Source organism: Pontibaca salina, from assembly GCF_016307205.1.
GTDB classification, from domain to species: Bacteria; Pseudomonadota; Alphaproteobacteria; order Rhodobacterales; family Rhodobacteraceae; genus Pontibaca; species Pontibaca salina.
This window is the reverse complement of the sequence record NZ_JAEIJD010000004.1, coordinates 1-56934: the sequence shown is the minus strand read 5'-3', so window position 1 is coordinate 56934 and position 56934 is coordinate 1. Positions and strand designations below refer to the sequence as shown.

Here is a 56934-nt window from a genome sequence, read left to right as displayed (position 1 = left end):
CCGTTGCAGGATGCGCTCGGCCATTTCCACCAGCGTCACATTGACACCCAGCTTGGTCGCGACCGCTGCCGCTTCAAGCCCGATATAGCCGCCGCCGACGATCAGCGCACGCGCGCCGTCTTTCGCGGCGGGGGCCAAGGCGTCGATATCGGCCAGATTGCGCACAACGAAAACGCCCTTCAAATCGCCGCCGATCCTTTCCGGCAGGGGGCGCGGGCGCGATCCTGTGGTCAGGGCAAGCTGATCATAAGCAATAACGCGATCGCCCACCGTGACGGTTCGGGCTTCGCGGTCAATGCTGGTCACGCGCTGGCCCAGATGCAGGGCGATATTCTGATCCGCGTAATAGCTTTCGGGGCGCAAAAACAGCCGCTCGCGGGTGGTCTCGCCCAGTAAGTACCCTTTGGACAGCGGCGGGCGTTGGTAGGGCGGTACCGGCTCTTCACCGATCAAGGTCAGCGCGCCCTCATAGCCTTCGCTGCGCAGTCTGGACACCAGCGACGCACCCGCCTGACCTGCGCCAATCACGACAATGCCCGTCATAAGCCGTTCGCCTCCTGCTGGTCTTGCTCAGTTTAGACCCTATATCCCAGAGTCGCTGACATGCAATTCCAAGGGGGACACAAATATGAGCATTTCTACCGGAGATACCCTTCCCGACGCCACACTAACCGAGCTGGGCGCCGATGGCCCCGCGCCGGTTGAGCTGGGCGACAAGCTAAAGGGTCGCAAAGTTGTGATTTTCGCCGTTCCCGGCGCGTTCACGCCGACCTGTCATTCCGCTCACATGCCCAGCTTTGTCCAAAACAAAGAGAAGTTCGACGCAAAAGGCGTGGACGAGGTGATCTGCATTTCCGTCAACGACCCGTTCGTGATGGATGCATGGGCCAAGGCCACCGGAGCCGACAAGGCCGGAATCACCACGCTGGGCGATCCTGAAGCAACATTTACAAAGGCGATTGGTATGAAATTCGACGCGCCGCCCGCTGGTTTGCTGGCACGGTCAAAGCGTTATGCCATGCTGGTCGAAGACGGCAAGGTGGCGCTGCTTCACCAAGAAGAAAACCCCGGCGTTTGCGAAGTTTCCGGCGGCGAAGCCCTGCTGGCGGCGATGTGATTGTCAAGGCTTGGGCGCCTTGACGCCGCCCAAGTCGTCAGGCCAGACCGTCCATCTTGCGGGCTAGTTTTGCATCGAGCGCGCTTAGCCCGCCGACATCATGTGTCGTCAATACGACTTCGACCGAGTTATAGACATTTTTCCACTCGGGATGGTGGTTCCATTTTTCAGCCCAGAACGCGGCGCGGGTCATCCAGCCGAAAGCGTCGACAAAATTGTTGAACTTGAAGGTCTTGGTCAATGCATCGCGCCCCTCGACCATCTCCCAACCGCTTTCAAACAATGGGGTAAGAAGCGATTTGCGGGCCTCTTCGGATAAGCGTTCACTCATTGCTGTTCCTCCATACTAGACTTCCTGAACGGGCCGTATTCGGTCAGAACTTCGATTTCCTCATCGACGGCGTCCCGCTCGGCCTCGAGATAGCGCGCGACGGCCTTGGAAAAGCCCTGATCGCCCATCCAATGCAAGCTGTGTGTGCGTGTCGGCAGATATCCCCGCGCCAGTTTATGTTCCCCTTGGGCACCCGCTTCGACCGTTTTCAGCCGGCGCTGAATCGCTAGATCGATGGCGCGATAATAACACAATTCGAAATGCAGGCACGGGTGATGTTCGGTGCAGCCCCAGTACCGCCCGAACAATGTATCACGTCCCATAAAGTTCAGCGCCCCGGCGACCCAGCGCCCGTCACGCCGGGCCGTGATCAGGGCAATATCATCGCGCAACGTATCATGGGCGATCTCGAAAAACGCCCGTGTCAGATACGGCCTTCCCCATTTCCGCGCACCGGTGTCCTGATAAAAATGCCAGAATGCCTCCCAATGTTCGGGCTGCAGGTCATCGCCGGTCAAGAGGTGGACAGAGCCGCCGAAACCGTTGGCCTGCTGCCGCTCTCTGCGGATCGCCTTACGCTTGCGCGAAGACAGGCTGGCCAGAAAGGCGTCAAAATCGGCATAATCGTGATTGAGCCAGTGAAACTGCTGGGTCGCTCGTGCCATCAGCCCCATCTGCGCGCCCGTATCGGCCTCGTCTTCCGTGCAAAACGTGATGTGAAGCGAGGATAGATTATTGTCGCTGGCGATTTGCACCGCGCCCTGTAGCAACGCGGCCTGACCCGGTATTTCGTATCCGGGGCGCACCAGAAACCGCCGCCCGGTCACCGGCGTGAATGGCACCGCAATCTGAAGTTTGGGATAATACCGCCCACCTGCGCGCTCATAGGCGTGCGCCCAGTTGTGATCAAAGATATATTCGCCCTGACTGTGCGCTTTGGCATAGAGCGGCGCGCAGCCGATCAACTGGCCATCCATATAGGTCGTCAAATATTGCGGCTGCCAGCCGGTTCCCGGACCAACCGAGCCCGAGTTCTCCAGCGCGGACAAAAACCGATGCGTGGTGAACGGATCAATCGGACGGCCCTCCGCAGCCTCTGGGCAGGCGCAGGCATCCCAGTCTTCTGCATCGACCCGCGACAGCGAATCGATTACGCGTATTTCAATTTGTGGCTGATCCATATCTTTCCCGCTTACGACCCTTATCTGTGGTCGGCCCTGATAGGGTCAAGCCCGGCGCCGGGGCAGGTAGCCTTCAAATGTGATATTGTCGGCCCATTTCCGGGCGCGGGCCTCGTCCTGCGGGCTGCGGATGGTCCAGCACAGAACCGGCACCCCCCGCGCCCGCAATGACTGTACCCGTGGGCGGGTCAGATCCCGAGCGTCATGACTGATAAAGGCGGCCCGGACGCGCTTGAAGTCCGGAATTCCGCGCAGCCGTTGGCGGGTGGCCTTGGACAGTTTCCAATCGCCTGCTTCAAAACCGCAGGTCACGAGCCCGCGTGGCAGGTCCGGGGCAATACGGCGCATTTCATCGATGCTGTGGGGATTGAAGGCCATGACCGCCACCGGCCCGACATATCCTCTCAGCGCAGTGGCAGTCGCCGCTTCCAACGGCCCCACATTCGGCCCCAGAGCACCGTCCTGATCCTTGAGCTCGATCAGCAGCGGCACCCGCCCCATGACGATCTCGAGCACCGCGTCCAGCGTCGGGACAGTTTCGCCGTTGCCCCCATTCAGGGCGATTTCTCCGGCTTCGGCAGCGCTCAGCTCCTTGATCGCGCCGCGCGCTTTCGTCAGTCGGGACAGGTTGTCATCGTGAAACACCAGCGCCCGATTATCGCGCGATAGCTGCAGGTCGATCTCGATCCCAAAGCCCTGTTCCACCGCAGCCCGAATGGCTGCCCGGCTGTTCTCCGGGCGGCCACGATCATGCAGCGCCCGGTGCGCAAGGGGCACCCGCAAAAAGGCGCGCGGCAGAGAGGGTGTCATCTGATATGGAAAATCCCGTCGATCTCGACCGCCACCCCCAGCGGCAGACTGACGGCAGAAACCGATGAGCGGGCGTGCCGCCCCGCATCGCCCAGCGCCTCGACCAGAAAATCTGACGCGCCGTTGATCACTTTCGGCTGATCGGTGAAATCGGCGGTCGAGTTGACAAAGCCGGTCAGCTTGACCGCGCGTACCAAGCGGTCGAGATCGCCATCACAGGCGGCCCTGACCTGGGCGAGAAGTGCGATCGCACATTGCCGCGCCGCCGCAGCACCAGCGGTGACATCCATATCAGCGCCCAGCTTGCCTCGGATGAGGCCGTTTTCATCCGACGAGATCTGACCCGCGATATAAAGCGTGTTGCCATCCCGGACGTAAGGCACGTAATTCGCAGCCGGCGCAGATGCATCGGGTAGGGTCACCCCCAATTCGGCCAGTCGGGTTTCAATGCTCATGCTGTTTTCCTGTTCTATAAAATTCACACGAAAAGCTAACCGCCCAAGCCCTGCACGAAAAGGGCCAATGCGCGGATTTGAGCGCCCGCTGTGCCAAATATACTGCCAGCGGTCCGATCAGTGACAACGCGCGGGACCGGCGGCACGCCGCACTAACGCCCAAGTCGTCAAAGCCAGATCCGCTCCGTTCACTCTAGCCACTAGGGTGGGTTGTCGCGGAAGACGGAGCTTGGCCTTAATCGATGCGCTCTAAGATACTCTGTTCCAAAACCGCGACAAATTCGTTAAGCCAAACGTGAAAATGCGTGTCGATAACTTCGCCTATGGCCTTTAACGCCACGCTCCGGCGCTGCTGCTGCAATCCATAACCGTTGGAATCGAATCTCATGTCATTGAAATCGCAATACTTTCGTACATTCGGGGTGCTATTTCTTGTCGCTTTTGTCTCGGCCTGTTCGGTGCCAGATTCGAATTACACCAACAGCGGAGAGGTTTTCGATCCGCATGAACAAGCCAATCGCGGGGTTCATCGCTTCAACCTTGCCATGGATTCGGCGCTGTTCCGCCCGGCTTCGCGCGGGTACACGAATGTTGTACCCGACCCAATCGAAGACAGTTTCAATCATTTCTCGCAGAATCTGTCTAAACCCAAAGACATGTTCAACTTCCTGTTGCAGGGACGCGTCAAAGAGGCGGGTATCTCATTGGCACGGTTCGTGCTCAACACGACGATTGGCTTCGCAGGTCTGGCCGATCCGGCAACCGAGTTCGGCATTCCCGCCCCATCAACGGATTTCGGCGAAACACTCTATGTTTGGGGCCTCAATGAAGGGGCCTATATCGAATTGCCGGTATTCGGCCCCTCTACCCAGCGCGATGCGGTGGGACGGGTGGTGGATTTCTTTACCAATCCGCTGGGCTTCAACCACAAGATCGGAGGTGCCTACTTTCCCGCCTATGCCTATGTGGTGGAAAGCCTTAGCGACCGGGGCCGCTTTTCCAGTACAGTTGATTCAATTCTGTACGACAGCGCTGATAGCTACTCGGTCGCGCGGGTGATCTATCTACAAAATCGGCGGTTCAAACTGGAAGGCGCAGAAGGCGACACATATGTTGACCCCTATGACGATCCGTACGCCGATACGGGCAGCATTATTGACCCTTATGAGGATCCCTATGACGATTAAACTGTTCAATCGCCGTAATTTTCTGACCTCCAGCATCGCAGCCATGGGTCTGGCCGCGCTATTGCCCCGGCCCGCCCTCGCCCTGACCGAAGCAAGCGCGCGCAAATTGGTGGATTCGGTTGTCGGCGATATCAACCGTGTCATCGCCTCGGGACAGTCCGAAGCTGCCATGATCGGCCAGTTCGAACGCATTTTCGCGCGCTATGCCGATGTGCCGGTGATGGCACGCTATGCTTTGGGTGCCGATGCGCGTCGCCTCAACCAGTCCCAGATGCAAGCGTTCACACAAGCTTTTCAGGGGTATATTGCGCGCAAATACGGAAAGCGTTTTCGCGACTTCATTGGTGCCGAGATCATCGTGAACACAGCGCGCCAGATCAAAAGCGGATATGAAATCAAAGGCACTGCAAAATTGCGCGGCGAGGCCCCTTTCGAAGTGACGTTCCTGGTCTCTGACCGCTCGGGACGGGATCTGTTCTTCAATCTGTTTATTGAGGGCGTCAACATGTTGTTGACCGAGCGCACGGAAATCGGCGCGATGCTGGATCAACGGGGCGGCAATATCGACCAGTTGATTGCGGATCTGCCCCGCGCGGGCTGAGGTCGCCTAAATCAAGAAATCTCGGGGCGCTCTGCAACCATGCGAGCGCCCCTTTTTCTGTGGCACTGGCGGCGGTCTTCAGCCGCCGAAGATATCGCGCAGCACCTGATCCACCACCGCGCCCAGACCACGACCACCACCCTGCGGTGCCGGTCTGCGTGGCTGTTGATATTGCGGTTGGGGCTGGGGCTGGGGCGCACCGGCAGGTTCGCGCATCGGCAGGGGTTTGGGCGCAAGCCCCTCATGCACGCGCACCATGGTTTCGCGCCAGATCTCTGCCGGAAGGCCACCACCGGTCACCCCGCTCAGCGGGGTATTGTCATCATAGCCCATCCAGACTCCGGCAACATAATCAGCGGTGAAACCGATGAACCACGCATCGCGGGCCGCCTGGCTGGTGCCAGTCTTTCCTGCGGCCTGCCAGCCGGGGATCGCCGCGCGACGGCCCGTCCCATCTGAAACGACCTTTTCCATCATCCAGATCAGTTCTTGTGCCGCTTCTGTGCGGATAACTCGTTCACCGATACCGCCTGCCAATCCCATCAGAGGCTTGTCTTCGCCCAACAGGCGTAATTCGGTCAGCCCGTAAGGCGTCACCGACGACCCGCCGTTCAAGATACCCGCGAACGCGCCGGTCATTTCGATCAGTGTGCTTTCAGAGGTACCCAGCGCCAGCGCGGGACCTGCGGCCAAATCGCTGTCGATGCCGAAATCGCTGGCCACTTTTCGAACAAGTTCGCGGCCCACGTCTTCGGAGACCTTGACCGCCGGCACGTTCAGCGAATCCTTGAGCGCCTGAACCAAGGTGACACGCCCGTGATGCCGGTGGCTATAGTTGCGCGGACACCAGCGTCCGGAGCCGGGAATATCCATACAAAACGGTTCATCCACAACAGTCGCATATGGCGAATGGCCCAATTCCAGAGCGGCGGCGTAAACAAATGGCTTGAACGCCGATCCCGTCTGGCGCGACGCCTGCGTGGCGCGGTTGAATGCGCCCGCCACCTTGGTCTCGCGTCCGCCAACCATTGCCCGGACGGCGCCATCTTTGGTCATCACCACGATCGCAGCCTGTGCTTTGGAGCCCTCGCGCACTTTGTTTTCAAAGACGTATTGCATTGCGTCTTCGGCAGCTTTTTGCAATCGGCGGTCCAGCGTGGTGCGGATGATCACGTCTTCGGTCGTGTTGCGTGTGAAAAACTCGGGACCACTCGCCATCACCCAATCGGCAAAATACCCCCCCGCCCGATCCGACGCTGCCTTTGACAATTGCGCTGGATTGTCGCGCGCCTCGCGGGCCTGCGCTGTGGTCAGATAGCCTTGATTTTCCATCAGCCCAACGATGACATTGGCCCGGTTCTGCGCACGCGCCAGGTTGTTGGTGGGCGCAAACCGCGAGGGCGCGATCAACAGACCGCCGAGCATGGCCGCTTCGGCAGGGGACACTTCGGAGGCGGATTTCCCGAAATAGCGCTCGGCGGCAGCCTCGAAACCGCGCGCGCCCGCCCCCAGAAAGGCGCGGTTCATATAGATCGTCAGGATTTCGTCTTTGGTGTACTTGGCCTCCATCGCCATGGCGTAACCGGCTTCTTCAATTTTACGCCAAAGGGTGCCACGGCGGCACTCCGCCTCATATTCGGCCTCGGTTTGACCGCTTTCCGGATCGTAGGCATCGCCCAGACACAACAATTTGGCCGTTTGCTGGGTCAGGGTCGATCCGCCATGCCCCGAGAACGGACCGCGCCCTTCGCTCAGGTTGATGCTGATGGCGCTGGCAATACCGCGTGGGCTGATGCCGAAATGCCTGTAAAAGCGCCTGTCTTCCGTCGCAATGATGGCATTTTTCAGATGGGGGGAAACGCTCTGCGCTGTCACCACGCCGCCAAACTGATCACCGCGCCATGCAAAAACATCGCCCTGCTCGTCAAGCAGGGTCACCGAACCGCGCGCACGCCCGTCCAGCAAAGCTGTCATTTCCGGCAAGGTAGTATAAAAATAGCCGACGCCGAGCGCGATCAGCAGCAAAATCACTGCCCCGATTCGCCAAGTCACCCCCCACACAGCCGCTGTGATAAAACGCAACAGCCGACTTAAGAAGCCGCGGGGTCTGCCAGAGTTTCTGCCCCTTCTTTTCTTTGGCGCAGCACGGCGTGACCGCGTCCTTGCCGCACGGGCCGGAGTCGCCTTTGGCTTGGAACTCTTGCGCGCCGGTTTGGCTGCGGTTTTCTTCCGCGAATACCTTTTTTCGGCCACCAAGGGTGGTTTCCGTCTTTTCGTCATGCTCAGCCCTGCCCGGCCCTGATTTTATTGAAACAATAGTTTGTCAGCGCCGATTTGTAGAGTGGCCAAAGGCGGGAGCTTCATAGTCACAGAGGAAGCCCCCGCCGTCTTTATGTCATCACTCCGCACCTTTGACGGAAAGCCTATCTATGCTCCCACATCCACGATGGCCTGCGCCAGAATCGGCACGGTTTCGCGGTTCAGCCCGGCGATGTTAATGCGACTGTCACCGATCATATAGATGCCGTGATCGGCACGCAGTTTTTCCACCTTTTCGGGGTCGATCCCCAAACGCGAGAACATGCCGCGATGTTGTGCAATAAAACCGAACCGATCTGAGCCCGACAAACGCTGCAATTCACCGGCCAGTTGCTCACGCAGGCCTAGCATCGTTTTACGCATTTCTTCCAGTTCACTGGTCCAGTCAGCGCGCAAGGCGCTGTCATTCAGAATCATGCTGACCAAACGCGCGCCGTGATCTGGCGGAAACGAATAATCCTGCCGGTTCAAATAGGCCAGCGTGGCCTGATTCAGCGCTGTTGCATCTGCATTGCGCGACACCGCCATCAGCATGCCGGTGCGTTCGCGATAGATTCCGAAATTCTTGGAACAGCTGGTCGCAATCAGACATTCCGGTACCTGCGAGGCAACCATGCGGGTTGGTTTGGCATCGGCTTCCAACCCGTCCCCGAACCCCTGATAAGCAAGATCGATCATCGGCACCGCGCCCTTGTCGTTCAGCAAGTCGATCACCGCCTGCCATTCAACCAGGTTCATGTTGGCACCGGTCGGGTTATGGCAACAGCCGTGCAGCAGAACCACATCGCCTTTCCGCAACGCCCCAAGATCCGCCATCATACCGTCAAAATCGACGCCACCGGACTGGCTGTCGAAATAACGATAAGCGACGGTTTCTACGCCCATGAATTTCAGGATGGAAAGGTGATTGGGCCAAGTCGGATCGGACACGAAAATTCGTACATCGGGATTGGCCAGGCGGATCATCTCGAAGGCCTGACGCACCGCGCCGGTCCCGCCGGGGGTCGCGGCAGCGGCGATATTTTCCCGCGGAACCGCGTTGTTCAGTACCAGGCGGATCATTGCATCGGCAAAGGCCGGATCGCCCGCCAGCCCGACATATGCTTTGCTGGTCTGTTCCTGCCAAAGGCGATGCTCAGCAGATTTTATCGCGCGCATGATAGGGGTTATGCCTTCGGCATTACGATAGACACCGACGCCAAGGTCAATCTTATCGGCGCGCGGATCGTCGCGGAAGGCCTGCATCAGAGCAAGAATCTTGTCGGCTGGCTGGGCCTGGAGATTTTCGAACATCAGGTTGCGTCTCCGGTTGCGACGGGCAGGGTCGGAAAAGCGCCCCATTCGGCCCAGGACCCGTCATAAAGGGAATGATCGGTCTTGCCGATCCGTTCAAGTGCAAGCGAAAGCACCGCCGCCGTAACGCCCGACCCGCAAGTGGTGATCGCGGGCCGGGTCAGGTCGACACCGGCGCTTTCGAATATGGCGCGAATTTCTTCACGCGATTTCATCGTGCCATTGCCGTTTAGCAGTTCACGGTAATGCACATTGCGGGAACCGGGTATATGGCCGCTGCGCAAGCCTTCGCGCGGCTCGGGCTCGTCGCCGCGGAACCGTCCGGGCGAGCGCGCGTCGATGATCTCGTGGTCGCCCAGCTTGCTGGCCTGCGACACTTGGGTCACGCCGCGTACCAGCGCATTTTGCACGCGCGGCGTCATGTGACGGTCGCGCACGATCGGGGCCATATCCTCGACTGGACGACCCTCTTGCTGCCATTTGGAAAACCCGCCATCCAGCACGGCGATATTGGTCTGTCCCATCAGCCGGAACAGCCACCACACCCGCGCCGCCGAGAACAGACCGGCACCATCATATACCACCACCTGATGCCCGTCGCCCACGCCCATGGCGCGCATCCTTGAGACGAATTTTTCGGGCGGGGGTGCCATATGCGGCAGATCCGATCGCTGGTCGGAAATCTCCTCGATATCGAAAAACCGCGCCCCCGGTATATGGGCCGCGTCATATTCGGCTCTGGGGTCGCGGCCGACGCTGGGCAGGTACCATGATCCGTCAAGAATCCGCAGATCGGGATCTTGCAGATGTGCTGCCAGCCAATCGGTCGAGACAAGTGTTTTCGGATCGTCCTGCATGGTCGAGAACCCTCATGTTTCGGTTCCCGTTTGCATTACGCGCGGGCGCGCGTCGTTGCAAGACCAGTGGCGTTGGCCAGTTGTGCAAACGGGGGCAGATACTGGCCTATGACCAATTTATCTTGCTGTATACAGTAGGAAAAGCTCACCTGTTTTCCTTGAGCAGCCGCTGCTTTTGGCGCGACCAATCGCGCTTCGCCTGAGTTTCGCGCTTGTCATGGGTTTTCTTGCCTTTGGCGATGCCCAGTTTCATCTTAGCCATACCACGATGGTTGAAATACATCACCAGCGGGACCAGCGTCATGCCCTTGCGCTGGGTGGCGTTCCAAAGATGGCCCAATTCGCGGCGTGTCACCAACAGCTTGCGCGGGCGGCGTTCTTCGTGGCGGAAGGTCTTAGCCTGCTTGTAGGGGGCAATGAAAGAGTTAATCAGCCACAGTTCACCATCCTCGACGGCGGCATAGCTTTCGGCGATATTGGCGCCGCCCTGCCGCAGCGATTTCACTTCGGAGCCTTCCAGCGCGATACCGCACTCGATGTCCTCTTCGATGGCGTAATCGAAGCGGGCGCGCCGGTTTTCGGCGATCACCTTGTAATTCGGGTCTGATTTTGCCTGTGCCATAACAGCATGATCTAGGCGTTTGCGCCCCCCGGCGCAAGAAGCGGCTCAGGCTCCCAGCACAGTTTGTTGGATCCACCAGTTAGGTTGTTGCAGCTTCAGCGCGTCGGCGGCGCACGCTGCGTCAGATTGGCTGGCAAACAGGCCGAAACAGGTTGCGCCGGAGCCGCTCATCCGTGCGCTCAACGCGCCTTGGGCAAGCAGCATTTCGAGACAATCGCCGATTTCCGGTGCAATTTCGATTGCGGGCGGCTCAAGATCGTTGCGCTGAGCACTCAGCCAGCAAGCGCAAGATTCTGCATCAGCGAATGCGGGAATGGCGTCCATTGGCGTACCGTCTTGTTCCTGCAGCGCGGCAAAGACTGCCGGGGTCGGAATTGCAGTACCCGGATTGACCAGCACCGCCGGCAGCGGCGGAATTCCGTTCACCTGCGTGACGATTTCACCGACCCCCGACATGCGGGTAGTCCGGGCAGCCATGCAGACCGGAAGGTCGGCCCCAAGCGCAGCGACGTCCCCGACGGATACACCCCAGCCTTCCTTCAGGGCGCGCAGCACCGCGGCGGCGTCAGAACTTCCGCCCCCGATACCTGCCGCTGCCGGCAGGTGCTTTTTAAGGGAAATGGCGACATCCAAGACCCCCGCCGCACGGGCGGCGCGCAGGGCAAGGTTACGGTCATCACGCGGTACGCCATCTGCCATGGGGCCGCTGACCTGTAATGTCAGCCCCCGCGCCGGGCGCAAGCGCAGTTCATCCCCAATATCCGCGAACACCACCAGTGAATCGAGCAGATGGTAGCCATCGGCCCGCCGCCCCGTCACATGTAGCGTCAGGTTGATCTTGGCCGGGGCAAAGGCGCTGATCTCAACCGTCTTCATCACGTAGTTTCAATGGTTCCGCCCCTTCTTCGGCCAACACCGCATTTAGTCCGATTTCCAACTTGCGGCGGATGCGGTCGGGATCGGCTTCGGCGTCCTTCTCCTCCGGATCGACAAAAGACAGGGCACGTTTCCACTGGAACTCGGCCTCGCGGATGCGGCCGACAGCCCAATAGACATCGCCTAGATGGTCGTTCACCACCGGGTCCACTGGCATCAGTTGCACGGCGGTTTCCATATGGCCCACCGCCTCGTCATAGCGGCGCAGGCGAAACAGCGCCCAGCCCAGCGAATCAACAATATAGCCGCTGTCAGGTTCGGCGGCGACGGCGCGTTCGATCATGTCCAGCGCTTCGTCCAGATGTGCCTGTTGTTCGACCAATGAATAGCCCAGATAATTCAACACCTGCGGCTGATCCGGGTTCAGCTCCAGCGCGCGGCGGAAATCAACTTCGGCGCTGTCCCACTGACCCAACCGTTCGTGCGAAATCCCGCGCGCATAGTGCAAAAACCACAACACACTTGAATTCGCTTCACTGTGGTCGATCGCGTGATCATAAGCAGATATTGCATCCGCGTAGTTTTCCTGCTGGCGCTGCAGATCGCCCAACGCGGTCTGTACCGGTGCAAGATCAGGATAAGCAGCGGCCAGCTTCTTCAGAGCCTCGATCGCGGCTTCGGGGCGTCCGGCACGTCGCAACGATTCGGCGCGGCCCAATTCGGCGGCGAAATGGCTGGGGTGATCGTTTGGAACCTTCGCGAAGGTCGCTTCAGCCAGATCATATTGACCAAGCCGGTCCAGAAGATCGGCCGTCATGAGCAGGGCGTCGATATTGTCGGGCCGCAAAAATTCGGCCATGCGCGCATAGATCAGCGCATAGGGGTCCGCCGCCTCACCCGCAAGCGCCTGTGCCAATGTCAGGAACACCTCGGCCATGCCGTCACGGACCGAGCGGACATGACTGAACGGCACCTGCTCACCCGCACGCAACCGTTCGGCCAGATCATCCAGCGCCGGGTCGAGGTCGGTGCCAAAAGAATCCTTGATGATTGCCAGCGCATCCGCGTTGCGCCCAAGCAAGGACAGGATCTCGGCCCGGGCCATTGCGGCACGGCGCGACACCATGCCCAGCGCCCCTTCATCGGCGGCAAACAGCGCTTCGGCCCCTTCGTAATCTCCGACCGAAGCCAGCGCCATCGCTTTGTGATAATGCGCAAAACCTTGCAGCCCGTTGTCCTCGGCAACCTTGTCGAATTGCTCTAACGCCTGCGCGACCGACCCCGCTCCCATATGCGCCCAAGCCAGCACAAGCCCGTCGACCAGCGGCCCGATACTTTGGATCTGGGCGTCACGTGAAAGCAAAGCTGCGAAATCTTCATCAGCAATCAGATTGCCAGCGACGACCATATGCGCCGCCTGACTGCTTACACCCAGGTCCTCCATGCGCTTCGCCACGGGAAGCGCGCGCGCCACCTGTCCCAGCGACAATTGCGACAGAACCAGATTTTCCATCAGGTCGGGATTGCCGGAATCACGCATCAAGGCGCGCGCATAATATTGCGCAGCAACAGCGTAATCACTGCCATACACGGCCTGCCGTCCAGCCAGATAGGCACCTGCATCCTGACGGCCTATGTCGGGCTGGGACATCCGGCTCTCCTGCGCCGTCAGTGGCAGGGCCAGCGAAATCGTCACCGCGGCCAATGCCACCTTTGAAAACGTCATGAACGCCAAAACTTTCCGCCTTTTGCCCTGATTTGTGACACAAGCTATGGCCTCTGTCAGGCAGGCGCAATGGCGCGTCCCGGTTTGGAACGCGCCTTGAGCGATGCCATGATCACATGTTCGGGTAGTTCGGCCCGTCACCGCCTTGCGGGGTGGTCCAAACGATGTTCTGCGGCGGATCCTTGATATCGCAGGTCTTGCAATGGACGCAGTTCTGGAAGTTGATGACGAAACGCGGCTCCTTGCCGTCCTCCTCGACGAATTCATAGACACCGGCGGGGCAATAGCGGGCCGAGGGGCCGGCATATTGCGCCAGATCCACCTTGACCGGCACATCCGGGTCTTTCAGCGTCAGATGCGCAGGCTGGTTTTCATCGTGGTTGGTGAAGGAAAATGCCACATTGGTCAGCCGGTCGAACGACAAAGTGCCGTCGGGCTTGGGGTAATCGATCGGCTGATGCTGATTGGCCAGTTCGGTCGCGTCCGCGTCGGATTTACCGTGTTTAATAGTGCCAAATAGCGACAGCCCGATGGCGTTGGTCCACATATCCAAACCGCCAAGCGCAAGGCTGGGCATCAAGCCCCATTTCGACCACATCGGTTTGACATTGCGCACCTTGTGCAAATCTTTGCCAATGGGACCGTTGCGCACCTCGGATTCATAGGCGGTCAGTTCATCGGCGCTGCGCCCCGCGGCAATAGCGGCATAGGCGGCCTCGGCGGCGGCCTTGCCCGATAGCATAGCGTTGTGATTGCCTTTGATGCGCGGGACGTTGACCATGCCCACCGAACAGCCCAGCAGCGCCACCCCGGGCGCGACCATTTTCGGCAGCGACTGATACCCGCCCTCGGAAATCGCCCGTGCGCCATAAGCCACGCGCTTGCCGCCCTTCAGCAGGTCAGCCACCATCGGGTGATGCTTGAACCGCTGAAACTCCATATAGGGGTAAAGATAAGGGTTCTTGTAGTTCAGGTGGACGACAAAACCGACATAGACCTGATTGTTCTCGATATGATAGATGAACGATCCGCCCCCGGCATTTTTGCCCAGCGGCCAGCCCATCGTATGCGTGATGGTGCCTTCGCGGTGCTTGTCGGGATCGATCTCCCAGACCTCCTTCATGCCGAGGCCGTATTTTTGCGGCTCCTTCCCGGCGTCCAGATCATATTTCGCGATCACCTGCTTGGACAGCGACCCGCGCACCCCCTCGCCAAGGAACACATATTTGCCGTGCAGTTCCATGCCCGGCTCATAGTTCGGTCCCGGCATTCCGTCGGCGTTCTTGCCAAACTCTCCAGCGACCACGCCCTTGACCCCGCCGGTATCGTCAAAGACCAGTTCAGAACAGGCCATGCCGGGAAACACCTCGACGCCCAGTTCCTCGGCCTGCTCGGCCATCCAGCGGCAGACATTGCCCATCGACACCACATAAGCGCCGTGGTTGTTCATCAGCGGCGGCATCGGCCAGTTCGGCACGCGGACCTTGCCCGCCTCGCCCAGTATATAGAAATTGTCCTTGCGCACCGGAACGGTAATCGGTGCGCCGCGTTCTTTCCAATCGGGAATCAGCGCATCCAGCCCGCAGGGGTCCAGCACCGCACCCGAGAGAATATGCGCGCCTACCTCGCTGCCTTTCTCCAGTACGACAACATCCAGATCTGCATCCAGTTGTTTGAGCCGGATCGCCGCCGCCAGCCCGGCAGGTCCGGCCCCGACGATCACAACGTCATATTCCATCGCTTCGCGTTCAATCTCGGCCATTTTCCGCTCCCCTAGGGCATCAACCCGTTTGAATTTGGCTAAACCACGAAGCGAATTATTGCAATCGCAACGAAAGCGATTGCATTTTCCTGCTACAAGGCGTCACGGGCCTTGCAATCTGGACCTGCTTTGGGTCAGGTAATCCGTGAACCACCAGTGGCCCTGTCGTTACCCCGACAGGGCTCTCTCTTGTCAGCCATGGACGAATGATCAATGGAAAAGATTCCGATGACGCCCAAGGGCTATTCCGCCCTTGAGAGCGAGCTCAAGCACCTGAAGTCCGTCGAACGGCCAGCCATCATAAGCGCCATCTCTGAGGCGCGCGATCATGGCGACCTGTCGGAAAACGCCGAATACCACTCGGCGCGCGAAAAACAGTCCTTTGTCGAGGGGCGCATCACCGAACTTGAAGGAGTTCTCAGCCGGGCCGACATCATCGACCCAGCCAAGCTGTCCGGCCCGATCAAGTTCGGCGCTAAAGTGACCTTGGCCGACGAGGACACCGACGAGGAAAAAACCTGGCAGATCGTGGGCGAACATGAGGCCAATATCGAAAACGGCCTGCTCAACATAAGATCGCCCATCGCCCGCGCTCTGATCGGCAAAGAAGAAGGCGACAGCGTCGAGGTTCGCACCCCTGGCGGCGAACGGTCTTACGAGGTCCTTAAGATCGACTATTCCTGACGGCGCCGAGGACCGGATGCCCGCTGCCAGCCGCAACTCCGAAACGGTTCCCCCGGCATCGCGATCTTCCGCGCGACCGGTTCGTACTGAAATCATCACCACCGACCGGGTGGCGATCGTACTCAGCCTGATCTGGCTGGGTACGGCGGGGCAGATTCTTTGGCTGGCTCCATCCGACCCCGCAATCCCGCTTGACGGATTTCATATCCTCATGACGCTGCTGGCGCTGTTCCTGCCAGTTGGTATGATCTGGGTGGCCGCGATCACCATGCGCGCCACCCATGTGATGCGCGAAGAAAGCACGCGCCTGCAGGCCGCTGTCGACGCCATGCGGCAGGCCCGGGTGGCGCAATCCCGGCATGCCGCCGCTCGGCCCGAGCGCCCTAAGGCGGGGCCGGACCGGTCCGGCCTACAGCACAAGACCGCTGCAATTTCGTTCTCCAGAAACCACGCCAACCTGCGCCCGGCCAGCGCCACGCACAAAGCGCTGGCTCAGAAGGGAGCAGAAAGGGATCAACGCTCGCTGCCGCTAGCAACTCCGCCTGAAGCACTGGACCCGCCCCTCACCAATGCCGACTTTATCCGCGCTCTGAATTTCCCCGAGACTGCCGACGACACCAACGGTTTCGCCGCCCTGCGGCGCGCCCTGCGTGACCGCGCTACGGCACGGATGATCCAGGCCAGTCAGGACGTGCTGACCCTGCTCTCCCAAAGCGGTGTCTATATGGATGACCTTCCCCCGGACCGGGCGCGTCCAGAACTCTGGCGGCAATTCGCGCAAGGCTCACGTGGCCGCGAGATTGCCCCGCTCGGTGGCATTCACGACGATACCGCACTGTCCCAGACCGCTGAGCGAATGAAGCAGGATCCGATCTTCCGCGACGTGGCGCATCACTTCCTGCGCCGGTTTGACCGCACCTTCGCGGACTTCGAAGCCCGTGCCAGCGATGCGGAAATATCAGCTTTTGGCGATACCCGTACCGCACGCGCCTTCATGCTGCTAGGACGGGTCGCAGGCACATTCGACTGAACGCTAGATTCCGAATTGCTCTGAAAAAAACCCCGCCAGTGGAGGCGGGGCACAGGTGGGGTATTCGCGTGCGACGGCACGGACACCCGGCGGTTAACGAGTTTCTGCCGTGGTCTGAAATAGGCCGCACCGCAACGCGCCTGCCTGCGTCGCGCAATGCAACTTTAGGCCAGACCGTTATGCCGGTGGCGGGGAACCGTCAGGCCTGCATCTCGGCGCGTATTTGCTGGCGCAACACGTCGATGGAAACGACCTTGCCATCGCGCTTGAAATGCCAATATGTCCAGCCGTTACAGGATGGCGCACCTTCCAAATGGGCACCGACCTGATGGATCGAGCCCTTGATGTCCGCGCCGATCAATGTGCCATCCGCGCGCACCTTGGCCTTAAAGCGCTTATTCATCGAATACAGCTCCTCCCCTGGACGCAGCAGGCCGCGCTCGACCAGTTGACCGAATGGCACACGGGGTTCGGCGCGCTTCCGGGTGCTGACTTGCAGCGCCTCGCGGTCGAATTTGCGCACATTGTCGATGCGCTTTTGCGCGACTTTGCGATAGGCCTCTTCGCGCTCGATGCCGATATATTCGCGCCCTAGCATCTTGGCCACAGCGCCCGTGGTACCGGTGCCGAAAAACGGATCAAGCACCACATCTCCGGGATTGGTCGAGCCGACCAGTACGCGGTGCAGCAGTGCTTCGGGCTTTTGTGTCGGATGCGCCTTGTCGCCATTTTCGTCTTTCAGCCGCTCGTGCCCTGTGCAGATCGGCAAAACCCAATCGCTGCGCATCTGGATACCTTCGTTCAGCGCCTTGAGCGCCTCGTAATTGAAGGTGTATTTGCCGCCTTCGGTCTTGCTGGCCCAGATCATCGTTTCATGGGCGTTGGTAAAGCGTTGCCCACGGAAATTCGGCATCGGGTTGGACTTGCGCCAAATCACATCGTTCAGGATCCAGAAGCCCTGATTTTGCAACGCAGCGCCGACCCGAAAGATGTTGTGATACGACCCGATCACCCAGATCGCGCCGTTGGGCTTGAGCAATCGGCGGGCTGCGCTCAGCCAATCCTGCGTAAAGCTATCATAGGCTGCGAAAGAGGCGAACTGATCCCAGTGATCATCGACCGCATCCACCTTGCTATTGTCCGGGCGGTGCAAATTACCGCGCAGTTGCAGGTTATAGGGCGGATCGGCAAAAATCAGGTCAACAGACTCTTCGGGCAGACTGTTCATCACTTCGATGCAGTCACCGTCCAGAATCGTGTTCAGGGGGAGCGCAGCCGCGCCCTTCGTCTTGGTCATCATCATTCTCTGCCTCTATTCCGGGCGCATTATTGCGCTCTCGTGTTGTGGATAGAATGAGTCAAACCCGATTCGTCGTCAATTTCTTTTTTGAATCATGTACTTACAGATTTAGCTTGATACAAGATATTGTGGACAGGTTTGAAGGATCGTCTATGGTGTGGGGTGACACCAAGATTTTGAAGCGCCTCTCTATGGCGTTTCGAGCCGTAGCCCATATTGGTATCCCAGCCATAGCCCGGATATTGCCGCGCCAAATCCATCATCAGCCGGTCCCGTGATGTTTTTGCCACGATCGACGCCGCTGCAATTGACAAGCTGCGACCATCGCCCCCCACCACGTTACGCGCCGGGAGCGTCAGGCCATTGGGGATCATGTTGCCGTCGATCAGAACGAAATCCGGTGCCGGTTTCAGCGCAGCAATGGCGCGGATCATCGCCAGATGGCTGGCGCGCAAGATGTTGATCTCGTCGATCTCGGCCACGCTGGCATGGGCGATGGCAACCTCGGCAACGTCGTGAATCTGCTTTGACAGCGCGGCGCGGCTGACCGCCGTCAGCTTCTTGGAATCGTTCACCCCTTGCGGGATCGTGGCAATATCCAAAACCACTGCCGCCGCCGTGACGGGCCCGGCCAATGGTCCGCGCCCGACCTCGTCCACCCCGGCGACCCGCAGATGGCCCATTGCGTGCAACGCGCGCTCATGGCTGGCATCGGGACCCGACATCTGTTCAGTCATCCTCGACAACGCTTTGGTTCTGCTGACCCAGCTTGTCGATGCGCAGCTCCATCCGGTCGCCGGATTTCAGATAGATCGGCTCCGGTTTCATGCCCATGCCGACGCCCGCCGGTGTGCCGGTGGCGATAAGGTCGCCGGGATGCAGCGTCATCAGACCAGAAAGATGTGCGATGATCTGCGCAACCGTGAAGATCATGTTTGACGTTGTGCCATCCTGCATGGTCTGGCCATTCACAGCCAGCGACAGGTTCAGCGATTGCGGGTCGGGAATTTCGTCCCGCGTCACCAGCCATGGCCCCACCGGTCCGAACGTGTCGCAGGATTTACCCTTGGTCCACTGGCCGCTTAAGCGGCCCTGAAACCGGCGTTCGCTGACATCGTTGGTGATGCAGTATCCGGCGACGTAATCCAGCGCCTCGTCCTCGGTCACGTATTTCGCGGGCTTGCCGATCACCACGCCCAATTCGACCTCCCAATCGGACCGCCGCGAGCCGCGCGGCAAGCTGACGGTGTCGTTGGGTCCGATGATGGCCGAGTTGGCCTTGAGGAATAGGATCGGATATTCTGGGATTTCCATGCCTGTTTCGGCGGCATGATCGGTATAGTTCAACCCGATACACAGAAATTTGCCGATATTGCCGACACAGGGGCCGATGCGTGGCGTGCCATCGACCAGCGGCAGCGTGGACGGGTCGAGATCGCGCAAACGAGCCAAAGACTTATCGTCCAGCATGGCACCCGTGATATCGTCTATTACGCCCGACAGATCGCGGATCCGGTCGTTTGCATCCAGCATGCCGGGTTTCTCGGCGCCGGGGTCTCCGTAACGCAGTAATCTCATGATTGGCCCTTTCCTGTTGGCGGTTTTCCGGCACAATACCAAGGTTTCGCATCGCGCCAAGGGGCGCGTTCGCGAACTTGACGCCAATCCGCCGGCATGATCGCCTGCGACCAGATGAATGAATAAGGCAACGCCATGACTCGAAGCCCATCACCCGCCCCGCGCCTGATCACCCGAGGCAGCCTTGGCAGTGCGATCAACTGGCCGCATTTCGTCGCTGCGCTGAAACGCGGGCACCAAAGGGCACGGGCACAGATTTCCGACGTGGTTCTGGGCCCGCCCGAGCACTCACTGCTCAGCCGCGCCGCCTGGATCGACGGGCTGGGATCGGGTGTTAAAAGCGTGACCGTAACGCAAGGCAATCCCGGCCGCGGCCTGCCCTCGGTTCAGGGTGCAATGCTGGTTTTTGACCCGCTGACCGGAGCGTTGGAGGCGATCATCGACAGCGCGCTGCTGACCGACCTGAAGACGGCAGCGGATTCCCTGCTCGGGGCGCAATATCTGGCCCGCGCCGACAGCAAAACGCTTCTTGTCATCGGCGCGGGGAGTGTCGCGCGCACGGCGATCAGCGCCTATTGCGCGGTCTTTCCACATATCACGCAGGCGCTGATCTGGAGCCGCACCGCCAGCAAAGCCAAGGCGCTGGCGGAAGAGCTAACAGTGCCGAATGTTGCCCTGAGCGCCACCGAAAATTTGCGCGAGGCGCTTGGCAGCGCCGATATCGTGACGACGGCGACGATGTCGCATGAGCCGGTGCTGCTGGGCGATTGGGTGCGCCCCGGCACCCATGTCGATCTGGTCGGCGCCTTTCGCGCCGAGATGCGCGAAGCCGATGACGCATTGCTGCAAAAGGCCCGCCTGTTCGTGGACAACCGTGACACCACCCTGAACCACATCGGTGAGCTGATGATCCCGCTCGCCAGCGGTGCCATCGCCCTTTCGGATGTGCTGGGGGATCTTTACGACCTTGAAGCCGGGATTCCGGGGCGCACCGCGCCGGAAGACGTCACAGTGTTCAAGAATGGCGGCGGCGCTCATCTGGACCTGATGACCGCTCGCGCGATTCTTGATCTGCTATAGGGCGTTTGCTTACCGCTCGGACGAAAAGTGTTGCTTGAGATAATTCAGCACGATTTCCTTGGTTTCGTCCTCGGGGTCGTACATGCCCTGATCTTCGACCATCCAATCCCACATATAGTCCCAGCGCGCGTCGCTCAGCCGCTGCTGGGTGATGATCGCGGTCGAGTGGCAGGCGGTACACTGATAAAAAGTATCCTCTGCACCCTCTCCGACGGGCAGATTGCCCAATTCGGGGTCAAGCTTCACCGCATCCCCGTCAGCTTGCATTGCGTCGGGCGACTGCGTCAATGCAACCATCGGGTCATAGGTTTGCGCAAATGCGGGTGCGGCCAAGAACAGGCTTGCAGCCGCGATAGCTCCACCCAAGATGTTAAAGTTTATCATGGCTTGTTCCGTTGGAATTGTTGCGTGTCGGCCCGACGAACTGCGCCGCCGGGCCAAATGGGTTCAAGTCGCGATCAGCGCAATGCGGTGCTGAATGTTGTTGCCATAGCCACGCGGGTTCCAGCCAGGCGTGACCGGTGGCTGCATGACGCCGTCCTTGTCCGTGGCGCGTGCCCACACCTCAAAATAGCCGGTTTCCGGCAAGGTGACATCGGCCCGCCAGCGCTGCCAAGCAAACAGGTTCGGCGCAGTGTCCAGCTCGGCCTTCTGCCACGTCTGGCCAAAGTCGATCGACACATCCATCGCTTGCACATCGCCATTGCCCGCCCACGCGTGGCCGCGCACTTCGGTCGGTTTGCCGCTGGCCACCTCGGTGCCGGTTTGCGGGAAAGTGATCAAGGATTTGACCGGCATCTCGGTCATGATGGCCATATCGGACTCTGGCACATCCGTGCCCGGCGCGACCGGATTTTTGGGCAGCCGGTAGGAATAGCCGGTCATCTTCGCGCCATCATGTACCTGATCGCGAATCCAGATCCGCGTCAGATACTTTTGCGACACCGAACCGGGATAGCCCGGCACGATCAGGCGCAAGGGAAATCCGTGCAGGGCAGGGATCGGCTCGCCGTTCATCTCCCACGCAATTATACCGCCCTCGGCCAAGGCTTTCTCGATGGGCACGCCGCGCGAGATCGGCAGCAAGTCGGGATCGCCCGACAGGTGCGGGTCATTGCTGAAATGGGCGGTATAAACGGCACTGTCCTTGATCCCCGCCTTTTTCAGAACATCGGCCAGACGCACGCCGGTCCATTCCGGGCAGCCGACTGCTCCCATCGTCCACTGGTTGCCCGAGGCACCGGGATTGAAATACGCCCGCCCGTTGCCGCCGCATTCGATCACCAAACGTTTGGTCACGGTCTCGAACTGTGATTTCAGGTCGTCGAGGGTCAATTCCAGCGGTGTCTCGACCTCGCCGTCGATGGTCAGCGTCCAGCCTTCCGCATTCTGGTCCAGCGCGGTCTGCGGCACCATCCCGTTCATGCGCACGAACATGCGCTCATAAGGCGTCACATCATCGTCGAGCAGATGCGCTGGCGTTTCGGCGTTGACCGGCCGGTCATTCAGTACCGTCAGGTCGGGTTTGTCTGACATCAGACCTTCGCCGGTGTCCTGTGCCATCACCGGAGTGACACCAAAGGGCATGTTGCCTTCGAACGGCACAGTCATGCCGACCATCGCGCCCAAAGTCGATAATCCGGTGGTGCGGAGAAAATTGCGGCGAGCAGAAGACTCCGGCTGCTCGCGCTCAATTTCGCTCTCCTCTTGGGTTTGCCCAGGTTGTTTTTCGTGCAACATCTCAAAGCTCCTCTGATCGCTCAATCGACAATTTAGCCCGCGTGAACGAAATGGCTACGCTAGATATATGTCAAATACAACTGAGCAATATCAGGTGGCGACATCGCGGTCGCCGCTTAGGAAATTATGTGCCCGACAAAGGTATCCGCATAGACGCGGCGCAATTCCGCCTTTTGCACCTTGCCCATTGTGTTGCGCGGCAGTTGTGGCACCGTAACATATTGGCGCGGCTGTTTGAACCTCGCCAGTTCGGCGGACACGGTGGCGGCGATGGCGGTGTCATCCGGTGTTTCTCCGGGGCGCGGAACAATCACCGCGACCAGCCCCTCGCCCATATCAGGATGCGGCACACCGATCACCGCAGATTCCAGCACGCCGGGTTGGGCGTCGATCACCTGCTCGATCTCGCGCGGATAGATATTGTAGCCGCCCGAAATCACGAGATCCTTGTCGCGCCCCACGATGGTCACATACCCGTCGGCATCCCGCACCCCCAGATCGCCGGTGATGAACCAGCCATTGCTGCGTAACTCCTCGGCGGTTTTCTCGGGCATCTGCCAATAGCCCTGGAACACATTGGGGCCACGTACCTCGATCATGCCGGTTTCGCCGGTCGGCACCTCGTCTTCGGTCCCCGGAATGCAGATGCGCAGTTCGACCCCCGGCAAAGGGAAACCCACGGTGCCGGGGCGCCGTTCGCGCTCATAGGGGTTCGAGGTGCTCATGCTGGTTTCCGTCATACCATAGCGCTCGAGAATACGCTGACCGATACGCTGTTCGAACCGGTGGTGGGTTTCCTCCAGCATCGGAGCACTGCCGCTGGTGTAAAGGCGAAGATGTCCGCCGACATCGCGGGTAAAGCGGTCGTCAGCCAGAAGCCGGGTGTAGAATGTCGGCACGCCCATCATCGTTGTGGCCCGGGGCAGCGCCTCTAATACCGCATCCACGTCAAAGCGCGGCAGGAAGATCATCGAGCCGCCCGCCAGCAAGGTCACGTTGAGCGCTACGAACAGCCCGTGGGTGTGGAAAATCGGCAGGGCATGGATAAGCGTATCACTATCGCTGAAACGCCAGTAATCAGTCAATACACGGGCATTTGATATCAGATTTTCCTGACTCAGCATTGCACCCTTGGAACGACCCGTGGTGCCCGACGTGTATAGGAACGCGGCCAAATCTTGCGCGTTGCGCGGTTCGGGCGCAGCGGGTTCTGCCGCATCGGTCGCCTCTGCCAGCGTGCCATCGCCATTGGTGCCCAGCGTTTCCAAGCGCGCGCCGGCCTTGCGCGCGACATCGGCGAGCGCATCTGCCTTTTCTGGGTCGGTCAGCAACATCCGTGCGCCGGAATCGGTGACGAAATAGGCCAGTTCAGTGGGAGTATAAGCGGTGTTGAGCGGCAACAACACGATACCCTGCGCGGCACAGGCACCAAAAAGCGCCACCGCATCGGGGGATTTTTCCACCTGCGCCGCCAGCCGGTCACCGGGGTTCAACCCCATCCCGCGCAGTGCCCCCCCCATCTGCGACACGCGCTCGACGAACGAGCCATAGGTGACGGTCTCGCCCGATGGGAGATGCAAGAACGGGGCGTTGCTGCCGCTGTGGCGGCCAAATAAGGTGTCGTAAAGCGGGTTCATTTCGGCTCTTTCTTGTCTGCCTGCCGCGCAAGGGTCTGCACCCGTCGGCTGGCCGCAGGCTTGCCTGCGACGAAACCTTCGAGATTACGGGCAATGCGCGCAGGATCGTAAAGGTAGTTCACCATCACCCCATGGGACTGTGTGCGCCCAGTAGGTGAAGGATCGGCATTAATATGAATCTCGTGAATTTCGGCCCCGTTGCCCAGATGAAAGCGCGCCACCGGATCACGAAGACGACCATCCTTCATGTCCATCAGATAACGGGCCGCGATCCGCTGCAATGCAGCGGTATCGTCCGAGGTTCCTTTCGGCGCATCAATCTCGCGCTCAGCCATCCATGCGGCCAGACCCGGGATCGGTGATAGCGTGACAAAGGTGCGCAATTGGGGCCATTTTGCGGCCAAATCAGCAACCACTTGTTTGATCAGTGAATTGCCGAATGAAATCCCCGTCAGCCCGGGCTGACAGTTCGAGATGGAATAGAACACCGCCGTATCCGCCTCTTCGGGGCGCAAGGGGGTGCGCTCCTCGGCCAGCACCTTGTCGATGGCTCCGGGGATGCCGCGGGTCAGCGCAACCTCGACAAAGATCAGTGGATCATCGGGCATTGCCGGGTGAAAGAACGCGAAACAGCGCCGATCCGAAGGCTCCAGCCGAAGCCGCAAATCTTCCCAACTGTCGATGGCATGTACGGCCTCATAGGCAATGATCTTTTGCAGCACGTTGGCCGGGCTTTCCCAATCTATCGGGCGCAACACCAGAAAGCCGCGATTGAACCAAGAACGCAGCAAATGCCGCAGATCGACATCCAGCCGCGCCAATTCGGGATGCTGACGCATAAGCCGCAGCAGATCGCCACGCATCCGCACCAGTTGTGCGGTTGCGCCCGGCACCTGATTCAGACGGCGGGCAAACTCCTGACGCGGTGGTTCAGCCGCAGCAACCAAAGCGCTATAGTTCGGGGCCCCACGGTCGGATTCGAACGCGGTCAGCGCCGTGCGGACCGCCTCGGTGTCAATATCCATCTCATCCGTGATAAACTCGAAGAACCGGTGTCGCGCCGCATCATCCATGCTGCTGTAACGATCAAGAACAAGCCGGGCGATCTCCATCACCGTCATTTCGTCGCGCGCATCCATCAGGGCGCGTACCAATTCGTCAACCGGCCGCGGGTCGGCACTGCTGGCCCCGGCGTAACGGCGTTCGAAAACGGTAGTCAAAAGGTCGGCCAAAAGGCTCACAACGCGGCTCCCATTACGAGGTCCGGCAACCAGGTGGCAATGCCGGGAAACACACTTAACACTATGATAGCAAGAACCATGCACCCGACATAGGGCAGCGACCCCTTCAGGATGGTCTTGAGCGGAATATCGGGCGCGATGCCATTGATGACATACAGGTTCAGACCAACAGGGGGCGAGATCAGGCCGATCTCCATGTTGATAGTCAGGATCACGGCGAACCAGATCGGATCGAATCCCGCTGCGGTGATGATTGGCAGCAAGATCGGTGCCGCCATCAGGATCACTGCCACGGGCGGCAAAAAGAACCCGGCAATCAACAGGAACACGTTGACCGCGCCCATCAGCACCCAGCGGTTCACATCCAGCGTGCCGATCCATTCGGCAATCGACTGGGTGATGAACAGCGACGACAGCATGTAACTGAACACGCCGGCGGCAGCGATGATGAACAGGATCATCACCGATTCCCGTGTGCTGTCCCGCAGCACCACCCACAGCGCCGCAGGTGACCACATCCGATAGATGATCATCGCGACCAGCAAACACAAGAGCGCGCCAACCGCAGCGGTTTCACTGGGCGTGGCGATGCCGCCATACATCGCATATAGAACGCCGACGATGATCAGCAGGAATGGCAGCACGCGCGGCATGATCTCGAACCGTTCGCGCCAGCTATAAAACGTGGGCGACAGCACTGCCGCGTTACCCGACCGCCATGTGGTCCAGACTGACCACGCCATGAACAGGGCCACCAGCAGCATCCCCGGAAGCACACCAGCGAGAAACAGCCGTCCGATGCTGGTCTCGGTGGCGACGCCATAGACGATCATTGTCACCGAGGGCGGAATCAGGATGCCCAGTGTCCCGCCCGCAGCAATCGACCCCGCCGCCACCCCGTCGGGATAGCCCCGTTTGCGCATTTCCGGAATGCCCATCTTGCCGATCGCAGCGCAAGTGGCCGGGCTGGACCCCGACATCGCGGAAAACAGGGCGCAAGCCCCGAGATTGGAAATCACCAGACCACCGGGAACGCGGGTCAGCCAGCGCTCCAGCGCCTCGTACAGATCGGCCCCTGCCCGTGTCGAGGCGATTGAGGCGCCCATGATGATGAACATCGGAATCGCCAGCAGCGCAAAATCGTCCAGCTTGGCGAACAGGATTTCCGGCATCAACGTGAGCGAGCGCATACCGTCAAAGATTATCAAGAAGCCGCCAGACACGACCAGCAGGCCAACCGCCACCGACATTCCCGAAAACAGCACCAAAATCGTGACGATGCCAACGACACCGCCCAAAAGCAAAGGGTCCATTCACAATTCTCCCGTACCGGAGGCGTTCAGCGGGTCTCGGACCAGCCCGAAGGGGCGTTCGTGGCCTTTGAGAACCGCCCAGATATCCGCGACGATCTGCAAGGTCATCAGCCCGAAACCGACGGGGATGGCGAGATAGGGAATCCAAAGTCGCACGCCCCAGACCGTGTCCGATTTCCAACCGCGCTGATAAGCGACCTGCCAGAAATCATAACCATAGAATGCCAGCATCCCCATAACTAAGGCCGAGGCCGACAGAACGACAACATACAGAACCTTGCGTGGTCCGAACTGCAAGGCGATGGGTATCAGATCGACATTCACATGGCCCTTCAGCCGCTGCACATAAGGCAAGCCGATCAGTGTGGCGGCGATCACCAGATAGACCACCGCTTCGGTCTGCCAGATGGTCGAATGGTTCAGCACGAAGCGCACAAATATCATCTGACAGGTGATGAATACCGCTGCCACCACCATCCCCGCCGCGATCCACCCGCATAAGGTGGAAATAGCTGCGGTGACGCGAAGGAACGGATCCGACCCGGTCAGTGCCTTGTTATCATTCATTCTTGTCCCCGTCATATGGCGCGCGGGTTAGCCCCGCGCGCATCTGGGCAGCCGAGGCTCACTCGACCGCCAGCGCCTTGTCCAGCAGCTCCTGCCCCTCGGGCAGATCCTCGACAAATGCGGCATAGGAGGTTTCCCGCGCCAGTTCGCGCCAGGCGTCGAAATCCTCCTGCGTCATCTCAGCAATCTCGACACCGTTCTGAGCAAAGACCTCGCGGCTGTCCGCGTCTTCCTTCTTGGCCTCCTCCAGATAGAACGCCTCGGCCTTTTTCGACGCCTCCAGCAACGTATCTTGCTGTTCTTCGCTCAGCCCTTCGAAGGTGGACTTGTTCATCAGCAGCGGCTGATACATGAACCACAGAGCGTATTCACCCGGCGGCGTATAGCAGGCCACCTGCTCGTAGATGCGATAGCTGACAAAAGACGAAGACGATGTATTGGCGGCATCCAGCACGCCGGTCTGCATCGCGTTGTAGATCTCGGAACTGGCCATTGACGCAATCGATGCCCCGGCTCCGGCCAGCATTTGCTCGAACGCCTTGCCAGCAGCGCGCATCTGCTTGCCCTCGACATCCTTGGGTGCGGTGATGCAGCCCTCGGTGCCCGAGAAGCCGCCCGCCAGATAGCCATCGACCAGCACCATCACGTCATCCTCGGCCATGATCGCCTTGATGTCATCCATGAACGGGCTTTCGTTCAGCCGCGCGGCGTGGTCGTGGTTTTTCACCAGCCCCGGCATCAGCGTCAGGTTATAGGCCGCGCGCTGACCCCCCGCGTAGGATAGCGGCAACACCGTCATATCAAGCTGCCCGCGCGACAGCGGCGTGTATTGCTCACGCGCCTTGAACAGCGACGACGAAGGGAAAATGCGGATGTCCAGGCCGATATCGGCAGCCTTAACCTCGTCCGCGATCATCTGCGCAACCTTGTGGCGCACGTCCTGCGTGGACCATTGATGTGACAGGCGCAAGGTTTCGGCCTGCGCGGCAAGCCCCAGTGTCACCGCAGCAGCGGCACCTAGCAGGGTGTATTTAATGCTCATTTTTTTCCTCCCGAGTTCAATTCCTGAGCGCTGATCGCAAGGGATCAACTCTTGCACACTAAGTCAATCATTTCGTATACAAGAGCTTGAAAAACGTATGCGGAGGTCGACATGGCGACGCGCGCTGAGCGGATTGCCCGGGATATCGAATCCGGAATCATATCCGGCGAAATTGCCTTGGGTGTCCGGCTGGACGAGACCGCGCTGGCCACACGGTACGATGTATCACGCACCCCGGTACGCGAGGCGCTGCAACTGCTTTCGGCCTCTGGGATGGTCCGGCATATCCCGCGTCGCGGCATGTTTGTGCGCCAGCCCGACGCCGCTGAAGTGCTGGAAATGTTTGAAGTCATGGCAGAATACGAGGCGTTCGCCGGACGGCTGGCCGCCGGGCGTATCACGACTGAGGCCTTGGCCATTCTGGACGCTGCAAACATGCGCTGCGCTACGGCTGCCGAGACGGGCGATGCCGATCTGTTTTATTCCGAAAACGTGGTTTTTCACACAACCATTTACGCCGAGGCCGGCAACAGTTTTCTGGAAGACGAAGCACGGCGTCTGCATACCCGTCTGCGCCCTTATCGGCGCTCACAGCTACAATTGCGCGGGCGAATGATCGAATCACTGGACGAACATCGTGCGATTGCCGCCCACCTGCGCCAGGGCGATGGTGCCGCAGCCGCGGACGCGCTGCGCTCACATGTCGGGGTGCAGGGTGACAAGTTTCATCTGTTGCTGCGCACTTTCCGGTCCGCCTGAACCACACCGAGCCCCGAGCAATCACGAAAAGCCATCTGAATGCGGCCTGCGCCCGCCTTTCACTTTGGCAGTGCCAGCAGGCTTCGAAAAATGCCTTCCCAGATCAGAAACTCGACTTTGACCGGCGGGTGATTTTCCTTCATGGTGCGCCCGAGGAAACGGAGTTGCCCGGCACCGTGTAATCGCTGGGCGACATTGCAGCGCAATCGACGCTGGCGATCGCGTGCGGGGAGATCCAATCATCGAAAGGCTGACCGCCGGTCTTGCAGACCGAGCCCGATGCCGCCACATGTATTGCGGTCCGAAAGCCGCTTAGTTGATCAGGAACGGTCCCGACCGCGGTGCCGGTCACATAAAGACAGGAGCTTAAACCTTTGACCAATGGTAAATCCGCCCCCGCAGGCGCCCAAACCGGCCCCTTGGCGCATCTTGGCCGCATGATTGCCATCAGCAGCGGCAAAGGTGGCGTCGGCAAATCCACCGTGACCGCCAATCTGGCGGTGATGCTGGCCCGGCAAGGATTGCGTGTCGGATTGGTGGACGCCGATCTTTACGGCCCGTCGATTCCCGGAATGCTGGGCGTTCCGTCCGGCCAGCCACCGGCGATGACCTCGACCAAAAAGGTGATCCCGACCGAGGCGCATGGCGTCAAGGTGATCTCAATGGGGATGCTGACGGCGGATGACAAGCCGGCGGTGATGCGTGGCCCCATGGTCACGAAATATCTTCAGATGTTCGTCACTCAGGTGGATTGGGGCGAACTGGATGTGCTGTTTCTCGACCTGCCGCCGGGCACCGGCGACATTCAGTTGACCTTGGCCCAGGCGTTCCCGCTGGCCGGGGCCGTGGTGGTCAGCACGCCACAGGATGTCAGTTTGAAAATCGCCCGGCGTGGGCTGCGCATGATGGAACAGGTCAAGGTGCCGATTCTCGGGATCATCGAGAACATGAGCGGCTTCACCTGCCCCTCCTGCGGCGAGGTCACACATATCTTTCATCAGGGCGGCGGCCGCACGATCGCGGAAAGCATGGGTGTGCCATTTCTCGGGGCGATCCCGCTTGACCCGGCCATCGTGGACAGTGGCGACAGCGGCGAACCGCTGGTGAATGCCGCCCCCGACAGCCCGGCAGCGCAGGCCTATGCCAGCATCGCCGACGCCCTGTCGGTGGATATGGATCGTGCCGGCGGGCTGCAGATTCCCTTCGCCTGGGATCTGACGACCGGCGAAGGCAAGCCCGCTCCAGCATCGCAGGGCAGCGCCGACCGGCCCTTGGCGCTGGATTACGATGCCACCGGCCTGACCATCCGCTGGCCCAACGACCACATCCAGACCATCGACGCGCGGGATCTGCGCCTGTCCTGCCGCTGTGCGTCGTGCCGTGACGAAATCAGCGGCAAAAACCTGCTAGAACCCGAAAACGTCCCGATGGATGTGGTTCCCACGAAGATCTGGAGCGTTGGCAACTACGCGCTGGGTATCGCTTTCAGTGACGGGCACGGCTCGGGGATCTATACATTCCCCGCCCTGCGCGAGATCGAAAGCGTCGAGGCCGAAGATGTCTGAGACCCCGCGGCGCCGCATCCGCGCGCAGACTGCCCCGCGCGATCCGCATATGATGCGTTTCATCCTTGACGCGCCGGTGCAAGAGAATCGTTCGGCCAATTTCGATGGGCCGGACGACGATGCACCGCTGTCAGGTGCGCTTTTCGCGATTGACGGCGTGCGCAAGGTTCAGGTGAGCGGCGAAACGGTCATGGTCACGCGGCAACCGGAAACCGACTGGCAGAACCTCAAGGCACCGGTCGCGGCGGCAATTCGGCAGGTTCTGGAGCAAACCGACCAGCCACTTGGCAAAGAGTGCGACGCCAGCCCTGCCGCTGACAGCGACGCCGCCCTACTGGCCGAGATTACCGACCTTCTGACAAATAACGTCAACCCCGCGATTGCGAGCCACGGGGGCCATATCAGTGCCGAACGTGTCGAAAATGGCACCGTTTACCTGCGCATGTCCGGCGGGTGTCAGGGCTGTGCGGCCTCTGCCGTGACCTTGCGCAAGGGTGTCGAGACCATGTTGCGCAAAGCCTTGCCGGCGATAGTTGAAATCGTTGACGTGACCGACCATGCCAGCGGCGAAAATCCATTCTACAGTGCCGAACCCGGCGAAAGCGTGGGTTTTCACCGCCCGGTTCCGGCCGACCATATCGCATGGGAAGATGGCGAACTGGCGATCGATCCGGAGTACCTTGCGCCGCGTCTGGGGCTGCAACCCAATGAACTGCAGAACGGACTTGAGCGCGGAGAGGTCACCATCACCACCGAACGCAGGCCAGCGCCAGATTCGGATCAGACGCGGGTGGTTGTGCGCAGTGCGCAGCGCGCCTGGGCAGCGGATGTCCTGCCCGACGGCACCGCACGGGAAATTCCGCCGCCACGGACACCGGCGACGCACGCACAGACGGCTAACACCCTGCCCGACCGCATTCGGGCATATCTTGAATCGCTGCCCGCAGATTCGCTTCCGATTACCTATGGCCGTCTGGCGCGCGGTCTGGGCATGTATGCGCCCGGGTCGATCCGCAAGGTCACCGCCGCGCTTGAGGATCTGATGCACGAGGATAGCAAGGCAAAGCGCCCCTTCATCGCGGCGCTGGTGGTCAATCGCGGGCGGGACCATATTCCGGGAAAGGGCTTTTTTGAATTGGCCCAAACGCTGGGGCGCCATCCGCGCTCAGGTGAATCAGAACAAGATTTTCACCTTCGTGAACTGAACGCGGCGCTCGGGCGCAATGAGGTCCACCATAACAATTGACAGCGATTGGGGCTTAACCCCCAGTCGGAAGACGTTTTCCCCAGTGAACAATAGTTGTTTTTTGATACTATTTGCGCGAAAATCATAGTTAATGGCAATTGCGCGCGATAGCCCTCGCCGGGAGGTTGATCTGGCAGAAGGAGAATTCTGAAGCAACGATATTCTTCATGGCATTCCGCTTGAGCGAAAGTTTCCGTTGCGTCACCGGAAATTCTCTCACCCTATGCTATTAGCAGCAATACACGCTTTGGATCCACAGGGCCTACTGGCATTTCGCTGCTGGCGAGCTAGTTAGCAATACGTTCCCACGGAACCCAAGAACGCACAAAAGAATTTTTCCCATTGGCTGTCATAGACCTCAGCAAACTGCCTTTTCCCGACAATGATCTCGAGAAATTTCTAGATTCCGTCTGCGAGACCCATGAACTGGATTTCGCGGCCTATGCCGGGATGAATCCAGTCACTCAGACCGTGCATGGTTTCGTCAACTACCCGCAAGAGTGGCAAACTCACTACGTCAACCAAAACTATGTAAACCGGGACCCGACGCTATTGCTAGCCAAGCGCAGTATAGCGCCCGTCGACTGGCAGAGGCTGCGCCAAGAGCCGTCCTTTGATATGGTGTTCAGCGACGCGCATGATTTTGGCATTTCGGATCAGGGGCTGACAATTCCGGTTCGCGGCCCCTTTGGCGATATCGGGCTGTTTAGCGTCACCCGCAAGTGCTCAGCCCACGACTGGGCGCTGTTGAAAGCCAAAATATTGGGTGATCTGCAGCAAGCCGCCGTTCACCTACACGATCATGTCATCCAATCCGAAGCATTGTCCAGCGTACTAGGGCCTCCCGCACTTTCGGCGCGCGAGATCGAGATTCTGCAATGGACCGCCGCCGGGAAATCGCAGCAGGACACTGCAGACATTCTCTCTATTTCACACCGAACGATCGAAGTTCATTTACGCTCGGCGCGCGAAAAGCTGGGCGCACTGACGACGGCACAAGCCATCGGGCGCGCGATCAGCCGCGGGCTTATCTACCCAGCTTGAAGGCGTAACCACTGCCGCTACGGGATTCCCCCAATAGACCCCTTAAATTTACTGCCCAATATAGTGTGCGGTAACCAAAAGGGGAAATCCCATGATCATCGTAATTGATGGCCTTAATCGGCATCGCTATGACCGCCTTCTGGACGAAATGTTTGCATTGCGCGCACGCGTCTTTGGCGAACGGCTGGGCTGGGATGTGAATATTACCAACGGCCGCGAAATCGATCAGTTCGATACCCTTGATCCGGCCTATGTCATCGGAGTTGACGATGACGGGCAAGTGGTGTCCTGCGTTCGCGCACTGCAGACCACGGGGCCGCACATGCTGTCAGAGGTGTTTCATGAAATCCTCGACGGCGACGCGCCGCTGCGCAGTGCGACGCTTTGGGAATCGACCCGCTTCTGTGTCGATACCGAAACCTTGAATCACGGGAAGTCCCGCAACTCGGTCAGTTATGCGACTTGCGAACTGATGATTGGCTCGCTGGAATATGCCAAAAACTCGGGGATTTCCGATATCGTAACGGTGATTGACCCGATCATGAACCGCGTTCTCAAACGCTCGGATTGCGCGCCTTACGATTACATCGGCAAAACCACTCCCATGGGTAAGGTTTCGGCGATGGCCGCCCTGCTTGATTGCACCGACGAGCGGATCAATCGCCTGCGCGCATTCGCCGGAATCACTGATGATGTCTTCGTTAGCGCCGAGCGGGCCGAGCAATTGTCTGATCAATCTGACCAATTTGCACTATCGCACAACCTTTTCGGCCTCGGCACCGAGACCCGCGCAAGCCTGTACGCGAGGTGATCGAAACCTCGCCATGATCGCTGGACATATCATCATAGGTATAGTTGTCGGCCTGACAGCATCCGGGGTCAGCTTGGCCTTGGGTGCTTCGTTCTGGGCCGCGTTTGTCACATATATTGCCGTGGGCAACATAGCCATTTTGCTGACGACCGTTGTTTCGCGTCGGCACAAGCGCCGCCTTAAGGATTGCCCGCTCTTCCTGACCGCGTTTTTCTGAGCAACCTGCACCCCTCGGTGGCGAAAAAGCACGTTCGCAAAAAGTGCCAAATCGCTAAGGGGATATGGTGCGGGCGGCGGGAGTCGAACCCGCACGGGCCAGGCCCTAGCGATTTTAAGTCGCTTGTGTCTACCATTCCACCACGCCCGCAGCCTGACGTGACATCGAGTGGTTTAACGGCCTGTCGCCGTTATCACAATCTCAAAGATCCGATTCGACAGCTTCGGGAAAATCCGGCTTTGCAGTCTCTTTCACTGCTTGCATCGTCACCGCGACAAAAATGCCCACGACACGTGGCAAAGTTGATATTTCTTGTGTGAGAGCACAGCGATAATCAATCATGGATCGGGTACGTACCTTGAGCAGATCATCGAAAATTCCGGCAATCAGGCGATTGTCCTGTACACTCGCAGATATATTGCACGGGGACTCCAGCAAAGGTCACTCTATGTCCACTCGTTCCTTTATCGACGCTGCCACCTATTCGGATGAGACCGAGATCATCGCCCAATTGATCGAAACCGCCGATCTGTCGCCCTCTCAGCGCAAAGAGATCGCCGCCAAAGCGGCCGAGCTGGTGCGCGCCATCCGCAGCGATGCAGCACCCGGCTTGATGGAGGTCTTTCTTGCCGAATACGGTCTTTCGACCGATGAAGGAATCGCCTTGATGTGTTTGGCCGAAGCCCTGCTTCGTGTCCCCGACCCCGATACGATGGATGCGCTGATCGAGGATAAGATGGGCCCCAGCGACTGGGCCAGCCATTTGGGGCAATCCAGTTCTCCGCTCGTCAATGCGTCAACTTGGGCGCTCATGCTGACCGGGCGGGTTCTGGACGATACACGCCCCAGCCCCACACGCGCCTTGCGCAGCGCAATCCGGCGATTGGGCGAACCGGTGATCCGCGCCGCCACTTTGCGCGCGATGAAGGAAATGGGCCGCCAGTTCGTGCTGGGCGAGACCATCGACTCGGCGATGCGACGTGCCAGCAACATGGAAGCCAAAGGCTATACCTATTCCTACGACATGTTGGGCGAGGCCGCGCGCACCGAGGCAGATGCCGCACGTTATCATCGCTCCTACCAGGGCGCGATCTCGGCTATCGCCACAGCCTGCACCGCAACCGACATTCGCGACAATCCCGGTATCTCGGTCAAGCTGTCGGCGCTGTATCCGCGCTATGAGCTGGCGCAGGAAGACCGCGTGATGCGGGATCTGGTGCCCCGCCTGCGCGCCCTGTCCTTGCAGGCGAAAGGGGCCGGCATGGGGCTGAACGTCGACGCCGAAGAGGCCGACCGTCTGGCCCTGTCGCTTGAGGTGATCGAAGCGGTGCTTGCGGATTCGGCGCTGAGCGGCTGGAATGGCTTTGGCATGGTGGTGCAGGCCTATGGTCCGCGCGCCGGACGGGTGATCGATACGCTTTACGGCATGGCCGAACGCCACGACCGGCAAATCACCTTACGGCTGGTTAAAGGCGCCTATTGGGACACCGAAATCAAGCGCGCACAGGTCGGCGGAATGGAACGTTTCCCGGTGTTCACCCGCAAGGCGGCCACCGACATTTCCTATATTGCCAATGCCCGCAGGTTGCTGGGAATGACCGACCGGATCTATCCGCAATTCGCCACCCACAATGCCCACACTGTCACCGCGATCCTGCATATGGCGAACGGCCAACCCTTCGAATTCCAGCGCCTGCACGGCATGGGCGAGGCGCTGCATCACATCGTCAAGGCCCGCAACCTGACCCGCTGCCGCATTTACGCCCCGGTCGGCGCCCATCGCGACCTTCTGGCCTATCTGGTGCGCCGCCTGCTCGAAAACGGGGCCAATTCATCCTTCGTCAACCAGATCGTCGATGGAACCGTGGCCCCCGAAACCGTCGCCGCCGACCCGTTCGAGGCAATCGAAAGCGACCCTCCCGGTCTGCCCAGCGGCGCAGATCTGTTCCGCCCCGAACGCGCCAATGCGCAGGGCTTCGACCTGGCCCATACCCAGACACTCAAACATATCGATCAGGCCCGCGCGCCTTGGAAAGACCATCGCTGGCAGGCCGCTCCGCTTCTGGCCGGCGACGCCGTACCAGCGGAACCGCTGCGCGAAATCAACCCCGCGGACCCGAACGACAGCCCCGGCACCACTGCGTCTGCCAGCCACGCCGATGTGCAAATCGCGCTGGCCGCAGCCGCGCCATGGCACGTCCCCGCAGCCCAGCGCGCAACCATCTTGAATGCAGCGGCCGACCTTTACGAAGCCGAATTTGGCCAGATCTTCGCCGTGCTTGCCCGCGAAGCTGGCAAGACCCTGCCCGATTGCGTCGCGGAACTGCGCGAAGCGGTGGATTTCTTGCGCTACTATGCTGCCAACATCCCCAAGCGCAGCCCGGCAGGGCGGTTCACCTGCATTTCGCCGTGGAACTTTCCGCTGGCCATTTTTACCGGCCAGATCGCGGCGGCATTGGCCACCGGCAACGCTGTGCTGGCCAAACCCGCGGAACAAACGCCGTTGACGGCGCATTTGGCGGTGACGCTGCTGCACCGCGCTGGCGTCCCACGCGAAGCACTGCAATTGCTGCCCGGTGCTGGCGAGATCGGCGCGGCGCTGACCTCCGACCCGCGTGTGGATGGTGTTGCCTTCACCGGCTCCACCGAAACCGCACTGAAAATCCGTGCAGCGATGGCCGAAAACCTGACCCCCGGCGCGCCGCTGATCGCAGAGACCGGCGGGTTGAACGCGATGATCGTCGACAGTACCGCCCTGACCGAACAGGTGGTGCAGGCGATCATTGAAAGCGCGTTCCAATCGGCCGGCCAACGTTGTTCCGCGCTGCGTTGCCTCTATCTGCAGGAAGACATCGCCACGGATGTGCTGACCATGCTGCAGGGCGCGATGGACACATTGCGTCTGGGTGATCCCTGGAAGATTGCAACCGATTGCGGGCCGGTGATCGACGACGACGCCCGCGCCAATATCCTCGCCCATATCGCAATCGCCCGCCGCGAAGGCCGGGTGCTGAAAGAATTGCAACTGCCCGCACAGGGCACGTTCGTCGCGCCAACCCTGATCGAGGTCTCGGGGATTTCCGCGCTGGAGCGCGAAATATTCGGCCCGGTTCTGCATGTCGCTCGTTTTGACGCCGCTGATCTGGATCGCGTCATCGCAGACATCAACGCCACCGGTTACGGTCTGACCTTCGGACTGCAAACCCGTCTCGACGACCGGGTGCAGCAGGTGTCCGAGGCAATCCGCGCCGGAAACATATATGTGAACCGCAACCAGATCGGGGCCATCGTCGGCAGCCAGCCATTCGGGGGCGAAGCGCTCTCGGGCACCGGTCCAAAGGCCGGCGGGCCGCACTATCTGCCCCGCTTCTGTGCTCCGGACCGGCAACAGGCCGCAGACGACTGGTCCGGCGCCGCAGGCCCGCTGTCGGCCCCGTCCGGAACGCGAACCCCGCCGCAGGCGACCTCGCTGCCCGGCCCCACCGGAGAATCTAACCGCCTCACATTGGTGCCGCGCGCGCCGTTGCTCTGCCTTGGCCCCGGCAAAGAGGCCGTCGCCGCCCAGGCCAGCGCCATTCAGGCATTGGGCGGCACCGCAATCCGTGCCGATGGCAGAGTGACCCCCGATAAGCTGACCGAGCTTGCCGGCATTTCTGGCATCCTCTGGTGGGGTAATGCGGCAACCGCACGCCTTTATGAACAGGCACTGGCCCGGCGCACGGGGCCGATCCTACCCCTGATCCCCGGCCTGCCCGATCGCGCCCATATCATGACCGAACGTCATCTCTGCGTTGACACCACCGCCGCCGGCGGCAATGCGGCGCTGCTCAGTCGGCAGGCCTGATCCGGCTTGACGAAGAGACGGTTTCGCCTCAGCGTCAAAGCCATGTTTCCGATCCGCGATCACAATCCGTCAGGGCGCACACCTTATATCGTCTATGCCCTGATCGCGGCAAATGCTCTGATATATCTCGCTAATCTTGGCGGCTTCGACTCGATACGCGCGCTCAACCAGTTCTATTTCAACTGGGCGCTGATCCCCGCACGGATTTCCGCAGGCGATGGGTTTCACACGCTGGTGACGTCGATGTTCCTGCATGGCGGGCTGATGCATCTGGCCGGCAATATGCTGTTCCTGTGGATCTTCGGCGACAATCTCGAAGACCGCATGGGCCATGTAAAATTCCTGAGCTTCTACATGGCCAGCGGCATCGGTGCCGGTTTGATCCATGTGCAATCCGCATCCGGCTCGGTGGTTCCAACCGTTGGTGCGTCGGGGGCCATCGCGGGCGTCATGGGCGGCTACGTATTGCTGTTTCCGCGCGCACGGGTCGATGTGCTGATCATCCTTGTGGTGTTTTTTCGGATTCTGCCGATCCCGGCATGGATCATGCTTGGGGTCTGGTTCATCATGCAGGCACTTGGCGGGTTCGGTGCCGACCCGGACACAGGCGGCGTCGCCTACTGGGCGCATATCGGCGGCTTTGTCGCGGGTCTTGCACTAATCTTGCCACTCTGGCTGCGGCTTGGCGGCACCGCTTTCTGGGATCTCACTCAGGGCAAACCGCCCCACCCTGACCGCAAATACGGTCTTAGTCCTACCAGTATCCCGCGCGTACCGCGGAAATGAACCACCCGGCTTCTTTCTGGTTTGAAATACCCAGTTCCGACGCCAGCAGCGAAATCTACCGTCGGATTGTCTTGGCGAACTGATCAAAAATCGCCTGGTTGGCACAGATCACCGAGCCGTCTGCCAGAATGTCGCGCCCCTCTTCCAGCGGCTCGACCATTGCCCCGGCCTCACGCAAGATCACGATGCCGGCGGCCAGATCCCAAGCATGCAGATGCCGCTCCCAAAACCCCTCATAGCGTCCAGCCGCAACATACGCCATATCAAGCGCCGCTGCCCCCCAACGCCGCACCCCGGCGCAGCTCGGCAGAAGCCGTGCCAGATCCTGAAGCGTCTCGGGCAGATCTGCGCGCCCGCCAAACGGCAACCCGGTGGCAAAAATGCTCTCGATCATGCGATGCCGCCCGGACACCCGCAGGCGGGTGTCGTTCATCCATGCGCCCGCCCCTTTTTCGGCAAAGAACATCTCGTCTTTGGCGGCGTCATAGACCACGCCGGCGACCACCTGCCCCTTATGTTCCAGCGCGACGGAAATCGCCCAATGCGGCAGCCCGTGCAGGAAATTTGTGGTCCCGTCCAGCGGATCGACAATCCAGCGCCGCGTCGGATCTTGCCCGTCAATCGCACCGCCTTCTTCGGCGAGCCAGCCATAGGTCGGACGCGCACCGAGCAGTTCTTCCTTGAGGATCTTCTCCGCCGCCAGATCGGCGCGGCTGACAAAATCGCCCGCACCTTTCATCGACACTTGCAGGTTCTCGACCTCGCGGAAATCCTTCACCAGCGATCGCCCGGCCTTGCGCGTGGCCTTGACCATGATGTTGAGATTCGCACTGCCTATCATTTCATGCTCCTGTCGGTCAGGCTTCGCCTATACGCCCCGCACCGCCCCTTGCCAAGGGCCGCCCGTTCTTAGGAGTGGTGAATAGCAAGACATAATGCAAAGCAGATCGACAGGGTGAATCTGCCCCACCCCGGATGGCCAGCACGCCTCACGCCGCCTGAAGCCGGCGCGCTTCGTTCCGAGCGAGGTCGATGAGTTCGCTCATATACGGTTTTTCGCGATCTTCCCGGCGTACGGCAGCGTAAAGCCGCCGCGTGATCCCCTTGGCGGTCAGCGGCCGGGTGACGTAATCCGAGGAATATTTGACCTCGCGCACGACCCAATCCGGCAGCACCGCAACGCCCCGGTTCGACGCGACCAGCAGCAGGATGACCGCCGTCAATTCGACCTGCCGAATCGCGGCCGGCTCCACCTTGGCCGGAATCAGCAGCTGGCTGAACACATCCAGCCGTGTGCGCTCAACCGGATAGCTGATCAAAGTCTCGTCCCGGAAATCCGCAGCCTCGACAAAGGGTTTCGCCGCCAGCGGATGTTGCGACGACGCCACAAAAACCGGCGCATAGTCAAACAGTTCAATAAAATCGATTCCCGGCAGATCCTCAGGGTCGGAGGAAACCACCAGGTCGACCTCTTCCTTTTGCAGCGCCGGCATCGCGTCGAACGCCAGCCCCGGGCGGATATCGACATCGACATCGCCCCAAGACTTGCGGAAATTTTCAAGGACCGGGAACAGCCACTCGAAACAGGCATGGCATTCGATGGCAATGTGCAGCCGGCCGGTGTTCCCATCGCGCAAATTGGTAAACTCAGCCTGCATCGCCTCGACCTGCGGCAGCACTTTTTCCGCCAGCCGCAGCAGCCGCAGCCCTGCGGCCGTCAGTTTCATCGGCTTGGAACGGCGCTGAAACAACTCGACTCCAGCCTGATCTTCAAGCCCCTTGATCTGATGGCTCAGCGCGCTTTGCGTGATGTGCAGCCGTTCGGCAGCGCGGGCCAGGCCGCCACATTCATAAACCGCCTGGATCGTGCGCAGGTGACGGAATTCAATATGCATCCTATCACTCCATTCATGTTGTTCTTGAGTTTTATGAATTTGTCTCACATTGCAGCATGTGCGACAAGGGATGAAATCAAAGGAGACCACCGCCATGACCCGTCCCGACGTCTCGTTCGAATTCTTCCCGCCTCAGACACTTGAGGCATCGTTCCGGCTGTGGGATACCGTGCAATCGCTGGCCCCATTGGCGCCGCGCTTCGTGTCCGTTACCTATGGCGCCGGCGGCACCACGCGCGATCTGACACGCGATGCGGTGGCGACGCTGCACAAATCTTCGGGGCTAAAGGTTGCCGCACACCTGACCTGCGTGAACGCCTCGCGCGAAGAAACGCTCACGATCGCAAATGACTTCGCCCAAGCCGGTGTAACCGAAATTGTCGCGCTGCGCGGCGACCCGCCAAAAGGCAGCGGCGGATTCGTCCCCCATCCCGACGGCTTCGCCAATTCGGTCGAACTGATCGAAGCGCTTGCCGATGCCGGTGATTTCACCATTCGCGTCGGCGCTTATCCCGATGTGCACCCCGAAGCCGCCTGCGGACAGGCCGACATCGATTGGCTCAAGGCCAAGCTGGACGCGGGCGCAACCGAAGCGCTGACCCAGTTCTTTTTCGAGGCGGATACGTTTTTCCGCTTTCGCGACGCCTGCGCCAAGGCCGGAATCGACCATGCCATCACGCCCGGCATCCTGCCAATCGAAAATTGGAAAGGCGCGCGCAATTTTGCCCGCAACTGCGGCACCACAATCCCGAAATGGGTCGAAGAGGCTTTCGATGCGGCAACCCGCGACGGACGCGCCGACATGTTGGCCACAGCACTTTGTGCCGAACTCTGCAGCGAATTGATCGAAGGCGGTGTCAACAAACTGCACTTCTACACGCTGAACCGTCCCGAATTGACCCGCGATGTCTGCCACGCACTGGGCGTGACGCCACGTGTCCCCCTAGACAAGGTGGCGTAACAATTGTTTTGATCCAACCGCTCTCACTGCGGTCTGGGCGCTCCGAGCGGGGCGCTGGTCTGGGCGGGCATTTGTTCCGGAACGGTTTCGTGCAATCTCTCGGATGGATCGACACCAACCAAACGCGGGCGGCGCAGCAGGAAAATCTTGCTCCAGCCACGCCATGTGCCGACCGGCGCGGCGGACGCATCGGTAAAGAAACGCGCGTTCCACCCCTGCGGCAGCGGCAAGCCGGCTGTCTCTGCCCGCTCCAACATCCAGACCAATGGAATATTGGCCAAGGGGCGCGCTCGCTCATCTCCGCCCAATTGCCCGCCGATATCGCCATGTGCGCCCCGAAACCAGACCTGTTCCATATAGCCTTGCCAATCCGGCTTCAGGCGCCACAGCTCGGGCTGATAGACCACCCGCGTTTCATGCAGTGCCAAGGCGTGAAATACATTGCGAACGGAACCACCGGGATGATGGTCGTGAAACCGGTGCTGTTCCGCTGCAAAACGCCACAGTAGCGGCAGCCGAATGCCCAGCGCCTTGACCGTGTCCCAAGCGCCGATCATTTGGATTGGCACGGATTGGTGGCAAAGGGCCCGCGCGAAAGCTCGGGCATGCAGCCCGTCGGGCGCGTTTTCATAATGGCGATATGCAGTGCGTATATTGCGGACTGTGGCATGGTCGCGTTGCAGCAGCCCCACCCGGTCGATCAGTCCGGCAAGGGCGCGCACGGCATAGGCGCCGCGGGAATATCCGAACAGGAACACCCGGTCTCCGGGCCGATAGCGCGACGAAAGAAAACCATAAGCGCGGCGAATCTGACGGTCGATTCCCCGCCCCATCAGCATGTCGGGCGTGCTGCGCCAATCGGGCCACTGCACGCCCGATTCGTAATAAACCGCGACATGCGGCGACATTTCACGGCAGAGCCGATAGGTAACACCGGCATGGGTCTCATATCCCGGTTCCAAGGTCGATAGCGTGCCGTCCAGAATGATGACATAGTTCTGCGGCCCGCGCCCTGCAGTTTCGCCCGATTGTTCGCGTGTCAGGGGCCGACCTAACCATCCAAAAACCCGTTCACGCAATTGCGATATATTAATCACCCAACGTCCCTCCGAACCCTAACCGCAACCTTGTTAGCGTCGGTCCCTCCTATCCAACTTTCTGCCAATAGCTTGTATATATTAAATTAAGCTGGCAAATTCCGATTTCCAGTCAGGCGCTGCACCGACACGATATCGTGCAGACCATAGCCATTGAAATCGGTGCTGATCGCCACGGAATAGGCTCCCAGGCCGTCAAATAGGACATAATCGCCATCCTGCGCGTCGGCGGGAAGGACCAGGCCGTCCGGAAGTCGATCAAGAGAATCGCAGGTCGGCCCGAAAACCACACGCGGTATCGGCGCACCTTGGCGCATTGTACCGTCGACGGCGATCACCCGAATACGCCGGCTCAGCCCCATGTCACGCAGTTCGGACAGCCCCCCATAAATGCCATCGTTCAAATAAATCGTGCGTCCGCCAGCCCGCATCCCCTTGATCCGGGTGGCCAATGTGAACGCTTCGGCCACCAGCGCGCGGCCCGGCTCACACAGAAGAGCAGGCGTGCGCGCAGTGAACACGCGATCGGTGACGGCCCGGATCGTCGAAAATACTGCATTCAGATCGGGGACCTTGCCGCAACGATCAGCCGCAAACCCACCGCCCACGTTCAGCCGCGCCAGCGTTACACCGGCCCGCTCGCAAATCCGGGCCGCCTCGGTGATATAGGCCGCCCAAGCGCGGGGGTCTTCGCATTGGGTGCCCGGATGAAAACAAACCGACGCATGCCAGCCGCCCTGATCGACGCGGCGCAGCAGCTCAACCGCAAGATCTGGTGTTGCGCCAAACTTGGCGCCGAAATCATAAGCCGCCCCCTTGACCGGCAGTGCAATGCGCACCGCGAGTTCAGCGCTCTTGGGCACGTCCGCCAATTTACTCAATTCGGTCGGATCATCCACCGCCCAACTGGCGACGCCATTCGCAATGCCCGCCGCCACCTCGTCACGCGACCGAACTGGATTGTTATAATGCAAAACCGCTTGCGGAAACGCGCGCCGCGCAGCTGCCATCTCACTTGGCGACGCCACATCGAAGGTGTCGATTCCAGCGGCCACCAGATTGTCGAGAACCTCGGGCCGGTCATTGGCTTTCACCGCATAGGTCACCAATCCCGGAAATCCGCCGCGGAACCGGCGCGCTGTTGCCTGAAGGATTTGCGGCGACAGGTAGAGCACCGGAACATCGGGCTGCTGGCGCAAAAGATGACTGATTGGATCAGACCAGAACGGCGGGAATTGTTGCATTGTTACAGTCCCTCACTGTTTCCTACCAGTGTCTGGACCTTTGTTGTCGATTTCACGGGTCGTTTCGGCCAATATGCAGGTATCTTTCGTCATAACGACCAAATGACCATGCAATTGGACGATACCGATAAACACCTGCTAGCCTTGCTGCGCGAAAACGCACGTAGGCCCGTGGCGGATCTGGCACGGCGGCTGGGACTTGCCCGCACAACCACTCAGGCGCGCATTGATCGGCTGGAGAACTCCGGCGCGATCGCCGGCTATACGCTGAAAGCAAGCGCGGCCACGCGCCCCGCCCTGCGCGCGACGATCCTTGTTTCTGTCGAGCCACGCAGCACGCCCGCTGTGCTGGACCGACTGCGTGCTCTGCCCGGCGTAGAAGCAGTGCATACCACATCAGGCCGTTGGGATTTACTGGTACAGGCCACAGCGGACAGCACTTCGGCACTGGACGCAACGCTGGACCGCATCGGCGAGGCGCGCGGGGTCCGTTCATCGGAAAGCCTGATCCACCTCGCGACCAAGATCGACCGCATCGGTTGACACGTCAGTTCGAAGGGACAGACATTTCAAAATCTGGCGGATGTCGCGAAATCGGGTATTTATTACCAGAAAGAAACAAGGCCGAAGCGCCCTGTCTGATCGCCGTCCATCCGCATCGGGACAATCCTGCAATCGACAGGGCCGCCTCTTCCTGGTGCGGTCATCGGCTCCCCAGCCTGTACCGCACGACCAGCATGGCGCGATTCCCGTTAAAAATCCGTTATCGCTTCTTTCTGGTTACAAATACCCAAAATCCAGGGGTGCCACCGGTCCTGCCGCAGGAAAGTGGCAATGCGGACCTTCCCCTTGGACGCGCCATTCGCTAGACGAGGTTCGAACAAAAGGGACCACCACGATGGCGATGGAAAAAACTTTTGACGCGGCCGAGGCCGAAGGACGTCTTTACCGGGCCTGGGAAGAGGCCGGCTGTTTCACCGCCGGGGCGAATGCCTCGCGCAGCGAGACCTATTGCATCATGATCCCGCCGCCCAACGTGACCGGCAGCCTGCATATGGGGCATGCTTTCAATAACACCCTGCAGGACATTCTGATCCGCTGGCACCGGATGCGCGGCTTCGACACGCTTTGGCAGCCGGGGCAGGATCATGCCGGTATCGCCACGCAGATGGTGGTGGAACGCAAGCTTGCCGAAGAGGGCAGCAAGGGCCGCCGCGAACTCGGGCGTGAGGCGTTCATCGACAAGGTCTGGGAGTGGAAAGAGGAATCGGGCGGCGCCATCGTCAACCAGCTCAAGCGACTTGGCGCTTCGCTCGACTGGTCGCGGGACCGCTTTACCATGGACAAGGGGTTCCATGCTGCGGTCCTCAAGGTGTTCGTCGATCTTTACGACAAGGGCATCATCTATCGCGGCAAGCGGCTGGTGAATTGGGACCCGCATTTCGAGACCGCGATCTCCGATCTGGAGGTCGAGAATATCGAGGTGCCCGGTCACATGTGGCACTTCAAATATCCGCTCGCCGGCGGCGAGACCTATACCTATGTGGAAAAGGACGAGGACGGGACTGTCGTGCTGGAGGAAGAGCGCGATTATATCTCCATTGCCACGACCCGGCCCGAAACCATGCTGGGTGACGGGGCGGTGGCGGTCCACCCTTCCGATTCACGCTATGCGCCGATCGTTGGCAAGCTTTGCGAAATTCCCGTCGGCCCAAAGGACCAGCGCCGGTTGATCCCGATCATCGCCGACGAATACCCAGATCCCGATTTCGGGTCCGGTGCGGTCAAGATTACCGGAGCGCATGACTTCAATGACTATGCGGTGGCGATGCGCAACGGCATCCCGCTTTACGCGCTGATGGACACCAAGGGCGCGATGCGCAGCGATGGCTTGCCCTATGGCGAGGCCGCTGCCTGGGCGCAGGGCATCGCCGAAGGGCGCGAAACGGCGCCGCAGGACGCCAGCCGGATCAACCTTGTCCCCGAAGAATATCGCGGCCTGGACCGGTTCGAAGCCCGCGAACGCATCGTCGCCGATATCAATGCCGAAGGGCTGGCGGTTACGGTCACGAATGATGACGGCGAGACCGTGCCCTTCGTGGAAAACAAGCCGATCATGCAGCCGTTTGGCGACCGCTCGAAAGTGGTGGTCGAGCCGATGCTGACCGACCAGTGGTTCGTGGACACCGCCCAGATTGTCGGCCCGGCGCTGGACGCTGTGCGCGATGGCGAGGTCACGATCCTGCCCGAGCGCGACAAGAAAGTTTACTATCACTGGCTGGAAAATATCGAGCCGTGGTGCATCTCGCGGCAATTGTGGTGGGGCCACCAGATCCCCGTCTGGTACGGGCTCGATCTGTCGGCGCCTGAATTCCGCGATGACGAGGGCGACGGCGAGCTGGATCTTGTCGAACTGCACCGTCTGCTGATCGAGGGCGGCATGCTGCATGCCGGTGCCGTGGAACATTGCGCGGCGGATTTCGAATCCGTGCAGGATGCGTTCCGCGATGAAATTGCCGACACGCCGACCCCGATCAACCATGCGGCCATTGTCGAGGTGAAGGACAAACACGAGGCAATCCACCTGCTGGCCGAAAGCCTTGCCCATTACGGACTGGAGCAGGATCCGACGAAACTTGTCTACCCGGTCTGGCGCGACCCGGATGTATTGGACACGTGGTTTTCCTCGGGGCTTTGGCCCATCGGTACCCTGGGCTGGCCCGATAACACACCGGAGTTGCAGAAATATTTCCCCACCAACACGTTGGTGACCGGGTTCGACATCATCTTTTTCTGGGTCGCACGGATGATGATGATGCAATATGCAGTGGTCGGGCAGAAGCCGTTCGACACGGTCTATGTTCACGCTTTGGTGCGCGACCAGGCCGGCAAGAAGATGTCGAAAAGCCTTGGCAACGTGATTGATCCGCTGGACCTGATCGACGAGTACGGCGCCGATGCGGTGCGCTTCACGCTGACCGCGATGGCGGCCATGGGGCGCGACCTGAAGCTGTCCACCCAGCGCGTCGCGGGCTATCGTAATTTCGGCACCAAGCTTTGGAATGCCATGCGCTTTGCCGAGATGAACGAGGTCTTCGGCGTGTCTGCGACCGAGCGCCCTCAGCCCAGCAAGACCCTGAACCGCTGGATCATCGGAGAGGTCGCCAAGACCGGCGCCGAGGTCGATGAGGCGCTGTCGAATTTCCGCTTTAACGATGCCGCGAATACGCTTTACGCCTTTGTCTGGCACACGGTCTGCGACTGGTATGTAGAGTTCTCCAAACCGCTGTTGCAGAGCGAGGATGCAGAGGCGCGCGACGAGACCCGCGCCACCATGAAATGGGTGCTGGATCAGTGCCTGATCCTGCTGCATCCGATCATGCCCTTCATCACCGAAGAGCTTTGGGCGCTGTCAGGCAAGCGCGACAAGATGCTGATCCATGGAGATTGGCCCGAGTACACCCCCGCGGATCTGGTTGATCCAGAGGCAGATCACGAGATGAACTGGGTGATCACGCTGATCGAGAACGTCCGTTCGGCGCGGGCGCAGATGCATGTGCCGGCCGGCGCACATGTGCCGATGCTGGTGCGCGAGATTGACGCGCGCAGCCAAAGCGCGTGGGAGCGCAACGAGACCCTGATCAAACGGCTGGCGCGGATCGAGTCACTGGAGCGCGCCGAGACCTTTCCCAAGGGCACCGTGACCGTCGCGGTTCCGGGCGGAGTATTTGGTCTGCCGCTGGCCGGGATCATCGACATCGACAAGGAAAAGTCGCGACTGGAAAAGAGCCTTGGCAAGCTAGAGAAGGAACTCGGTGGGCTGCGCGGGCGGTTGAACAACCCGAAATTCGCCAGCTCGGCGCCGCCCGAAGTGGTCGAAGAAACCCGCGCCAATCTAGCCGCGCGCGAGGCCGAAGAGACCAAGCTGCGCGAGGCGCTGGCGCGGCTCTCCGAACTGGAATAGGCGTTATCGGATTTCAGGTTCGCGGCCTTTGCATCCGGGCCGCGACCTGACCTAGGGCGGACGCGCTCAGCATAGCCGAAACAGGCCCGACGCATCCCGTCGGATGTGACGCCTTAGCGCGATTTACTTCCGCTGCGGCGGCCTCTACCCATCGGGGCGATCTGCCGTAGCACAAGAAGCACCAAATGGAGCCGCATTTACCCGAAACCCCGCCGCGCCGCCTCCTGCCCCGTCTTCTGTGGACCTTTGCAGGCTGGCTGGCGCTGGTGCTGGGGGTGCTGGGGGTGGTGCTGCCGGTTCTGCCGACCACGCCCTTCGTGCTTTTGGCCGCATATTGCTTTGGCAAAGGATCACCGAGACTGCGCGCCTGGCTGATCGGCCATCGCACCTTTGGCCCATTGATCCTCGACTGGGAGACACATGGCGCCATTCCCCGGCCGATCAAACGACTGGCCGTATCGGTCATGGCGCTGGTCTTTTTGGCCAGCGCGATCGCGGGACTGGGCTGGATTGTTCTGACGGTGCAGGCGATCTGCCTGTCGGGCGCGGCTGTCTTTATCCTGACACGGCCCGACGCAGAGTGATACGCCGCCCTTGCTCGGCGCGACGGCTTGGGCTTATCTGATTGTTATGACATATCCGCGCTACACTTCGCTCGCCCGGTCGCTGCCTGCCAATGTGCCGTTTGTCGGCCCCGAAACCCATGAGCGGGCGCGCGGCGCCCCCTTTGCCGCCCGGATTGGTGCCAACGAGAACGGCTTTGGCACCTCACCGCGTGCGATTGCAGCAATGCGGAAGGCCGCTGGCGATATCTGGAAATATGGCGATTCCCAAAGCCATGACCTGCGCGCTGCCCTTGCGGCGCACCATGGCACCGAACCTGCCAACATCATGGTGGGCGAAGGCATCGACGGGCTACTGGGCTATCTGGTGCGGTTGATTGTCGGGCCCGGCGATGCGGTGGTGACCTCGGACGGTGCCTATCCAACGTTCAACTATCACGTGACCGGCTTCGGCGGCGTCTTGCATAGGGTGCCCTATGTGGATGGCCGCGAAGACCCGACCAGTTTGCTCGCCAAAGCTGCACAAGTCGATGCGAAACTGGTCTATCTGGCCAATCCCGATAACCCGATGGGCACTTGGCACAGCGGCACAAGCGTTGTCGCGGCGATGGATGCGCTGCCCGAAGGCTGCTTGCTGGTTTTGGACGAAGCCTATGTCGAATGCGCGCCAGAGGGGACCGCCGCACCGATAAGACCAGATGATCCGCGCGTGATCCGGTTGCGCACCTTTTCCAAAGTGTACGGCATGGCCGGGGCGCGCGTGGGGTACGCGATTGCTGCACCGGATCTGATTGAGGCTTTCAACAAGGTGCGCAATCATTTCGGGATGAACCGCGCTGCGCAAGCCGGTGCACTGGCGGCCTTGCAGGATGGCGATTGGCTGGCCCATGTCCAGCGGAAAATCAGCCGAGCCCGCGACCGAATCGCGCAAATCGCGCAGGATAACGGGCTGTACGCGCTGCCCTCGGCCACAAATTTCGTCGCAATTGATTGTGGCGGCGACGGGAGTTTTGCCAAAGCGGTTCTGGACAACCTGATCCAGCAGGGCGTTTTCGTGCGAATGCCCTTTGTCGCACCCCAAGATCGCTGCATCCGAGTTAGTTGTGGCCCGATGGATCAGTTGAAAATCTTTGCCGCCGCCCTTCCCTCTGCGTTGGAAGCCGCGCGCGGCTGACCGGTCTTCATCGCTTGTGCCGGGGTACCACGCAGATTACACGGCAGCGACATTCAAGAGCAGGGTACATGCAGAATAAAGCGCATAATCCACCCAAAACTAAGCAAAAATCTATAGCCGAGCTGATGGGCTGGCTGTGGCGGGGGTATCTGCGTCAGCACTTCGGCGTGCTGTTCATCGCGCTGTTCTTCATGCTGATCGAAGGCAGCACCGTCGGCGCGATCAGTTACATGATGAAACCCATGTTCGATACCGTGTTCGTGCAGGGCAACAGTCAAGCATTGGTCTGGGTCAGCATTATTTTCTTAGTGGTCTTCACGATCCGCGGTCTGTCGGGCGTGGTGCAAAAGGTGCTGCTGTCGCGAATTTCGCAACTGACGGCTGCCCATCTGCGCGTTGATCTTCTGAAACGGCTGATCCGGCAGGATGCTTCGTTTCACCAGACCCATCCGCCCGGCTATCTGATCCAGCGGATCCAATCCGATGTGGGATCGGTCAACGCAGTCTGGCGCGCGATTATCACCGGCGCAGGGCGTGATTTCATCTCGCTGATTATCCTGCTTGGGGTGGCAATCAATATCGATTGGCGCTGGACTTTGGTGATGCTGGTTGGCGTGCCGCTGGCCTTTCTGCCCATTTTTTCCGGGCAGCGCTATGTGCGCAAGAAAGCCAGCCAGGCGCGTGATCTCGGCGCGACCCTTGCCACGCGGCTGGACGAGATCTTTCACGGCATCGTGCCGATCAAATTGAACAACCTCGAACGCTATCAAACCGGTCGGTTCGAAAAGCATACGGGTACTTTCGTGCGCTCGGAAATCCGCGCCACATTCGGCACCGCTGCGATCACCGGGGTGATCGATGTGATGGCGGGGTTGGGCTTCATGGGGGTGCTCTTTCTGGGTGGCTCCGAGATCATCGAGGGCAAGAAGACCGTCGGTGAGTTTATGAGCTTTTTCACCGCCATCGGTCTCGCCTTCGACCCGATGCGCCGTCTTGCAGCGGTCAGTGGCACGTGGCAAGTCGCCGCCGCCGCGCTGGAACGGCTGAAAGAGCTGATGGACGCGCCGATCCTGCTGGCCTCGCCGGCCGAGCCTGTGGCAGCGCCCACGGGGCTGCCCGATGTGGCCTTGACCGGCGTCACATTGCGCTATGGTGAGGCGACGGTGCTGGACGACCTGACCTTACATGCCGAGGCGGGCAAGACCACGGCGCTGGTCGGGGCGTCGGGCGCGGGTAAATCTAGCGTGTTCAATGTGCTGACCCGGCTGGTCGATCCGCAAGCCGGAGAGGTGAAAATCAGCGATGTCCCGGTTGCGCGCATGGAACTTGAATCGCTGCGCGACCTGTTTTCGGTCGTCAGTCAGGAGGCGCTGCTGTTTGATGAAACCCTGCGCGACAATATCCTCCTTGGGCGCACGGATATCAGCGATGCCGACCTGCAACCGGTGCTGGAAGCCGCCCATGTCAGCGATTTTTTGTCTAATCTCCCTGACGGGTTGGACACTCTGGTGGGACCGCGCGGCTCGGCTCTGTCGGGCGGGCAGAGACAGCGCGTCGTGATCGCACGCGCCCTGCTGCGCAACACACCGATCCTGCTGCTGGACGAGGCCACCAGCGCACTGGATGCACAATCGGAAAAGATCGTGCAAAGCGCGCTGGAGAAGCTCGCGGGCGGGCGCACGACGCTGGTGATCGCGCATCGCCTATCCACCATCCAGAACGCCGATCGCATCGTGGTGATGGATCGCGGGCAAGTGGTGGACTCCGGAACCCATGACGAGTTACTGGCGCGCGGTGGCATCTATGCCGATCTCTACCGGTTGCAGTTCCAGTCTGGCAAAGAGGTGATCGATCGTAAGGGAACCGCCGCATTGGCACCGCATATGCCCAAGGTTGACGGGCGAGAACCCGGTATATTGCGACGACTGGCCGTCCGTTTTCTGGGTTAACCCCAATTACTTGCGCTGATAGCGGTCGGCCAGAGATTCTGGGCAGACTCCGGACAAATAGCGGATCAACGTCCAAATATTACCCGCGCCACGCCGCAGCCAGCCATCGCTTAGATATCGGACAGCGCTTGTGGTGATGGTCGCATTCAGGCGCACCAATGGACACGACAAAGCGCGCACCAACGCGACATCCTCCATCAGTCGCTGATCCGGATAGCCGCCAGCAAGGTCGTAATCAGCCAGCGATAGCAGCAAGCCCTGATCGCCATAAGGCAGCGCAAACATGCGGGCACGCAGATTGGCCCACGCTCCGACCACTGAAGGCGCCAGGCCCCGCGCACGAAAAGTCAGACGAAACCAGCCCGCGCCCTGCCCCTGCGCGATATGCTCCGCCACCGGGCCGCTCCACCCGGGCGCAAGGATGCTGTCCGCATGTAGAACCAGCAGCCACGGCCCCTGCGCCGCCGCCACGCCGCGCCGCAACTGCCCCCCGCGCGAGGGTGGACCGGTGACGATATGCGCACCCAGATCGCGCGCGATCACACAGGTCCGATCCGTCGATCCGCCATCGGTCACGATGATTTCCCGGATCAGCCCCGCCGCCTGCCCTTCGGCCAAGGCCTTGATGCACCCGGTAAGATCGCCAGAGACATTCAGCGTGGGGATGATGACACTGATTGGGGCTTGCATTGATGCATGCTCTGTTAAACGTTGCCGCTGCTGTTATATGATAGATGACTGGACACAAGGAGAACACAATGACATCGCGCCGTATCTTCCGGATTTCAGGCAGCGATAGGCTCGACTTCCTGCAAGGGCTGGTCACCAACGACATTCGCAAGCTCGATCAGGGTCTTGTCTATAGCGCGCTGCTGACGCCCCAAGGCAAATATATCGCAGATTTCTTCCTCGCAGCCGAGGCTGACGCGGTCTTGCTGGACGTTGCCGACCCGCTGGCTGACGATCTGGCGAAACGTCTAAGCATGTACAAGCTGCGCTCGGATGTCACGATCGAGGACTCCGGCCTGAACTTGCAACGCGGCACCGGCCCAGCACCCGAGGGCGCACTGCCCGACCCACGCCATGAAGCTCTCGGCTGGCGGGCCTATACTGCGGCCCCAGCCAATGACGACGGCACCGACTGGGACGCGATCCGCGTGGCCCACTGTATCCCCGAAAGCGGCATCGAATTGACGCCCGATAGCTTCATTTTGGAGGCGGGATTTGACCGTTTGAACGGTGTCGACTTCCGCAAAGGCTGTTTCGTCGGACAGGAAGTCACCGCACGAATGCGGCACAGGACAGAATTGCGCAAAGGGCTCGTCCGCGTGCTCATCGATGGCAGCGCCCCTGTGGGCGCTCCGGTCACCACCGACGACAGACCGGCCGGAACGCTGTATACACAGGCCAATGGCAGGGGCATTGCCTATCTGCGCTTTGACCGTGCTACGGGCGAGATGCAGGCGGGCGACGCTACGCTACATCGGGAGTGACCGGCAGGCAGGGATCAGGCGCGTTCAGCGTATTCGATGGTTTCGGTGTTGACCACGACATCCTCATCCGGGCCGACGAATGGCGGCACCATGATCTTGAGCCCGTTATCCAACGTGGCGGGTTTGAAACTGTTTGCCGCCGTCTGGCCCTTGACCACCGGTTCGGTCTCGACAACCTTGCAGGTGACCTTTTGCGGCAGCGAGGCGTTCAGCGCCTCCTCCTCGTGAAACTCGATCTGAATGGTCATCCCGTCCTGAAGCAGCGGGCGACGTTCACCTAAAATTTCAGCCGGCAGCTCCACTTGGTCGTAGGTCTGCGCATCCATGAATACCAGCATGCCGTCGGTTTCGTAAAGGAACTGCATGTCCTTTTGTTCCAGCCGGACACGCTCGACCTTGTCCGCGCTGCGGAAGCGCTCGTTCAATTTCGAACCATTGCGCAGATTGCGCAATTCAACCTGGGCAAAGGCACCGCCCTTGCCCGGTTTCACATGATCCGCCTTAACCGCGACCCACAGGCTGCCGTTATGCTCCAGCACATTGCCGGGGCGAATTTCATTGCCGTTAATCTTGGCCATGAGAGGGTTACCTTACTAGAACTTGATGGATTTGTTTGCGCACCTATATATGGCGAAGCGAGTTGTGGCAATACAACCTATCGCGTGCTGCATGCGCGAAGGCCCATGCGCTAGGCGCATGGGCGGTATTCTTAAACGGGGTACCCGAATCGATCTGAATAGGCCATAAGGGGCGCAAAGCAGAAATCGCAAGAGCAATAATGATAAGGGAAACGAGATGAAAGATTTCGTTGATGGAACGGCTTTTAATAATGAACAAGGCAATCGCGCCCGCAAACTTTTTGCCGCCGTGGTACTGGCAGCTCTAGATGATGCCATTGCCGATGACAAAAAATACGGCAACGGCCCCGAGCAAATCGCCCGCTGGGCTCGTTCGCGCGATGGCCGCGAAGTACTTTCTTGCGCGGGAATTGACCCCAATGAACGGGTTGTCGATGGGTTGATGGAATTTGTTGGCCGCGGTGTGCGCACTTCGGTCGCGCTGTCGCGGGAAGAAAGCGAGCGGCGTCAGGCTGCCCGTCAGGCCGCCGCCTGATTTTCAATACATCCGTATCGCAAAGACGCGCTTTTTGAAGCGCGTTTTTGCTGTGAAGACTTCGACCGCAATCAAGATGGTCCGGGGCGGCCAAGGTTACCTCCGGCGCTCGTCGCACAATCGTGTCGATAAAAGATTTGGTCACTGCCGCTCCGCAATTTGATCGGCTACCCGCAGGGCATTGGCAGCAATGGTCAGACTGGGATTTACCCCCATCGAAGTCGGCATGAACGAAGCGTCGACGACCCACAGATTGCACAGACCATGCACGCGGCAGGCGGGGTCAAGGACACTTGTCGCAGGGTTCGCTCCCATCCTCAGGGTCCCGCAGGGATGACCCAGATTTGGCTCGGGGTCATGGGTGAGAAACAAGCTTTTCTGGCCCTTTAAGGCGGAGCGGAGCAGGCGACGAAAGATCAAGCGACGCTCAAGAAGCTCTTCGGAAAAGCCATAATCGATGCGAATTCCGCCAGGCCGTGCCGGATCGGGCAAAACGCGGTTCTCGGCATACGGCAAATCTTCAAGCAGACCGACAAAGACCTTTGCCCGCCCGAATACCTGTGCGGCAATGATCGCGGGGACCCGCGCCAGTTGATGCGCGCCGGGTAGGCAGCGCAGTCGTGAACGGGCAATGCGCCTGCGCAAGTAATGCAGGATATCACCCTGTTCGATGTTGAGCCCCATCGATTGGACCATCCCAAACCTGAGACCTTCGGCAAAATACAGATCGCGAAAACCAATGGATTTCGAATGTTCCCGAAAAGCCTCACCACGTCTTGGCCAAAGAGCGAACATCTCATTAAGGTGAAACATTAGATTTCGGCCTACCAGATCGTTGCCATTGCCACAGCCGTGTGGCCAGTGCTCCGCCCGCGAGTTCAATAGCAACCGGGGTGAAGATAATGCACCAGCAGCCAGCACGACACGTTCCGCCGAAAATGTCAGTTGTTCGTCATCACGTCGGGCAATGACATGCGTGATCCGATCTGGTCTGCCCACCAGTTCAGTCACCTCGCACCGATCCAAAAGCGCAGCCCGACCGGTTTTCAACGCGGGCTCGATCCCTGCCGAGCGCGCGTCCATCTTGCAGTCACGCGGGCACTTGCGGCCAAAACAGAATGTGCAGCCGTCTAGGTGTCGCAAGGCGGTGTGAAGTTGATAAGGATGCAATCCACCGGCGCGCATTCGCTGCATCATCCGGCTATCGCCCTGCGCAATCGGCAGCGGCGCGCCCAACCGCGCCGCAGAATGACCGTTCAGCGGATCGGTCTCGCCGCGGACATGATAAAGGGCTTCGGCACGGTCATAATATGGCAACATCTGGTGATAGTTGACCGGCCAGCCGCCGGTCGGGTGCGGACGCTCGGCACTGTCATCAAGATCATGCGCTTCGGGTCGCTCGAGCGTTGCAGCATAGAAAACCGATGAACCACCAACCCCGGCCCCAATTGGCACAAAGGGCTGAGTCTCGCGCCCGTTTAGGCATAGACTAACTCTGTCGGGCCACCATCCCTGTGTCATGCGGGCGGTGGGATCGGTGATCGTATCTGCACCTAGCCCGTTTGTTGCGCTACGCTGCCCGGCATGACCCTTTTCCAGAAACAGAACCGCCAAACCATTTTCGGCGAGATGCCGGCCGATGGTTCCACCGCCGATCCCCGTACCGATCACGATGACGTCCCAGTGCCGGTCGCACAATTCGCTGGTCATAGATGCCACGCAGAACTTTGACTGGTGAGGGCTACTCTGAACAGATCACACACATGAAATCCGCCCTATTTTGCCAAATTTCGCCCAAAACAACCCCGCCGTTCAAAAAACCGGTGATGACAAAGTAAACTTCAGCTTCAGTAAAACAATTCTGCAATCTCGGTACAAATAAAACAACCCAAACCGCTGCCCTGCGCAGTCCGTCGGCCGGTAATCATATCTCACCCGGCATCCCAAACTTTCTCAGATCGAGCCCCTGCCCTACAATCAATGAGGTTCATTTAGGTTTTCACTTTCTGCAACAAGATACCGGTCGGGCTGGCCGCTGAATTTCTAGCGTCGATGGTTGCAACACGCGGCCCCGGAATGGTCGCCTTTCTTAACAAGTCTCTACGCGCCTGTGCTTGCAGCCGAGGGCATTGTTGAATCCTGTAGCTGCAAGGTTGCAAGCGGCATCGCTGCATCCTATCAATCTTTCCGTGAGGGAAATAAGGGAGACGGGTATGAGCCAGTATGTTTCGAAACGGGCATTGAATGCGAGCGATATCCGCGCGCGCAAAGGTGGAACGCCGCTGGTCTGTCTGACCGCGTACACCACGCCGGTCGCCCAAATTGTCGATCAGGAATGTGACGTCGTTCTGGTTGGTGATAGCCTTGGTATGGTTCTGCATGGTTTGCCCTCGACCTTGCAGGTCACCCTCGAGATGATGATCCTTCACGGTCAAGCCGTCTTTCGCGGATTGAACCGCGCCCTGATGGTGGTGGATATGCCCTTCGGCAGCTACGAGGAAAGCCCTCAGCAGGCGTTTCGCAACGCTGCCCGGATCATGACTGAAACAGGCGCCGGGGCGGTGAAGCTTGAAGGTGGGCGCGATATGGCCGAGACAATCCGTTTCCTGGTGGATCGGGGCATTCCGGTGATGGCGCATGTGGGGTTGACGCCTCAATCGGTCAACACGCTTGGCGGTTACCGTGCGCAGGGCATGGGCAGCGCTGCAGAGGCAGTGTGCGCCGATGCCAAAGCCACCGCCGAGGCCGGCGCATTTTCAATTGTTTTGGAGAAGATGCCTGCTGATCTTGCTGATTTGATTACGTCTGAGGTTTCTATTCCGACGATCGGGATTGGTGGTTCGGTTGGGTGCGACGGTCA

At 60.0% G+C, this 56934-nt stretch carries 55 protein-coding genes and 1 tRNA gene (1 of these 56 only partly in view); 23 read left to right on the top strand and 33 right to left on the bottom strand.

What is annotated here, in order from left to right:
* Positions 1-543, bottom strand: the beginning of a protein-coding gene (locus JAO82_RS06740; RefSeq protein WP_198685611.1) for an NAD(P)/FAD-dependent oxidoreductase. The gene continues 669 nt to the left of window position 1, outside the view; 543 of the gene's 1212 nt are visible here — the first part of the coding sequence; its start codon is at positions 541-543; the stop codon falls past the left edge of the window.
* Positions 544-628: 85 nt separating this feature from the next.
* On the opposite strand from JAO82_RS06740, the gene JAO82_RS06735 reads away from it, so the two are divergent.
* The gene (locus JAO82_RS06735; protein ID WP_198685610.1) at positions 629-1117 is read left to right on the top strand and encodes a peroxiredoxin; all 489 of its coding nucleotides are present in this window, start codon (positions 629-631) and stop codon (positions 1115-1117) included.
* Positions 1118-1154: 37 nt separating this feature from the next.
* Here the strand turns inward: JAO82_RS06735 and JAO82_RS06730 are convergent, their stop codons facing one another.
* The 5 genes from JAO82_RS06730 to JAO82_RS06710 all read right to left on the bottom strand — a co-directional run bounded on the left by JAO82_RS06730 (position 1155) and on the right by JAO82_RS06710 (position 4282).
* Entirely contained in the window at positions 1155-1448 is a 294-nt protein-coding gene (locus JAO82_RS06730) for a 4a-hydroxytetrahydrobiopterin dehydratase (protein ID WP_198685609.1), read from the bottom strand.
* Positions 1445-2629, bottom strand: coding sequence for a GNAT family N-acetyltransferase (locus tag JAO82_RS06725; RefSeq protein WP_198685608.1), 1185 nt, complete (start codon positions 2627-2629; stop codon positions 1445-1447). The genes JAO82_RS06730 and JAO82_RS06725 overlap by 4 nt, the downstream gene beginning before the upstream one ends.
* Positions 2630-2674: 45 nt before the next feature.
* On the bottom strand, positions 2675-3439 hold the full coding sequence (locus JAO82_RS06720) for a glycerophosphodiester phosphodiesterase family protein (RefSeq protein ID WP_198685607.1): 765 nt from the start codon (positions 3437-3439) through the stop codon (positions 2675-2677).
* A complete protein-coding gene (locus JAO82_RS06715) occupies positions 3436-3894 on the bottom strand; it encodes a RidA family protein (RefSeq protein WP_198685606.1) in 459 nt (152 codons plus the stop codon). Before JAO82_RS06715 ends, JAO82_RS06720 begins: the two co-directional genes overlap by 4 nt.
* Before the next feature lie 235 nt (positions 3895-4129).
* Positions 4130-4282, bottom strand: a complete 153-nt coding sequence (locus JAO82_RS06710) for a hypothetical protein (RefSeq protein ID WP_198685605.1) — start codon at positions 4280-4282, stop codon at positions 4130-4132.
* Between JAO82_RS06710 and JAO82_RS06705 the strand changes: the two genes are divergently transcribed.
* Together JAO82_RS06705 and JAO82_RS06700 are read left to right on the top strand one after the other, a co-directional pair.
* Positions 4281-5081: an MlaA family lipoprotein gene (locus JAO82_RS06705; protein ID WP_198685604.1), complete on the top strand. Its 801-nt coding sequence runs from the start codon at positions 4281-4283 to the stop codon at positions 5079-5081. The two genes, JAO82_RS06710 and JAO82_RS06705, sit on opposite strands and share 2 nt — an antisense overlap.
* Positions 5071-5682: an MlaC/ttg2D family ABC transporter substrate-binding protein gene (locus tag JAO82_RS06700; RefSeq protein WP_198685603.1), complete on the top strand. Its 612-nt coding sequence runs from the start codon at positions 5071-5073 to the stop codon at positions 5680-5682. Before JAO82_RS06705 ends, JAO82_RS06700 begins: the two co-directional genes overlap by 11 nt.
* Positions 5683-5760: 78 nt before the next feature.
* Here the strand turns inward: JAO82_RS06700 and JAO82_RS06695 are convergent, their stop codons facing one another.
* The 7 genes from JAO82_RS06695 to JAO82_RS06665 all read right to left on the bottom strand — a co-directional run bounded on the left by JAO82_RS06695 (position 5761) and on the right by JAO82_RS06665 (position 15137).
* On the bottom strand, positions 5761-7962 hold the full coding sequence (locus tag JAO82_RS06695) for a transglycosylase domain-containing protein (protein ID WP_198685602.1): 2202 nt from the start codon (positions 7960-7962) through the stop codon (positions 5761-5763).
* Between the two features lie 147 nt (positions 7963-8109).
* Positions 8110-9294 (bottom strand): amino acid aminotransferase, encoded by a 1185-nt coding sequence (locus tag JAO82_RS06690; RefSeq protein ID WP_198685601.1) that lies wholly within the window; start codon positions 9292-9294, stop codon positions 8110-8112.
* On the bottom strand, positions 9294-10151 hold the full coding sequence (gene sseA / locus JAO82_RS06685) for a 3-mercaptopyruvate sulfurtransferase (protein WP_198685600.1): 858 nt from the start codon (positions 10149-10151) through the stop codon (positions 9294-9296). Before sseA ends, JAO82_RS06690 begins: the two co-directional genes overlap by 1 nt.
* Positions 10152-10296: 145 nt before the next feature.
* Entirely contained in the window at positions 10297-10773 is a 477-nt protein-coding gene (gene smpB / locus JAO82_RS06680; RefSeq protein ID WP_198685599.1) for an SsrA-binding protein SmpB, read from the bottom strand.
* A 45-nt stretch (positions 10774-10818) separates the two neighbouring features.
* Positions 10819-11649 carry a 4-(cytidine 5'-diphospho)-2-C-methyl-D-erythritol kinase gene (locus JAO82_RS06675; RefSeq protein ID WP_198685598.1) on the bottom strand — a complete coding sequence of 277 codons (831 nt, stop codon included), beginning with the start codon at positions 11647-11649 and terminating at the stop codon, positions 10819-10821.
* The gene (locus tag JAO82_RS06670; protein WP_198685597.1) at positions 11636-13375 is read right to left on the bottom strand and encodes a tetratricopeptide repeat protein; all 1740 of its coding nucleotides are present in this window, start codon (positions 13373-13375) and stop codon (positions 11636-11638) included. The genes JAO82_RS06675 and JAO82_RS06670 overlap by 14 nt, the downstream gene beginning before the upstream one ends.
* Before the next feature lie 112 nt (positions 13376-13487).
* Complete coding sequence (locus tag JAO82_RS06665) at positions 13488-15137, bottom strand: electron transfer flavoprotein-ubiquinone oxidoreductase (protein ID WP_198685596.1); 1650 nt, start codon at positions 15135-15137, stop codon at positions 13488-13490.
* Between the two features lie 213 nt (positions 15138-15350).
* On the opposite strand from JAO82_RS06665, the gene greA reads away from it, so the two are divergent.
* Both greA and JAO82_RS06655 read left to right on the top strand, forming a co-directional pair.
* On the top strand, positions 15351-15821 hold the full coding sequence (greA, locus tag JAO82_RS06660; RefSeq protein WP_198685595.1) for a transcription elongation factor GreA: 471 nt from the start codon (positions 15351-15353) through the stop codon (positions 15819-15821).
* A 16-nt stretch (positions 15822-15837) separates the two neighbouring features.
* Positions 15838-16851: a hypothetical protein gene (locus tag JAO82_RS06655; protein WP_198685594.1), complete on the top strand. Its 1014-nt coding sequence runs from the start codon at positions 15838-15840 to the stop codon at positions 16849-16851.
* Between the two features lie 199 nt (positions 16852-17050).
* Here the strand turns inward: JAO82_RS06655 and JAO82_RS06650 are convergent, their stop codons facing one another.
* From JAO82_RS06650 to JAO82_RS06640, 3 genes are all read right to left on the bottom strand, one after another.
* Positions 17051-18154 (bottom strand): site-specific DNA-methyltransferase, encoded by a 1104-nt coding sequence (locus JAO82_RS06650; RefSeq protein WP_198685593.1) that lies wholly within the window; start codon positions 18152-18154, stop codon positions 17051-17053.
* 89 nt (positions 18155-18243) lie between these two features.
* Positions 18244-18876 carry a ribonuclease HII gene (locus tag JAO82_RS06645; protein ID WP_198685750.1) on the bottom strand — a complete coding sequence of 211 codons (633 nt, stop codon included), beginning with the start codon at positions 18874-18876 and terminating at the stop codon, positions 18244-18246.
* 4 nt (positions 18877-18880) lie between these two features.
* Positions 18881-19729 (bottom strand): fumarylacetoacetate hydrolase family protein, encoded by an 849-nt coding sequence (locus JAO82_RS06640; protein WP_198685592.1) that lies wholly within the window; start codon positions 19727-19729, stop codon positions 18881-18883.
* A 135-nt stretch (positions 19730-19864) separates the two neighbouring features.
* Here JAO82_RS06640 and JAO82_RS06635 point away from each other — a divergent pair, with 135 nt between their 5' ends.
* The gene (locus JAO82_RS06635; protein WP_198685591.1) at positions 19865-20809 is read left to right on the top strand and encodes an ornithine cyclodeaminase family protein; all 945 of its coding nucleotides are present in this window, start codon (positions 19865-19867) and stop codon (positions 20807-20809) included.
* A gap of 9 nt (positions 20810-20818) precedes the next feature.
* Here the strand turns inward: JAO82_RS06635 and JAO82_RS06630 are convergent, their stop codons facing one another.
* From JAO82_RS06630 to dctP, 7 genes are all read right to left on the bottom strand, one after another.
* A complete protein-coding gene (locus tag JAO82_RS06630; RefSeq protein ID WP_198685590.1) occupies positions 20819-21193 on the bottom strand; it encodes a cytochrome C-552 in 375 nt (124 codons plus the stop codon).
* A gap of 63 nt (positions 21194-21256) precedes the next feature.
* On the bottom strand, positions 21257-22549 hold the full coding sequence (locus JAO82_RS06625; protein ID WP_198685589.1) for a sulfite oxidase: 1293 nt from the start codon (positions 22547-22549) through the stop codon (positions 21257-21259).
* Between the two features lie 116 nt (positions 22550-22665).
* On the bottom strand, positions 22666-24186 hold the full coding sequence (locus JAO82_RS06620) for a malonate--CoA ligase (RefSeq protein WP_198685588.1): 1521 nt from the start codon (positions 24184-24186) through the stop codon (positions 22666-22668).
* Positions 24183-25427, bottom strand: coding sequence for a malonyl-CoA decarboxylase (locus JAO82_RS06615; protein ID WP_198685587.1), 1245 nt, complete (start codon positions 25425-25427; stop codon positions 24183-24185). Before JAO82_RS06615 ends, JAO82_RS06620 begins: the two co-directional genes overlap by 4 nt.
* The gene (locus JAO82_RS06610; protein ID WP_198685586.1) at positions 25424-26740 is read right to left on the bottom strand and encodes a TRAP transporter large permease; all 1317 of its coding nucleotides are present in this window, start codon (positions 26738-26740) and stop codon (positions 25424-25426) included. Before JAO82_RS06610 ends, JAO82_RS06615 begins: the two co-directional genes overlap by 4 nt.
* Positions 26741-27307, bottom strand: coding sequence for a TRAP transporter small permease (locus tag JAO82_RS06605; protein WP_232897274.1), 567 nt, complete (start codon positions 27305-27307; stop codon positions 26741-26743). It lies immediately after the preceding gene.
* Between the two features lie 58 nt (positions 27308-27365).
* Entirely contained in the window at positions 27366-28349 is a 984-nt protein-coding gene (gene dctP, locus JAO82_RS06600) for a TRAP transporter substrate-binding protein DctP (RefSeq protein ID WP_198685584.1), read from the bottom strand.
* Positions 28350-28460: 111 nt separating this feature from the next.
* Here dctP and JAO82_RS06595 point away from each other — a divergent pair, with 111 nt between their 5' ends.
* Positions 28461-29108 (top strand): GntR family transcriptional regulator, encoded by a 648-nt coding sequence (locus JAO82_RS06595; protein WP_198685583.1) that lies wholly within the window; start codon positions 28461-28463, stop codon positions 29106-29108.
* 139 nt (positions 29109-29247) lie between these two features.
* Here JAO82_RS06595 and JAO82_RS06590 read toward each other — a convergent pair whose 3' ends face one another.
* Positions 29248-29547 (bottom strand): hypothetical protein, encoded by a 300-nt coding sequence (locus JAO82_RS06590; protein ID WP_198685582.1) that lies wholly within the window; start codon positions 29545-29547, stop codon positions 29248-29250.
* On the opposite strand from JAO82_RS06590, the gene JAO82_RS14365 reads away from it, so the two are divergent.
* From JAO82_RS14365 to JAO82_RS06570, 4 genes are all read left to right on the top strand, one after another.
* Positions 29546-30673 (top strand): P-loop NTPase, encoded by a 1128-nt coding sequence (locus JAO82_RS14365; RefSeq protein WP_198685581.1) that lies wholly within the window; start codon positions 29546-29548, stop codon positions 30671-30673. The genes JAO82_RS06590 and JAO82_RS14365 overlap by 2 nt on opposite strands.
* Complete coding sequence (locus JAO82_RS06580) at positions 30666-31919, top strand: NifU family protein (RefSeq protein ID WP_198685580.1); 1254 nt, start codon at positions 30666-30668, stop codon at positions 31917-31919. The genes JAO82_RS14365 and JAO82_RS06580 overlap by 8 nt, the downstream gene beginning before the upstream one ends.
* 342 nt (positions 31920-32261) lie before the next feature.
* Entirely contained in the window at positions 32262-32963 is a 702-nt protein-coding gene (locus JAO82_RS06575) for an autoinducer binding domain-containing protein (RefSeq protein ID WP_198685579.1), read from the top strand.
* A gap of 91 nt (positions 32964-33054) precedes the next feature.
* Positions 33055-33774 carry an acyl-homoserine-lactone synthase gene (locus JAO82_RS06570; RefSeq protein WP_198685578.1) on the top strand — a complete coding sequence of 240 codons (720 nt, stop codon included), beginning with the start codon at positions 33055-33057 and terminating at the stop codon, positions 33772-33774.
* Between the two features lie 282 nt (positions 33775-34056).
* On the opposite strand, the gene JAO82_RS06565 is transcribed toward JAO82_RS06570, so the two are convergent.
* Both JAO82_RS06565 and JAO82_RS06560 read right to left on the bottom strand, forming a co-directional pair.
* A tRNA-Leu gene (locus JAO82_RS06565) sits at positions 34057-34141 on the bottom strand.
* Between the two features lie 51 nt (positions 34142-34192).
* On the bottom strand, positions 34193-34333 hold the full coding sequence (locus JAO82_RS06560; protein ID WP_198685577.1) for a hypothetical protein: 141 nt from the start codon (positions 34331-34333) through the stop codon (positions 34193-34195).
* Positions 34334-34439: 106 nt separating this feature from the next.
* Here JAO82_RS06560 and putA point away from each other — a divergent pair, with 106 nt between their 5' ends.
* Together putA and JAO82_RS06550 are read left to right on the top strand one after the other, a co-directional pair.
* Positions 34440-37835 carry a bifunctional proline dehydrogenase/L-glutamate gamma-semialdehyde dehydrogenase PutA gene (gene putA / locus JAO82_RS06555; RefSeq protein WP_198685576.1) on the top strand — a complete coding sequence of 1132 codons (3396 nt, stop codon included), beginning with the start codon at positions 34440-34442 and terminating at the stop codon, positions 37833-37835.
* A gap of 42 nt (positions 37836-37877) precedes the next feature.
* Complete coding sequence (locus tag JAO82_RS06550) at positions 37878-38621, top strand: rhomboid family intramembrane serine protease (protein WP_198685575.1); 744 nt, start codon at positions 37878-37880, stop codon at positions 38619-38621.
* Positions 38622-38676: 55 nt separating this feature from the next.
* On the opposite strand, the gene JAO82_RS06545 is transcribed toward JAO82_RS06550, so the two are convergent.
* On the bottom strand, positions 38677-39462 hold the full coding sequence (locus JAO82_RS06545) for an inositol monophosphatase family protein (RefSeq protein ID WP_198685574.1): 786 nt from the start codon (positions 39460-39462) through the stop codon (positions 38677-38679).
* A gap of 148 nt (positions 39463-39610) precedes the next feature.
* Positions 39611-40516 carry a LysR family transcriptional regulator gene (locus tag JAO82_RS06540; RefSeq protein WP_198685573.1) on the bottom strand — a complete coding sequence of 302 codons (906 nt, stop codon included), beginning with the start codon at positions 40514-40516 and terminating at the stop codon, positions 39611-39613.
* Positions 40517-40610: 94 nt separating this feature from the next.
* On the opposite strand from JAO82_RS06540, the gene metF reads away from it, so the two are divergent.
* Complete coding sequence (metF, locus tag JAO82_RS06535; protein WP_198685572.1) at positions 40611-41477, top strand: methylenetetrahydrofolate reductase [NAD(P)H]; 867 nt, start codon at positions 40611-40613, stop codon at positions 41475-41477.
* Positions 41478-41500: 23 nt separating this feature from the next.
* Here the strand turns inward: metF and JAO82_RS06530 are convergent, their stop codons facing one another.
* Both JAO82_RS06530 and JAO82_RS06525 read right to left on the bottom strand, forming a co-directional pair.
* Positions 41501-42571 carry a DUF2235 domain-containing protein gene (locus tag JAO82_RS06530; RefSeq protein ID WP_198685749.1) on the bottom strand — a complete coding sequence of 357 codons (1071 nt, stop codon included), beginning with the start codon at positions 42569-42571 and terminating at the stop codon, positions 41501-41503.
* Between the two features lie 89 nt (positions 42572-42660).
* Entirely contained in the window at positions 42661-43818 is a 1158-nt protein-coding gene (locus JAO82_RS06525; protein ID WP_198685571.1) for a type III PLP-dependent enzyme, read from the bottom strand.
* Between the two features lie 108 nt (positions 43819-43926).
* On the opposite strand from JAO82_RS06525, the gene JAO82_RS06520 reads away from it, so the two are divergent.
* From JAO82_RS06520 to JAO82_RS06495, 6 genes are all read left to right on the top strand, one after another.
* Complete coding sequence (locus JAO82_RS06520; protein ID WP_198685570.1) at positions 43927-44361, top strand: Lrp/AsnC family transcriptional regulator; 435 nt, start codon at positions 43927-43929, stop codon at positions 44359-44361.
* Complete coding sequence (locus JAO82_RS06515; protein ID WP_198685569.1) at positions 44358-44687, top strand: hypothetical protein; 330 nt, start codon at positions 44358-44360, stop codon at positions 44685-44687. Before JAO82_RS06520 ends, JAO82_RS06515 begins: the two co-directional genes overlap by 4 nt.
* Positions 44688-44716: 29 nt before the next feature.
* Entirely contained in the window at positions 44717-47782 is a 3066-nt protein-coding gene (locus tag JAO82_RS06510) for a valine--tRNA ligase (RefSeq protein WP_198685568.1), read from the top strand.
* Positions 47783-47967: 185 nt separating this feature from the next.
* Positions 47968-48366 carry a YbaN family protein gene (locus JAO82_RS06505; RefSeq protein WP_198685567.1) on the top strand — a complete coding sequence of 133 codons (399 nt, stop codon included), beginning with the start codon at positions 47968-47970 and terminating at the stop codon, positions 48364-48366.
* A 46-nt stretch (positions 48367-48412) separates the two neighbouring features.
* Positions 48413-49519 carry a pyridoxal phosphate-dependent aminotransferase gene (locus JAO82_RS06500; RefSeq protein ID WP_198685566.1) on the top strand — a complete coding sequence of 369 codons (1107 nt, stop codon included), beginning with the start codon at positions 48413-48415 and terminating at the stop codon, positions 49517-49519.
* Between the two features lie 68 nt (positions 49520-49587).
* On the top strand, positions 49588-51468 hold the full coding sequence (locus JAO82_RS06495) for an ABC transporter ATP-binding protein (protein ID WP_198685565.1): 1881 nt from the start codon (positions 49588-49590) through the stop codon (positions 51466-51468).
* Positions 51469-51474: 6 nt separating this feature from the next.
* On the opposite strand, the gene JAO82_RS06490 is transcribed toward JAO82_RS06495, so the two are convergent.
* Complete coding sequence (locus JAO82_RS06490; RefSeq protein WP_198685564.1) at positions 51475-52158, bottom strand: TIGR04283 family arsenosugar biosynthesis glycosyltransferase; 684 nt, start codon at positions 52156-52158, stop codon at positions 51475-51477.
* Positions 52159-52226: 68 nt separating this feature from the next.
* On the opposite strand from JAO82_RS06490, the gene ygfZ reads away from it, so the two are divergent.
* The gene (ygfZ, locus tag JAO82_RS06485) at positions 52227-52961 is read left to right on the top strand and encodes a CAF17-like 4Fe-4S cluster assembly/insertion protein YgfZ (protein ID WP_198685563.1); all 735 of its coding nucleotides are present in this window, start codon (positions 52227-52229) and stop codon (positions 52959-52961) included.
* Positions 52962-52975: 14 nt separating this feature from the next.
* Here the strand turns inward: ygfZ and efp are convergent, their stop codons facing one another.
* Positions 52976-53539 (bottom strand): elongation factor P, encoded by a 564-nt coding sequence (gene efp, locus JAO82_RS06480; protein WP_198685562.1) that lies wholly within the window; start codon positions 53537-53539, stop codon positions 52976-52978.
* Between the two features lie 217 nt (positions 53540-53756).
* Here efp and JAO82_RS06475 point away from each other — a divergent pair, with 217 nt between their 5' ends.
* On the top strand, positions 53757-54074 hold the full coding sequence (locus JAO82_RS06475) for a DUF6280 family protein (protein ID WP_198685561.1): 318 nt from the start codon (positions 53757-53759) through the stop codon (positions 54072-54074).
* Positions 54075-54215: 141 nt separating this feature from the next.
* Here the strand turns inward: JAO82_RS06475 and JAO82_RS06470 are convergent, their stop codons facing one another.
* Positions 54216-55784, bottom strand: coding sequence for a GMC oxidoreductase (locus JAO82_RS06470; RefSeq protein ID WP_198685560.1), 1569 nt, complete (start codon positions 55782-55784; stop codon positions 54216-54218).
* Between the two features lie 503 nt (positions 55785-56287).
* On the opposite strand from JAO82_RS06470, the gene panB reads away from it, so the two are divergent.
* The coding region (gene panB, locus JAO82_RS06465) for a 3-methyl-2-oxobutanoate hydroxymethyltransferase (protein ID WP_198685559.1) at positions 56288-56934 on the top strand (647 nt) is incomplete at its 3' end.

Coding starts and splice junctions, on each gene's coding strand:
- JAO82_RS06735 (WP_198685610.1), top strand. CDS start 629: ATGAGCATTTCTACCGGAGATACCCTTCCCGACGCCACACTAACCGAG.
- JAO82_RS06730 (WP_198685609.1), bottom strand. CDS start 1,448: ATGAGTGAACGCTTATCCGAAGAGGCCCGCAAATCGCTTCTTACCCCA.
- JAO82_RS06725 (WP_198685608.1), bottom strand. CDS start 2,629: ATGGATCAGCCACAAATTGAAATACGCGTAATCGATTCGCTGTCGCGG.
- JAO82_RS06720 (WP_198685607.1), bottom strand. CDS start 3,439: ATGACACCCTCTCTGCCGCGCGCCTTTTTGCGGGTGCCCCTTGCGCAC.
- JAO82_RS06715 (WP_198685606.1), bottom strand. CDS start 3,894: ATGAGCATTGAAACCCGACTGGCCGAATTGGGGGTGACCCTACCCGAT.
- JAO82_RS06705 (WP_198685604.1), top strand. CDS start 4,281: ATGTCATTGAAATCGCAATACTTTCGTACATTCGGGGTGCTATTTCTT.
- JAO82_RS06710 (WP_198685605.1), bottom strand. CDS start 4,282: ATGAGATTCGATTCCAACGGTTATGGATTGCAGCAGCAGCGCCGGAGC.
- JAO82_RS06700 (WP_198685603.1), top strand. CDS start 5,071: ATGACGATTAAACTGTTCAATCGCCGTAATTTTCTGACCTCCAGCATC.
- JAO82_RS06695 (WP_198685602.1), bottom strand. CDS start 7,962: ATGACGAAAAGACGGAAACCACCCTTGGTGGCCGAAAAAAGGTATTCG.
- JAO82_RS06690 (WP_198685601.1), bottom strand. CDS start 9,294: ATGTTCGAAAATCTCCAGGCCCAGCCAGCCGACAAGATTCTTGCTCTG.
- sseA (WP_198685600.1), bottom strand. CDS start 10,151: ATGCAGGACGATCCGAAAACACTTGTCTCGACCGATTGGCTGGCAGCA.
- smpB (WP_198685599.1), bottom strand. CDS start 10,773: ATGGCACAGGCAAAATCAGACCCGAATTACAAGGTGATCGCCGAAAAC.
- JAO82_RS06675 (WP_198685598.1), bottom strand. CDS start 11,649: ATGAAGACGGTTGAGATCAGCGCCTTTGCCCCGGCCAAGATCAACCTG.
- JAO82_RS06670 (WP_198685597.1), bottom strand. CDS start 13,375: ATGACGTTTTCAAAGGTGGCATTGGCCGCGGTGACGATTTCGCTGGCC.
- JAO82_RS06665 (WP_198685596.1), bottom strand. CDS start 15,137: ATGGCCGAGATTGAACGCGAAGCGATGGAATATGACGTTGTGATCGTC.
- greA (WP_198685595.1), top strand. CDS start 15,351: ATGGAAAAGATTCCGATGACGCCCAAGGGCTATTCCGCCCTTGAGAGC.
- JAO82_RS06655 (WP_198685594.1), top strand. CDS start 15,838: ATGCCCGCTGCCAGCCGCAACTCCGAAACGGTTCCCCCGGCATCGCGA.
- JAO82_RS06650 (WP_198685593.1), bottom strand. CDS start 18,154: ATGATGATGACCAAGACGAAGGGCGCGGCTGCGCTCCCCCTGAACACG.
- JAO82_RS06645 (WP_198685750.1), bottom strand. CDS start 18,876: ATGTCGGGTCCCGATGCCAGCCATGAGCGCGCGTTGCACGCAATGGGC.
- JAO82_RS06640 (WP_198685592.1), bottom strand. CDS start 19,729: ATGAGATTACTGCGTTACGGAGACCCCGGCGCCGAGAAACCCGGCATG.
- JAO82_RS06635 (WP_198685591.1), top strand. CDS start 19,865: ATGACTCGAAGCCCATCACCCGCCCCGCGCCTGATCACCCGAGGCAGC.
- JAO82_RS06630 (WP_198685590.1), bottom strand. CDS start 21,193: ATGATAAACTTTAACATCTTGGGTGGAGCTATCGCGGCTGCAAGCCTG.
- JAO82_RS06625 (WP_198685589.1), bottom strand. CDS start 22,549: ATGTTGCACGAAAAACAACCTGGGCAAACCCAAGAGGAGAGCGAAATT.
- JAO82_RS06620 (WP_198685588.1), bottom strand. CDS start 24,186: ATGAACCCGCTTTACGACACCTTATTTGGCCGCCACAGCGGCAGCAAC.
- JAO82_RS06610 (WP_198685586.1), bottom strand. CDS start 26,740: ATGGACCCTTTGCTTTTGGGCGGTGTCGTTGGCATCGTCACGATTTTG.
- JAO82_RS06605 (WP_232897274.1), bottom strand. CDS start 27,307: ATGAATGATAACAAGGCACTGACCGGGTCGGATCCGTTCCTTCGCGTC.
- dctP (WP_198685584.1), bottom strand. CDS start 28,349: ATGAGCATTAAATACACCCTGCTAGGTGCCGCTGCTGCGGTGACACTG.
- JAO82_RS06595 (WP_198685583.1), top strand. CDS start 28,461: ATGGCGACGCGCGCTGAGCGGATTGCCCGGGATATCGAATCCGGAATC.
- JAO82_RS14365 (WP_198685581.1), top strand. CDS start 29,546: ATGATTGCCATCAGCAGCGGCAAAGGTGGCGTCGGCAAATCCACCGTG.
- JAO82_RS06590 (WP_198685582.1), bottom strand. CDS start 29,547: ATGCGGCCAAGATGCGCCAAGGGGCCGGTTTGGGCGCCTGCGGGGGCG.
- JAO82_RS06580 (WP_198685580.1), top strand. CDS start 30,666: ATGTCTGAGACCCCGCGGCGCCGCATCCGCGCGCAGACTGCCCCGCGC.
- JAO82_RS06570 (WP_198685578.1), top strand. CDS start 33,055: ATGATCATCGTAATTGATGGCCTTAATCGGCATCGCTATGACCGCCTT.
- JAO82_RS06560 (WP_198685577.1), bottom strand. CDS start 34,333: ATGATTGATTATCGCTGTGCTCTCACACAAGAAATATCAACTTTGCCA.
- putA (WP_198685576.1), top strand. CDS start 34,440: ATGTCCACTCGTTCCTTTATCGACGCTGCCACCTATTCGGATGAGACC.
- JAO82_RS06550 (WP_198685575.1), top strand. CDS start 37,878: ATGTTTCCGATCCGCGATCACAATCCGTCAGGGCGCACACCTTATATC.
- JAO82_RS06545 (WP_198685574.1), bottom strand. CDS start 39,462: ATGATAGGCAGTGCGAATCTCAACATCATGGTCAAGGCCACGCGCAAG.
- JAO82_RS06540 (WP_198685573.1), bottom strand. CDS start 40,516: ATGCATATTGAATTCCGTCACCTGCGCACGATCCAGGCGGTTTATGAA.
- metF (WP_198685572.1), top strand. CDS start 40,611: ATGACCCGTCCCGACGTCTCGTTCGAATTCTTCCCGCCTCAGACACTT.
- JAO82_RS06525 (WP_198685571.1), bottom strand. CDS start 43,818: ATGCAACAATTCCCGCCGTTCTGGTCTGATCCAATCAGTCATCTTTTG.
- JAO82_RS06520 (WP_198685570.1), top strand. CDS start 43,927: ATGCAATTGGACGATACCGATAAACACCTGCTAGCCTTGCTGCGCGAA.
- JAO82_RS06510 (WP_198685568.1), top strand. CDS start 44,717: ATGGCGATGGAAAAAACTTTTGACGCGGCCGAGGCCGAAGGACGTCTT.
- JAO82_RS06505 (WP_198685567.1), top strand. CDS start 47,968: ATGGAGCCGCATTTACCCGAAACCCCGCCGCGCCGCCTCCTGCCCCGT.
- JAO82_RS06500 (WP_198685566.1), top strand. CDS start 48,413: ATGACATATCCGCGCTACACTTCGCTCGCCCGGTCGCTGCCTGCCAAT.
- JAO82_RS06495 (WP_198685565.1), top strand. CDS start 49,588: ATGCAGAATAAAGCGCATAATCCACCCAAAACTAAGCAAAAATCTATA.
- JAO82_RS06490 (WP_198685564.1), bottom strand. CDS start 52,158: ATGCAAGCCCCAATCAGTGTCATCATCCCCACGCTGAATGTCTCTGGC.
- ygfZ (WP_198685563.1), top strand. CDS start 52,227: ATGACATCGCGCCGTATCTTCCGGATTTCAGGCAGCGATAGGCTCGAC.
- efp (WP_198685562.1), bottom strand. CDS start 53,539: ATGGCCAAGATTAACGGCAATGAAATTCGCCCCGGCAATGTGCTGGAG.
- JAO82_RS06475 (WP_198685561.1), top strand. CDS start 53,757: ATGAAAGATTTCGTTGATGGAACGGCTTTTAATAATGAACAAGGCAAT.
- JAO82_RS06470 (WP_198685560.1), bottom strand. CDS start 55,784: ATGACCAGCGAATTGTGCGACCGGCACTGGGACGTCATCGTGATCGGT.